This window comes from Bacillus sp. EB01, assembly GCF_000613125.1.
Lineage (GTDB): Bacteria > Bacillota > Bacilli > Bacillales > Cytobacillaceae > Bacillus_D.
In genome coordinates this window covers 3,365,544-3,411,851 of record NZ_HG964497.1, presented here as the reverse complement: position 1 = coordinate 3,411,851, position 46,308 = coordinate 3,365,544, and the positions used below count along the sequence as shown (strand labels likewise).

Below are 46,308 nucleotides of genomic sequence, written 5' to 3'. Positions count from 1 at the left end.
TTTTGAAGTACAAAACTTTAATTAGCAATAAAAAAAGAGGTGCAATTCGCACCTCCTTTATTTATCATTTAACAAATGAATTAGCATTAGAATTAAATGTCTTTGTAAACAAACTCTCGATATTTCACAAATTCATTCTTCTTATAAAAATTCTTTGCTATTTCGTTATTGAACCAATAGTCTAATTCAATCTTATTAATGCCGTTTTCTTTTGCAATATCCGTAATTTCGTTCATCAATTCAGAACCGTATCCTTTTTTTCTTTGGCTCTCTGCGATACTTATTTGATGCACATATACCGATTTATAAGATTTTTTAAAGGCATTATCGGGATAATTTCTTAACTCAATCCAAGCATAACCTAAAGATTGGTCATCGTCCTCCAACAGAAGGAAATAGAATTCCTCTTTATCAATAATCTTTTGAAAGAAAGTCTTAATTTCCTCAAAATTATATTCTTTGAAATACTCAGGGTATAAATTTGCGTGTAAATCGTGAACATATTTATTCAATTTAGCCACTAATTCAAAATCGTTTGTTCGACTGATATTCATATTCGTTCCCCTTTGTAAGAAAATTCCTATTCTCATACTAACATAAAAGTGTATTTCCTAAATAAAAAAAATCCTCTTTCAGGTCGTTTTGACATAAGTTGCTATTAAGCTTAAAATTCGAAATATAATTAGTAATAAAATTGGCACTTATTTTGGCTACGTTTCAGACGTGTGACATTAGCTGTTGTTATCCTGTTAAAAAGCGTGCTAAATTCAGTGCTAATTGTTACGTCAAAATGTAAAAAAGCTTATTATATCAACAAAAATAAGAGGTCCAAATCATATGCGATTTGGACCAAAAATTGATGCTCTAAATGAGTTTTTGTACTCCTAATCCGAACCCGTTACTTTTTTACGGGACGGACTTAATTTTGAAGTACAAACCTCGGATAACAGTGTCGTTTGCTTTGCATTAAATTGAAAATTTAATTAGCAAATAAGGCTTGGACCTATGTCTCCAAGCCTTTTTAATACCTAACTGTTTTGTAAGTAAGCCCCGTGCCCTACTAACTTTCACCTTTCCCCTCCTAATATACTTACTTAATGAATTTGAATATTAAAGGTATTAAAATTTCATCTTCTTCTGCTTTCCCGTCCCGGTTTGTGTATTATGAACCGACCTCCAGAAAGTTTTCATTAAACTACCTTATGCAATATAAGGAATTCAAAAAAAGTGCTATAATCCCCCCTGGATCAACGTACAACTACGTTCTAAATCTAAGTCAAACTTCCATTAATTCAGAAAAAACTTAAAATTGGCGGTAATAATAATAGTAAAATTCCACTGAAAATAAGTATTTGAAATACGTTTTTCGGAAGCTTTTCTCTTCCTTTTCCTTTATACCATCCACCAAACTGCAATTTATTTCTATATAAGATAAAGAACAGAATAATAATAGCAATAAAACCGATCCACCCGTACTTTTTTATGTCGGTACCAATGGCTGAGTATACATTATCGAGTATGGAACCAAGAATCCCACCAATAATAACAAATAAGACAATAATTCTTAATAATTCCAATAAGACCCTCATATGATACCTCCCCACATACCAGACTAACTAAGTTTTACCATAATCACTCTTAATGACAGCATTCTGTTCCTATTATCAATATTTACATCTTTTTATTAAAGACAAGAACCTATCAATGAAGTGTATCTTTCTTGGTGAATTTTTAAAAATGAACTATCTGAAATAGCATAATCTATGATTTTCTCACCTCAGTTGAAGGAGGAGGAAATTATTATTTTTTGTAGTATGTACAAGAGTCTGTTATGAATCATACCTTATCTATTCCGCTACCAGTAACAATAAAATGAGGAGTTTCCCCTTTTCGATTAAAAAATCTCCAATGTTCACTATTCTCGTCATCATCTGAGCTGTCCGGAAATACATCGAGCTTATACCCTTCAGATAAAAGAATATTTAATCCGCCAATATGATCAGAATCAATTTTAAGGACAGTTAAATTTTCCTTTTCCTTCATAAAGTTTTTAATTCGTTCATCAAATCTGTTGTTTCCCTGTATGTCCCAATCGAAATCTTCTATTACTCCATCATAACTTGAGCTAGGAACATAGAAATCTCTTGAAGCTATAAATATTTTATTGCCTATTGTAATCCTCCAAGAACATTCAATATGCAATGCAAATTCTGCTGTATTTTGCGATTCTCCTCTTCTAGTTAGTGTGATTATGTCCCCAAATCCTAACCAAAAAAGGTTTGAAGCCCTTCCGGCGAGCCTCAGCCTCAACCCAATAAAATCTCTTAATTGAGACATTATTTCTTCCTTCCACTGCTCCTATTATGTTAGTTAATTAACTCCACGTTAATCGAAAAACAAATGCTGTTATGTTTAACAGCTTGATTCATCGTGGTCGCCGAAACGAGGTTTAGTCCATTAGAGCCCTTCTATTAAAGTGGAGTTCCTGCCCCCAATATAAAATGCTTCATCATTTAAAAAATTTGTCCATGTAAAACACGGGAAAGGATAAATATAATTCCCCCAACAATTAGCAACTTTATTTGTTTTGTCTTACTTTTCTTTTCTCCACTTTTTTTGTTTTTCGCATCTATAATCCCCAAATTAATGAGACTAATAAACATCAGTAAAACACCTAAGAATGCAAGTAAATAATATAAAAACGCCTCCATAAAAACACCTCTGATTTGTATTCCGAAACTAATTTCAGCTAACCAGCCCTTTTCAAAAAAGTTCAATAAAAAGGTGCCTTTATCCCTCGAGATTAAAGTACCCTTAGTTGAAGAAGGGATACCAACTACAACAAACTTAGTTGTTCAAAAAAATTACTAATTTCCTTTGTTGAGCTGTTTGTAGTAGTTATCTACAATTGGAAAAATATCTGGTGTTGAATTGTAATAAGTATCACCAATTTTACTTAATGTAAATTTAAATTCTTTTTTGCCATCAAAAAGTGTAATACCATATCGCCATCCATCACGTTTTTCTTGATTATCCTCCGGTGTAAATTCGATATTTTTAATTTGAGATAGAAATTCATTAATTTGCTCTTGCTCAGTAATAACTTCTGAATTTCCTGTTGAACCATCTTGAATGATTACTTTATCAACAATTTCAATATGTTCGTCTTTATAAAATTTTTCTAAAGTTTGTGTTTGTGTTTCCGGATCAGCACAAGCAGAAAGTATAAAAAGATTGCTCATCAATAAAAAAAGGAATAAGAAATTTCTCATATGGTCACCTCCAAAAAATACTCTGGCGGTTATTAGAAGCTATAACCCGAAGAGTATGTTACTTCAATAAGAAACTTTTGATTGAGGCAAATAAAATAATAAAAATACAACTATACTTAGCCAGCCATAACCTTTTTGGCCCTTTTGAAATTCTCTCAATCCCATTACCAACATTGTTAATCCTAATAACAATATCGTATATGGTTGAAACTTAAAATCCTCAGTAATCAATTCATATGCTGCAAGTGAAATAACAGTTATTGATAGAATTATTTGTAAAAACGTTAACAAAAACATCCCTCCACCAAATTACCACCTAAGCGTATTTGACCCTTAAACTATCCCGCTTCAGCTTCTTAAATAGTGAATTCAATAAAGTCTTCTTCACTTATTTCACTCTAGTCTGTAACTAAGAGAGATTGAAATACTTTAAACAGCTCTTGTATTTCTTCCTGTTGATTGATCAAATCCATACTCAATTGGTACTCATTTTCATTTTTATATATTGATATTTCAATCCATTTCGTTGCATCCACCTTGCTATTCAGATACATTGTATGAAAATCTAAATATCTCTCGTAAATTTTTGATGCTTTTTCTTGAATAGCTAAATATTCGTCTATTTTATCTTTTTGTATATGATACTGATAAACTTTAACAAACATCATTATCCCCCAAATATAAACCCATACCTACTAAACAAATCGTCCAATGACAGCACCGCCCTTTTACTCATTCAACCCTATAGATATATTTATAAAAAAATCTTTGTATTTCATTTTGACTTTTGCCTTCTAAAAATAGGGGAATTAATTATAAATCCGACAATAACCGCTATTACAGTTTTTATAACAAAATTATTAAGAAGTCCGCTAATTACATATCCTTTAATCTTTTGCAATAATGTTGCTTCTGGGGCCCAATCAATAACATAGCCTATCCCTAATATCGAAGGAATACTGATTAATAAATAAACAACAACAAAAGTGAGTAAAAATGCTTTCAGGTTCATTAAATCCCCCTTTACCAAGTTCCTTTATTAATTCACCTGTACTATAAGTCAAATAAGAACTTCCATAAGAACCCTGTATCAATTCTCACTTTAGTATAGTAAAAACTTTTATCCTACAGTAGATACGGAGTAATAAGCTATCATCCCTAACACCCCAAATAATTGAATGATAATTCCAACAGAACTGCAAATTAAACCCGCAGTTGCTAACCCTCTACCACCGTCAACCGTTCTTTCTATTTCTTTTACAGCTTTCCTTGAGGTAACAACCTCAATAACGCCAAGTACTAAGCCAATGATAGGGAGTAATATTGAAAGAATGCCAACAGTTAAAGAAATCACAGAATTACTATTTATATGAGTTTTCTCAGTCATAAAAATTCCAGCCCTTTTTATAAATTAAAATAAGAATAAAATGTCTTTTAAACTTTTCTGCCCAGCTGAAACATGACAAAAATTTTAACCCAGTAAGCCTTCTCGTTACTGATTTTTTAAAATTATGATGTCTGATTTATCATTCCAAGTTATGGTGGCCTTCTTTTCTTCGTTTTCTTGGGTAACGGCACAACCATTACAAGAATGTCCACCTATTTTTAACACTCCATTATTAAGTGAATCTTCACCTGCTGATTTTCCTGATAATCCTTCAACAACATACTTTATCTTTTGAGGAATTGGCTTTGCGCCGATATATTTTACTATGAGATTTGTAGATTCGCTATCTTGATCTAGAATATTGACCTCATAAATAACTTGCCAATTTTCACTTTCACCAGCGAATTTCATCAATTTGGGTTCTGAACAAGCAGTTAGTAAAATGGTCGAAAAGGAGTAACATTACAGTCTTTTTTATCCCCTCCCTGTTTTTAATTATATATGATGTCATTGGATTTTTCTTCCTTTTCATTCAACTAACATACCTGTTTAATAAAAAGCTCGCTTGATTAGGTAAAATAATACTTACTCTTTAAAAATGTATTTCTCGCAATTCACACACATAAGAAACAGAACTTTAAATAATTAAACAAAAAGGGCGGTTAATCCATGCTGGACCAACACACCCTTTTATTAAAAATGACATTACATTATGGCATAGAAGTTACTATATATAGGCAATAGTTGTTAATCAACTTGCTCCGCATTTTTTTTTAAAAAACACTCTCTCTACAAACAGCAGCAGTCCAATTCAAGTGCAAATTGGACTGCTAGCTGGTAATTTATTTAGTTTTTAAAATTAATACCGGTGACTATTATAATTTGTATCGGATTTTCTTGAATACACTCATAAGACGGAATATTTTCAAATCACTAAATGGGGTTGCTTTGGGCTGGATTCTGAGATTTCCTATTATAATTTATTCTTAATCTTTGCCAACCTAATAAAGTTCTCATCGCGTTCGCGTATTTTATCCCGGACTGAGACATTGTCGTACTTGTAGATTCCCTCACCTGTTTTGGTGCCGAGTTTGCCCTGGGCAAAGAGTTCTTCAATGACTTCCGGTGCTCCTTTGCTTTCATCAAGTTCAGGAGCGAGGTTTTCGACAACACGCTTCCACACATCAAGTCCTCCAAAATCCGCCGTTTCGATCGGGCCTATAAACGACCAGCGGAAGCCCGGGCCATCGGTTATCGCCCTATCAATGTCACGGGCATCGGCGACACCTTCTTTTAACAAATAAAACGCCTCACGAACAATGGCAGCCTGCAGCCGGTTGGCAATGAACCCAGGGACATCCTTATTTAACGCAACCGGCGTTTTGCCGATTTCGGACATTAGATCCTTTGTAACTTGCACGGTTTCATCTGCGACATTGTCGTGCTTTACGATTTCGACCAACGGCACGAGCTGGGCTGGATTGAAGAAGTGGGTAATCAGCATCCGTTCAGGTGTAGTAGCTTTTTCGATAAGCCGGGAAATTGGAAAAGTTGAGGTGTTGGATGCAATGATGGCTTCTGGCTTTGCAAATTTCTCAAGGTTGCTGAACAGCTCCCATTTTAATTCGAGTATCTCCGGGATCGCTTCGGTTATGAAATCGGAATCCTGAACGGCTTCCTCCAAATCAGTTGTCGGAACAATCAGCTCTAGTGCGGCCGCTTTCTGTTGTTCAGTAATGACACTTTCCTGAACGAGCAAAGAAAGATTAGATCTTACAAGCTCCATCGCCTTTTGTAAAAATTCCTCTTTTAAATCGTACATTCTGACCGGGTATCCTGCAAGGGCGTATACCTGAGCAATTCCATGTCCCATAACTCCTGAACCAATCACAGTTACTTTTTTAATCATTCGTTCATCCTCCAAAAAAACTAGTCTATGTGAAGTTTCTCCCATAATGTTAATTCGACTTTTCTATTAAAAAACCTTTTTTGAAAGCGTTTTCTAAAATAAAGCAGAATCAATGTAACCTTTTTATGAAATAATCGTTTATTTGAATGAATGATCCGATAAGGAGTGGTCTGTATGGAGATGAAAGGCTGCATAAAATGTGGAGGCAATGAAGCGGGTACAAAAGATGTAGCAATGACAGGTACAGGTCTGTCAAAGATGTTCGACATCCAGCACAACACTTTTACGGTCGTTTTTTGTAAAAGATGTGGGTATTCAGAGTTTTACAACAAACGGAGCAGCAATGCATCCAATATTATTGATTTGTTCTTTGGTGGCTGATTTCCCCTTATGTGCATTGAAAAATGAATGGCTCACCTTTGCCTGTTCTAGAAAAACCTGGTAACTGGGCATAGGTGAGCCATTTTTAATCATGTTCATCGGCTTTTTGTTCGAATTGTTTAATTTTACCCGTCATGTCCATACCATTTCCCCACTCCACATGCGCCCATGTCCTGATTCCCAGGTTATTGCTAAGAAAGGGTGAAAGCGTTTTTGAAAAATAGTTAACAATTGCTTCAACATGGAACTCACCTGTTGAAAAATAAAAATCAAAATTTTTCATGTGGATGACGCGCTCAAGCTGTTTTGCAGAAAAGATGTCTGTTAATCTCTTTTTAATCTTAAGCCACAGTCTATCGCTTTCAATAATTAGGCAAAAATGTTCCTGTCTAAGGCCGCCTTCAATGAACGAAATTAAATTGTTTATGTATTGATCGGTATTGGATGTGTTATAAAAAAGATGGCCCTTTGCAAGATTGCCAATTTCCTTTATTACCTTTTTCTCCATCCCAACTCCCCTCCCTACTCCCGATAAGGCTCTACAGTTAATTTCACTACTGTTTCCAGTAAAACAACAATCATTTATTTAAAAAGCCCGCAGAAATTTTCTGCGGGCTTCTCAACATTATTTGTTTACTTTTCAGGCTCGGCAGGGTTTGAAATTTCTTCGAGCGCCTGTCCGGCATCATCCGAAAGCTGTTCATCGACGGCGAGGTCACCAAGCGACACAATGCCTATCAATCTGCCTTGCTCCACAATCGGCAGGCGGCGAATTTGGACATCGGCCATCAAGTCCGCAGCTTCCTCGGCACTCATTTCGACTGTTCCCCTAACTGGATCCTTCGTCATTACCTCAGAAACAGCGGTATCCGTAGACAGGTTGTTAGCGAGGCCGTGGATAACCAGATCACGGTCTGTCGCAAGCCCTACCAATTGATCCCCATCACAAATTGGAATGACACCGACATCCAGTTCCCTCATTTTCTTTGCAACATCATAAATCGAAGCATCGGGTGGACACGTTTCAACTTCTCTTGTCATAACATCTTTGATATTCATTAGAAAATCCCTCCTATCCTCTAGTTAAGTGATTCCCGGAAGGACAACCTGTAAAACTGGTTAATTTTATCAAGCAAAGCCAAAGCCTGACGGAGGACCATCAGGCTGGATCGGTTTTTTTCAGTATGGTGTGGATATCAGTGGCTGTCATCTGCTTCGCTTGGACGAAGGTTTGGACGTTATGTTTTAGCCAGTGGTCATAAATTTTCAAAAGGTCATTCCTATCATAAACGGTATTCGCGAAGGTTTTGAAAAAATAAACAATCATGACATTAACAACTTCAACAGGCAGTTTGTTCCTTGCCATAACCATCCTTAATGCTAACATATCCAGTCCGCGGACATTGCCGTTTGTGGCAGCTTTAAGCACCTCTGTTGGGGTCGCATATTTACAATATTCGATAAGGCTCAACTCTTTCTTCGCTTCTACCATCGCCCATTCCCCCATTTCCTGAGTATACTTTCATTATATAAGGATAAAATCTGTATTTAAATAGAACTATAGAAGGCTTTACACTACTACCATAGTAGTAATTTATATTCATTTACTGCGAATTTTGAACAAAGCTTTGACAAAAACTAATTTACCTTCTCCAATTTGTCCTATTCAGCGAGGAATTCCGCAATCCACTCGACACACTGATATGTCTCCTTCCACTCTCCATGATCTTCTATTCCCCAGCAGGCGTAAAGGGTTCCAAGCGCATAAGAAGCTTTTAAAAGCCTTGTTTTATCAAGTCCTAGCCCCTCGCAAATCCAGTTTATCCGGTTCTTAAGCAGTTCGCGTGGATGTTTTTTATTGTGGAGATGATTAATCAGGAAGGACATGATGTCATAATAGGGATTGCCTGAGACGCCTTTAGGATCAATCGCCAGCCAGCCTCTTTCGGAAAGCAGGATATTTTCATGATGGAGATCGCCGTGGAGCAGCTCGATTTGGTCAGGGTCATAGAGCTCTTTCATATAGGCTGAAGCACGTTCAATTGCTTCAAAAGGAATCGGCTCTCCTCCGTCCGGAAACTGCCTTTTGTACCTGGTAAACCCTTCTGCCCAATCCAAAATGGATGGCGGGGTAAAATCGTTCGGCAGCTGCCTGCGGATTTTTTTCCAAACCTGTATGTATTCCCTTGCAGCCTGCTCTTCGTCATCAAGAACGGAAAGATTTTGTCCCGGAATGAGCTGTTCAAGAAGCATGGCTCCATTTGTTGCATCTTCAGCTAGCAGCCTGGCGCAAGCCTCCCCATTGTAATGACGGACAGTCCGGGCTTCATTTATAAAATCATAATTCGGCACCCCAAGTTTTAGGATGACTGGTGTGCCTTCTTTATCACAGGCTTTCACAACATAATTGTACGTCAGATTGCCTGCCGGTCCTTCAATAGTCAAGCCCCACTTTTCTGCGTATTTCGCGACAAGTTCCTCAAGATTCCCAAGCCACCTTGTCCCATCCGAACCGAAAGCACCTGTTATTTTTTCAACAAATTCACTGGGCAGATTCATTTAATTCTCCTTTACTCCTTCCTCACGAACACTATTACGGAATATAACCGAGACTGAGGCAAATATTCTTAGGTTTTTAACCCTTGAGGCTACACAAATATATTATTTATTTCCAGCACGTCTCATTTCAGCCTGTATCCCACTTTATTTTAAAAAAGAATTTTCAACCATTAATACAACAAATCAAATCCCCGATTCATTATAAAGAGCGAGAATGCTTACTCCTCGCTCAAGTATAGCCTACCAGTTCCATAAACCCCTTACCTGCAAGAGGCTTCCTCTGTCCGTTAGCCATTATTTCGTGGCCGGTCACTTTCACTGCTCCCTCCCAAATTCCTTTGAGCGGGCCCAGCATAATCATCTCCTGCTTTGGAAACGCGGCCTCGACACGGAGCTCCATCCTAAATTCAGGGATAGTTATTGACCAGGAGATTGGATACCTCGCATTCGTTTCAAAGCTTTTCCAATGCTTTTCTTTTGAAAAAGAAACCTGCCTGCTGAACTGAAGTGAACCATCCCTGCCAATCAAGTTGGCCATCTTAGGACCAGATTCCTTCTTATCTGAAGTCATTTGGTTCAGAAGCAGTTCACGCCCATCATCAAGCTGGATCCCAAACCAGTCCCAGCCCTTTCCTTTAGCGAGACCATAATCCCTGCCCCACTGATGATCGAACCAGCCTTGCCCATATACTGTTTCCGTTCCCCGATCAGTTACAATTTGGCCATTCACTTTGTTCCTGGTAAAAGAGTAATAGTAGAGGTCATCCGGCTTTCCTTGTCCGCCTATCAAGGCAATCGGCTTTTCTGGTGAGAACTGTAGATCTGCCTCGAATTCTTTTTCAGTTATATTGGCGGAAAATCCTGACTGGCTGCTTCCAAGGAACTCCAGCTTATTTTTTCCATACGAAAGCTTAACTGGATTAGTGGTTATTTTGGCATGCGGGATTTCTCGGTGCGGCTTTGGCAGCCTGCCCTTTAAAAGCTGCTTCTGGAGCCGCCACATTTGCGTATCTCCTGGGTTCAGCAATAGATACAGTGGCATATAAAAAAGCGCCATCTGTTTTTTTAACGAAGAGTCGGCAAGCGAGTAATGTCTGTGTACGTTATTTGTTAAATCAATCAATGAATGAATCATATAGTGCGCTTTAAACAGACTCGTCTCGCCAACCTCGAAAAACGACCCCATTACTGCATACCTCCCGCCCCTGTCACCCTGGAGGAAGGCAAAATAATACCACCATTCCACATTCGAATTAGTATGCGGGCCGGTATCTTTAGGCAGAACAATTTCTTTGTCTTTCATATCCTCACCACTGCTTTTTTAACTACAATATGCTGTGATGCGGTGATATGGGATTGCCTGTATTAACCTACTCTGTTGAACCCGCGGATTTCCGCTCCAATCAACTATGTTAAAAACATTAATCCTCTATCTCTTAGCCATTTTTATCTGGGAGTCCTAAATAATTGGCTCTGTTATAGCTGAATGTTGATTAAAAATAAGGGGAGAAATTCCGATTAAGTCGGGAAATACCCATATTTCCCTTATAATAAGGGGAGTTTTTCCGCTTATCATCCCGGAATCTATGAATTTTGACTTATTTTGAGAAGTTAAGGGGAATTTATCCGCTTATTTCTGCTACTTCAGGTGCCCGTGCGTACAATAGCCGGAAATTCTCCTCCTAATAATTTTCACCCTCAAGAAAATCAATAATGAATACTAACAGAGCCAAAGAATTATTATTCGCTTTACAGTTTCAAGGCCATTAAATCTTCACTATAAAATTTGCCCTCTATATTCAATGCCTGTGCATCTACACCAAAGGTTTTAAAACCGCATGACAGATAGAGATTTTTTGCAGGAATATTCGTAGAAGTGACGGCAAGATATATGTGGGAAGCACCTGGAATAAGTTTGGCCTTCTCCAGTGCCGCCTGGACCAGGGCTTTTCCTGTTCCCGACTTCCTGTATTGGGGTGCAACATACATCGCAACAAGATTAACACGGTGTTTAAGCTTATTCTTTGTTTCAGGAAAGATCGTCACGGTGCCAGCCAATTGGCCATTAACAAAAGCTCCAAGCGTCACTGATTCTAATCCTGAGAGCCTTTTTTCAAAAAATTCAACTGTCCGTGCAACTTCCTCTTCATAGCTTGATGAATATGCCTCTGGATGCAGCTTTAACGACCCGAGCCTCAACTTCTGATATTCACTCGCATCTCCCGCTTTTAGTGTTCTAATTTCCATTGTGCTCCCTCATTTCACAAAATCATGGTACTTTTTACCTAATTGGTATAGAATTTTAAATATAGTGACAATTTTAAGCCAGGAAGGCAGGAAAGACAATGACAACTGCAGTAAATTTTTTAAAAAAGATGAATGAGAAAATGGAAGTATTATTGAAGGGTGTGACCGAAGCAAGCTGGATGGCGCAGACAACCGGTGACGCTGAATGGGCTTCCCGGCTAAGCGATGCTAGTACTAAATTCAACTTGTTCTTCTCGGATAAAGATACATACGAACTTGCGAAGCGGCTTTCCAAACAAGAAGGTTTGACCCATGAGCAGAAACGGGAATTCGAGGCTTTTCTTACAAGCATGGAGGGAAATCAGCTTCCTGAAGACATACTCGCTGACCTTTCAAAACGGTCGTCTGAATTGAACCTCAGGTTTAATACATATACACCGTCTGTCGATTGTAAAGAGTACTCGGCCAACGATATACGCGAGGTTTTGATTAACTCCGAAGACCAGGAGCTTCGGAAAAAGGTTTGGTTTGCCAGCAAAGAGGTCGGAAAAGTCGTCGAGAAGGATTTGATCGGGCTCGTTAAAAAACGGAATGAGGCAGCACGCCTGCTTGGTTTTTCAAACCACCACGAGATATCATTCAAGCATCAGGAACTCGACCGCGATGAAGTGTTCCGCATCTTCCGGGAGCTGATTGAGCAATCAGACCCAACCTACCGCAGATTGAAGAAAGAGCTGGATGAGCGTCTTGCTGCAAAGTTTGGTATCCAACCTTCCGATATCCGGCCATGGCATTATGTTGATCCGTTCTTCCAGGAAGCTCCTCCATCCCAAGCTGCCAATCTTGACCGGTTCTTTTCAGGAAAGGACCTTGTAAAGCTTACAACCGATACCTTTAACGATATCGGCATAGATATAACACACTTGTACGAGAAAAGCGACCTGTACCCGCGCCCGGGCAAGAATCCGACTGCGTTCTGCACCGATATGGACCGGAAAGGAGATGTCCGTGTCCTATGTAATCTGACACCAAGCTCGTATTGGATGGAAACAAATCTGCATGAATTCGGCCATGCCGCCTATTTCAAATACACGGATCCTGCCCTGCCGTTCAGCCTCCGTTCGCCAGCCCATACGCTAACAACGGAAGCTATTGCGATGCTTTTTGGAAAAATGGGCAAAGATTCACGTTGGCTCAGCAAGTTTTTGCAGGTTGATTCGGAAACTCTTGCCGGTCTTGCTCCTGAACTGGAGAAATATCAACAGCTGCAAATGCTGATTTCTGCTCGCTGGATTATTACGTTTGTCTTTTTTGAGCGCGAGTTGAATGAAAATCCGGACCAGGACTTGAACAGCCTCTGGTGGAAAACCGTTGAGGAAATTCAGCTGGTCACTCCGCCGGATGACAGAAGCAATCCTGATTGGGCAGCGAAAATCCATTTTACCCTTGCGCCGGTTTACTATCAGAATTACCTGCTTGGTGAATTGACCGCCGCCCAGCTGCAGCGACATGTCGAGCGTACCATTTCCGAGGAGTTTTTCACCAAAGAAACAGGGAACCTGCTGGTTGAAGAGTTTTTCAAGCCTGGGGCACTGTATGAGTGGAACGAAAAAATACGCCTTGTAACAGGTGAAAAGCTGAATCCGCAGCACTTTGTGGAATTGTACTGTTAAGCTATAATGCCCCGGACGATATGTCTGGGGCTTGTTTTATTTCCACAATTAGCATTTTAAGTTTTTGACCTGTTCTTTCAATATATCGATTTCGTTCAACTTTAGTTGTGGGTAATCTTTAGGTGTGCTTATTCTATATGCCCTTTTTTCAAATACTTGGCAGATATGTAATGTAGTCCAAAAATGTATCGCGCCGTCTAATAGAGCTTCGAGAAAATCCTTTTTAGGAAGGTCGGCTTTCGTATACACCTCATTTGGCTCCCATTCATCTATAAGTTCAAAATTTATGAAATTGTTATTTATGGTGTTCATTTTCATCAAGATAGGTTCAATCCCATAATCAAGTTCAACACTTCCCTCTTCAAAAAATATCTTTATCGCTTGGACATAATCGTTCCACAAATCCAAGCCTGATGGACAATGCTCCCCAATCACTATATTGTTCTGGTACCTTATTGTGATAAGCATTTGAATGTGTTCAGGAGTGAATTTAGGATGATTAAAATAATCTCTCAGTTTTAATTCATTATCTATTGATATGAACTGTTCATCGGGATATTCAAAACATTGGGGTCAGTCGGTTTAAATGAAGGCAACTGTAACAATGTCTTTATTTCAAACATAGGAAACTCCTTTTCGGAAAATTGTTTGGTAAATAACAGTTAGTTCTGTCTGCTACAAGCTATTTTTTATGGTACTAACTCATTAAACGGAATTTTTCCGGCTATATGAGTAAAACTAATTAATTTATGAAGAGATTTCCTACTTAAAAGATAGGAGCGGAAATTACAGAAGTACTTTGGTTTAATCTATACAGGAAGATTCTAAGTATATTTAATCTGAAAAAACCAACAACATTGTAGGCGTATATACATAGTATATGTGGGGGTGACATAATGCCGAGAGTAAAATACCGCGATTCAGACGTTGACTTGATGGCCAGGATGATGAGAGCTGAAGCTGAAGGCGAAGGAAAACAAGGGATGTTATATGTTGGGAATGTTATTGTTAACAGGGTGAAAGCAGATTGCACTGATTTTAAAAAAGTAAGGACAATTCCCCAAGTTATTTTTCAAGTACAAGGTGGAAATTATTCTTTTGAAGCAGTCCAAAAAGGAAATATGTTTTATCAACGGGCACGCCCTGTTGAAAGAAGGCTGGCAAAGATGAATTTGGATTATTGGCGAGAACACCCAGCGAAATACTCACTATGGTATTTCAATCCATTTGGCCCTTGCCCGCCAACATGGTACGACCAGCCTTTCGCCGGCCAGTACAAGAATCATTGTTACTATGAGCCAATTGCAGGAACATGTGAAAGTGTCTATACCGGAGGATGAGCTTACTCAATGAGTAAGCTTTTTATCCTCGTTTAGAGTTGGGGAAAACTAATTCGGCGATTTTGGAATTAATTCGGCGATTAAAAAAGGATGGATTATTCCTGATTAAACCATAGGGGATCATTATCATCAACATCGCCATTATAATTGATAAGAATTTCATCGCCTGCTTTTATATCGGTGTGTGCATAGAACTCAAAAGTATGGTTATCAAAGTTGATCTCATAAAAAGCATTTGGTTCATAAGAATGGTTAAACAGCATGCCGTACCCAAGAAGGATGGCTGTGTGGTTTTTCCCATACTCAAAGGCATAATCAGCCAGCAGGGTTTTCTCAATATGCTCATGCTGTTCATTAGGATAGGAAATGACAGGAGCTTCATGGATAAGCTCGCCTTTTTTGAAATCACGGGTTGCAAATACCCCTCTATTAAATTCCCCATCGCTAAGTGGAGATGTTTTTACTTCTATCATCAAATCGCCTACTTACTTTTAAATTTTTGCTGCAATCCTTATAAAAAAGAGCTACACTTGCTTTGATAACTCGTCAACGCGATTCCTTTGGCGGCTGGCATACGTCACACTTACGCTGGTGATTATTCTTAAATTTGGTAAAGGTTTTTTCGTAATTGCTTCCACACGAGCATTTGAAAAGTAGTTTTTGCGAAAAACCGTGATATTCAGTCGATAACAACTTACTATCTGAATTTTTCTCAACAAATTCTTTAATTTTACCGATGGTCCATCGTTTATTCATTCTTACACCTCCATTTTTTAACAAGCGGAGGCTTTTTGGCATCCGATTAAGTCCTTAAGTTCTTTATTATATCACGAGCTCGTACTCATTCATAACACTTTTACGTACAACCAATTAAACCCCGGACCAAAAAATGCCGCCATGAACTTAGCAGCAAAGTTGAAAACTATATATTATTACTCAAATTGTCCTTTATCGTTTAAAGTTTAACTTATTCAATAATTGAGCTGTATCCCCTTTAAAAGTGAAAAACAAAGCTTTATTTTGACCATCAAACAAAAGCAGAAATGGGTCTTCGTTATCTGGGAATATCACGATTACTTGATCTACAAGCTGGTTAAACCATTGATTTTCCACCTGGATTTTTGGATCGAGTGGAATTCTAACCATAAAGCCCTGTTTTGGAATTGGATTTATTTTTGGATAAAGTCCATTTATTCCTTTAAGGTACTTTGCCGCTTCCTGATGAGTATCAGGGGTAACAGGCGCGGTCTTAACCACTTTTTCTTGAGTAATATCAAAAATTTCTATTCCTACATTCGTTTCGGCGAAAACGAAATTGTTGGTTAATAATCCAAGAATGAGAAAGCATGCGACTATCTTTTTAATCATTTGAACCACCTCTAAAGGTAGTATCTCCAGGTAACAGCTTTGCTCCTCTGCCTGTTTTACCCACCCCAAATAAGAATATCCCCCAATCCCTTTGGACTGGAGGATACCAATGTTATTCACAAAGACAAATTTAGCCTACCCTTTAAGCCGCACCAATTTTCCTTTAGCAAGTGTAAAGGCAAAGAGCAAGCCCGCCAGTGCCATTACACCCGCCACCATAAACGCAACCCGCATCCCGTCAAGAAGTGCGAGTGGTGGCAATGATTCGGAAGACGTTCTGGCAAAAACACTCATGACCGAGAAAATTAACGAGGTCCCGATTGAACCGCCAACCATACGGATGGTATTGGACATTGCAGTCCCATGTGGAATCAGTTGAAATGGCAATGCATTGATTCCCGACGTCATTAAAGGAGTCATCAGCAGTGAAACACCAAACATTTGAAGCGAAAAAAGTACTGCAATATATTGAAAAGGCGTTTCCATTCCAATTGTCATATACAGCAAGGTGGATAGAAAAATAAACACAAAGCCCAAAATCGCCATCCCTCGGGCACCAAATTTATCGAAAAGCCTTCCAGAGATTGGTGCCATCGCGCCTGTTAATATAGCGCCCGGCAAGAGCAACATACCGGATTCAAGGGCCGTGCCGCCTCTCACATTTTGCACGTATAGCGGAAGCAGCGTTTCTATTCCAATCAACAACGCAAACATGAGTACGGATAAAAATGTTGTGACTGTAAATTCCCTATACTTGAATACACTGAAGTTCAGGATAGGGCTTTCAAGTCGGTTCTGCCTCTTGATAAAGAAAACCAGGGCAGCTATTCCTAGAATGATCGAGCCTATAACCGTTGGGGCAAGCCAGCCCATTGACCCCACCATACTGAAGCCGTAAAGCAGTCCTCCCCATCCAAATGAGGAAAGAATAATTGAATGAACATCCACACGTACTTGCTTCTTCTCAGTGACATTTTTCATCAAGAAGACAGCTAAAACCAATACAATCAAGGAAATTGGCAGAACTGTATAAAACAAGTATCTCCATGTGAAATGGTCTATGATCCAGCCTGACAAAGTCGGTCCGATTGCCGGTGCAAAGCCGATGACTAACCCACTCATCCCCATGGCAGCGCCCCGTTTTTCCGGCGGATAAAGCGTAAGCAGGACAGTTTGCATTAATGGCATGAGAATTCCAGCCCCAATCGCCTGCAGGACCCTTGCAATTAAAAGGACCATAAAGGTTGTTGAAATTGCTCCAAGGAGTGTACCGAAACTGAACACACTCATTGCAAAAATCAACAGGCTTTTCGTACCGAATTTTTCTATTAAAAAAGCTGTGATTGGAATCATAATCCCATTCATCAGCATGAACGCTGTCGTGACCCATTGCGCCTCGTTTGGCTCAATGCCAAATTCGGCCATGATTGGCGGAATTGCCACAATCAATAAGGTTTGGTTCAATAACGAAACAAATGAGGCTGCTAGCAGTAAGCTGACAATCGTTGTCCTGTTGAAGTTAATGGGTTTTGAGGTATACATTTTTTCTCCTTTTTGGTAAAAAATTCACGTGCTAACCTATCACCCATTTTAAACAAGCGTTCTGCTTTCGTATAGTAAAAAGAATTTACAAAGCGCTATACGTTCCGAAAAAAACGAATACTAAAAGCCTCCAATCCATTAGGATAAGAGGCTTTCTTTTATCGCTTTGCCGCTCGGGAATTTCTTTTTCTGAATGTAAATCAACCTTGCTGATAGAGCGACACCGGCTGCAAATAGCCCGAACGTCAAGCCAATCCAATACCCCGTCGCACCTAGGCTGGTAAAGTGCGCAAGTGCATAACCCGATGGCAGGCAAATGAGCCAGTAGGCAATCAGGGTCATTACAAATGCCAGGTTCACATCTTTGTAGCCGCGCAGTGCTGCTAGTGCAGTCGCCTGTATTGCATCAGCAAGTTGGAAGAATAATGCGTAGATCAAGAATGCGGCGGTGAGTGCAATAACGGCGGGGTCGTTGGAATACAGGCTGGCAACCTGGTACCTGAATAACACAACCAGTATACCGGTGACCAAGGCTATAATGACGGATACGCCAATACCGAGCCAGCTGTACACTTTTGCATCATGGTTCCTCTTAGAACCGACCTCGAACCCTACTAGGACAGTGAGCGCCATCGAAATCGACAATGGGATCATATATATGAACGAAGCAATGTTCAATGCAGACTGATATGCAGCAATTGTAGTAATGCTGAATTTTGAAATCAAGATCGTGACAAGTGCAAACATGCTTGTTTCAAAAAATGCCGACAAGCCCATTGGAACGCCGATTTTTAGAATCTCGGAGAGTTCTTTGCCGACAACTTTCTTGAAGTTTGTTAGTGAAAAGTACACCGAAAATGGTACTTTTGTTTTAATAATAAAAAAGGTAATTCCACAAATGATCCAGTAAGTAAGCGACGTAGCGTAACCCGCTCCCGCTCCGCCCATTTCCGGAAAGCCCAGATAGCCATAAATTAGGACATAATTCAAAAACAAGCTGAACGGCAGCGATGAAAGCAGAATGACCATGACTACCCTTGTATTACCGAGTGCATAAATGAATGAGCGCAATACATTAAAAATAAATAGCGGAATGATTCCAAAACTTAAACCAACGAGGTATGCATGGGCTGTGTCCTGTACGCGTGGCTCTAGATTCATAAAATCGAGCAGCGGATTCAACACAATAGCCCCGATAATCAAAACAATAATTGCAATAATAAGTCCCAGGTAAATCCCATGTGAAAGGGTTGAAGCAACTTCTTTATCCTTCTTCTCTCCTATACGCTGTGCAGCAATCGGTGATACAGCAAGCAGAATTCCGCTTAAACCGATGAAAACAGGATTCCAAATTGACGATCCAATTGCGACACCGGCAAGTTCGGAAGCATTGTAACGTCCCGTCATAACCGTATTGAAAAATACCATTGAAAACATCCCAAGCTGGGTTATCAGGATTGGGATTAGCATTATAAAGATCTGTTTCATTTTTTCTTTCATTGTGAACGTTTGATACATGTCAAAACTCCCGATCTAAATCAATAATAGTATTCCTTCTTTAGAGACTGAGTCTCCCTTAATATGAATTTGGTTGAAAAAGTTTCGAGTACAAATTAAAGCTGCTGGTGTGCTGAAATGTCCTTGAAATGGATTTTCAAGGACATTTTTACTCTCTAAAAACGTGAAATGTCCTCGAAATTCGTTTTCAAGTACAATTTGAAGCTACTGCAATCAAGAAATGTCCTTGAACTGTATTTTCAAGTACATTTAATGTCTCTCCCGGTATCACAAAAAATGTGCCCAACGAGCTGTATTGGAATCATTTTGGACTCCGCAGCAAGGCAAAATGTAGCCAATAAGCTATATTGTAATCATTTCACCCGTTGTACCAGGTCAAAATGTGCCCAATAAGCTGTATTGGAACCATTCCACGATCAAAGTAACTACAAAATGTCTCCAATGTCTTGCTGGTTGGCTAATTAAGTGTGTACCAATATCCTCAAGAAGTGCTGATTAGATTCGAAACATTTGTTCAATACCTAACTAGTTCTCTAAGGTTACACTGCTCATAATAAGGTTTCAGAGCTCCTAAAATAGCCTTCACGCAACCAGTTGTTGTGTAGCGCCCGTAATCGTAATACTCTATCCTATTTTGCCATTTCAATAATTTCTTTCAGTTCGTTTGTGAAACCCTTTACTGCTTTTCCGCCATACACTGTAACGGGGACGCCAAGGTAGCCGAATTTTTCAACTTCCTCTTTGAAGGCAGGGTTCACCGAAATGTCTCTCACTTCGAACGGAATTCCCTCTTCACCAAGTACTTTTTTAACCATCGTGCACTCAATGCAGTCATTGGTTGTATAGACAATGATTTTGTCTTCCACTTTACTTTCCTCCAAGCCTTTTAAAAAGATAATAATGTGTAATTCCATCTTCAGGGAAGTTTTCGAGTTCGCCATAGATCTCGTAGCCCTGCTTTTTATAGAATTCAGGCGCTTGAAAGCTGAAGGTATCAAGCTTTACAAGAGTGCAGCCTTTTTCCTTTGCATACTTTTCGGCAAATGCGAGGATTTCACTCCCCTTCCCCATGCCTCTAAACTTTTCGTCAAGCCAAAAGATGTCGACATATAAGCATTTGAGCTTGATAGAGCCGGTCAGGCCGCCTACTATTGCTTCATTTTGATCCCGAAGGAAGATATGTACGTCTTCAGATGGAGAGGTGTAGGCCTCCGATATATATTCTTTATTATATTGGACAAGACTTTCCCTGATAAAAAGTGCTCCGTCAGGATTGGTCTCAACGCTAAGTTTGTACTCGCCTCCCATTTAAAAACCCCCTTTTTATATAAAAATATGGATAACCGCGAAGCTTAAAAAAACAAAAGCCATCGTGTAATGATATTTTCTCCGCTTGCTGGTCGCTTTTTTATGCCGCCGATATCCACTGTACAACAGGAGAGGCAGAATTGCCATTGCAGTGATTCCGAAAAGAATTTTTATCTGGATCACGTTTTCCAAATGAGAATATCCCATGATTAATCCATGGGCAAAAATTAAAAATGTCGCTGTAATAGCAAAAGGGATGTGGTATTTCATCATCTTTTTTGAAATCCGGGCCAGTGTCACCTTCACATCCCTTACCCGGCTTTTCCTAATCATGAGAAAAACAAAATACATGTTGGTATTCACTAAAAACAAAATAAACGCAACCTGTGCAGCCACTTTTTTCCGAGCAGAATTCCACTCGAATCATAACCCCGATAAAAAGAAATAACTAGAATAATCGCAACGATAAGTGCATTCGTTAAAAACCAGCGGATCAACATGGGTAAGGCCACTCCCCTGATGTCAAGTTATTTATTTCAATATTCACAAAATTAAAACTTCTCGAAAACGTTTCCACTATAGTATACTTGCAAAAATAAATTTTCCAGTCGTCCATTCAGATTGTTTAAAAGTTGAATATATATTTAACAATACTAACAGAGAAAACGTGCAAATGGGGGTAATATGAAATGATTTGTTTCTGCGAGGAATTGGATAGAGAGAAGTATGGGATTACGGACAAAATTGTCATTCTCGAGGGCAAGGAAACGATTCTTAATGTGTACGGATTGAAAAGTGGCCATTACCTTGAACTTGCCGGTATTGACACGAGGCTTTTAACAATGTTTTATAAGTCTCTGATACCTGGCGTTGATTGGTTCATCGTTGTGTATGATTATAAGCAATTTTGCTCTGATGCCGAAATGAAGGAAGCAATTATATGGCATGAACTTGGCCATATCGAGCACCCGGTTGAAAAAAACCAACACAATGTTGAATCTGAAATACGCTGCGACGAACTTGCCATTAAGCGTGGGTATAAGGAAGGAATAAAAAAAGTCCTCGACCTGACCCATTCTATGGCGCGAACATTAAATAATCAGCTGCTAGCCGATATGACAACCCAACGATTGATGAGGATGTCGGGTTGATTGTTAACTATAAAATAGTTATGTCAAGATACTCGATAAAACTTATTCAAATTCCTGATTCTTAGATTTTTCGTAACCATCACTCACTAATTGAAAAACCTGCCTATCTTCGATTTCATCTGGTCCCTGTGCTCTGCGAATTGCCGGTGACGGTGTCCATTGCTGCCGGAAGGATGCGGAAAACCATGCAGCAAATGTTCAGTGTCAAGGAATCCCTTCTTCCCCAGCTCAACAAGTACTTTTTGAAAATTAACTCCAAGAGGAATAATCAATGGTGAGCGAAGTACACTGTGATCCTTGGCGAAATACGTACACACATGCCTTTGCAGCAAATCTGTTTTCCAAATGTCCGGCCGGGAGCCATTATAATTTTTCCCATTGAAAAAAACGGCATGAGGAAGCACTGATGCCGTATGTACCAGGTGGTTTGCATCACCAAATAACTCCATTGAGGTGTTCATGCCAAGCCAGTCTGCAAGCCCCAATTCATCGAGCATCGCCACCAAATTCCGGCGCATCGGGCCTTCAAAGCTCGCGCGCTTTTTTACTTCGTGGAGAATAGCCTCATCCTTCCACCGTTCATTCCCCAATTCCCATACTGTTTGAAACGCAATCTGCATTTGATGCATGCCAGGTGTAATGCCGGCAATCAGGATTTTCGCTTCCGAATTAATGTAGTCAAATGGCGTATAATAAATTTCCAACTTCCGAGCCTCGTCGCCGTCTAACAGGAATTCTGGTCCCCTAAGATTTTCTTGTATTAAAGGGGCTTGCAAGGAAAGAATCCTCTCTTTATATGTAGAAAACATCGAGCTGCCGACTATACCCATTGCAATCCCCTTTCAGAACGCTAGATAACGCAACCTGTGTCTTTTTTTCAAAAAAAAGCTTTAAAGCCCCGAAGCAGTCCAGCTTTCCTGCTGCTTGCGGATTGTTACAATTTGACCGATATGGTATGCAGTATGAAGAAGGTATCCAGCAATGAGCTTCGTCCAGTATTCTTCATTAAGTTTACCGGGGTTTTCATTCATGGCAATACGCCAGCCTTCGATTGCTTGTTCGAGGCGTACAACTTCCCTCTTCCAATTCTCTTCGGTTTTTTCCTGTTCCGGTACATCGAAAGTACGCGCATTTTCAAGATGGGCAATCTCTCCAACTGTACCGGGCTTATATTTTTCCAAAAAGAATTCGCTCCAATACGCAAGGTGGCGAAGGTTGCCCCAGATTGAGTTGGAACTTTCATTCGCCTGCCATACCGCCTGTTCGAACGTGACACCATTTAGCGCATCCTTCAGTCCTGTAAACCATCCCGATGCATCATAAACCGCGGCCAGCTGCTCAAGGAATATGTCTTTTCCTATTGTTTGCACTTCGTTCATTGAATTGCTCCCCCTTTGCCAAGATGAATTTATTTTAACATCATCAATTTAGGCAGGGCAAACCGGGAAGCGAATAACCCTTATGACAAATTCCGCATACTACATACGTATCCCAATAAAAGGAGATGTACCATTTGAAAAAGTTTCTTTCAGTCTTTCTTCTTCTAATGCTGGCTATCACAGCTATCGCCCCTCAAGGGAATGCCGCGAAAAAGGACGGCCGGAATCCTGTTGTGACAGTTAAAAGCTCCTCCGAGCAATTCAAAATGAATTATCGAACTCTTTGGACTGACCATGTGTTTTGGACAAGAGATCTTGTAAAAAGCTCGGTTGCGGGTCTTGATGACACAGGTCCAGTTCTAGCACGACTATTGAAAAACCAGGAAGACCTTGGCAATGCCATCAAGCCTGTTTACGGTGAAGCAGCTGGGAACACGCTCACAAATCTCCTAAAGGAGCATATTACGATTGCGGTTAAAGTCGTCGAGGCAGCCAAGGCCGGTAATACCGAAGCACTCAACAGGGCAAACGCCGAGTGGTTCCGCAATGCTGACCAAGTAACTGATTTTCTTACTAACGCTAATCCGAATTTGAACAAAGTCCAGTTTAAGGAAATGTTCTATACACATTTAAGGCTCTTGACGGACATGGTAGTCGCCCGCATCCAAAAGAATTGGGATGCAGATATCCTGGCCACTGACCGGGGAAACCGCCATATCCTGATGATGGCAGACGCTATATCCGGTGCGATTATTAAGCAGTTCCCGGCAAAGTTTAGTTAATTTGGACTTCTACCACTCGACTGGGTAACTAGGCAGAATGTATCACCAGATAACAGAATATATTTATATGAGTATTATAATGGGGTGATTTGATGCGAAGTAAACTGCTAGTTGCCCTTTTGGTTTTTATCCTCGTCGGCTGTGAACAGCCAGCAGAAAGGTCAGTAAGGACTCAAAAACTTTCCTTTGAACAAATGGATATCAAAGAGGCAGTCTGGAAGCAGTTAACAAGAATCCAGAAAGAGCAGATTAATGGTAAGTGGGAAAATGCAAAGGTATCCATCATCAAATTAGGAGAAAGCGAAGGCGCTGAAGTCTATCAGCTGCTATTTCCAAAGAAAAACGTCTTGAAACCGGAAAACATCATTGTATATGCAGACCATGATAGTCATCAAATTATAGGATTCGGATTTGTTGAATGAAATTTTTTTAAAAAAGAGGCTGAAACGAAATCGTTTCAACCTCTCTTCATTATTTACTATTATTCTTCATCCATAAATGGATAAGTTATATCTGTTGTTGGTGCAAAGTTTTCTTTGATAACGCGAGGGCTGGTCCAACGAATCATGTTGAATACAGAACCTGCTTTATCGTTTGTACCTGATCCACGTGAACCGCCGAATGGCTGCTGGTTAATCATTGCGCCTGTTGGCTTATCATTGATGTAGAAGTTACCGGCTGCTCCGGACAAGCGGCGTTCTAGGTGCACGATTGCCTGGCGGTCCTGAGCAAAGATAGAACCAGTTAGTGCATACATGGAAGCTGAATCCACTGCATCCAATGTTTCTTCCAGTTTGTCATTCTCATAAACGTAGATGGTGAGGACTGGTCCGAAAATCTCTTCACACAACGTTTTGAAGTTTGGATTCTTCGTCAGAATGATGGTCGGCTGGATGAAATATCCTTTAGAATCATCATACGTACCGCCAGCTATGATTTCTGCATCTTCAGAAGCCTTCGCAGTTTCGATAAAGCTAACAATTGAATCAAACGCAGGTTTGTCAATTACCGCACCCATGAAGTTTCGGAAGTCGCGGACATCACCGACTTTAATCTTCGCAGTTTCTTCCAGCAAACCAGCTTTTACTTCTTCCCACATGCTTGCAGGAATGTAAGCGCGGGAAGCAGCAGAACATTTTTGGCCCTGGTATTCGAATGCACCGCGGACAAGGTTGGCTACGACTTTATCTGCTTGCGCACTTTCATGGGCAAAGACAAAGTCTTTACCGCCTGTTTCGCCAATTAGACGAGGATATGAGTGATATCTATGGATATTTTCACCAACTGTTTTCCAAATCGTCTGGAACGTGCTTGTTGATCCAGTGAAGTGGAATCCGGACATACGAGGGTCTGTCAGTACCACTTCTGATACTTGTGAACCGCGTGATGGAACGAAGTTGATAACGCCTTTTGGCAATCCTGCTTCTTCAAGGATTCGCATAAAGTAGTAGTTTGCCAGAATTGAAGTTGATGCTGGCTTCCAAACAACTACGTTACCCATCATCGCAGGTGCTGCAGGCAGGTTACCGCCGATAGCTGTGAAGTTGAATGGAGAAATCGCCAATACAAAGCCATCTAATGGACGGTAATCTGTACGATTCCAAATATTCTTCATGCTTGCAGGCTGGATTTGATAGATTTGATTTGCGTAATCTACACCAAAACGCAGGAAGTCTATCAATTCCTGTGCAGAATCGATTTCTGCCTGGTAAGCTGTTTTGGATTGGCCAAGCATAGTTGCAGCATTCATGACATCACGGTATGGACCAGAGATTAGGTCAGCTGCTTTAAGGAAAATAGCTGCACGGTGTTCCCATGCCATATTTGCCCATTCTTCTTTTGCGGCCATTGCTGCTTCAATTGCATCGCGCAGTTCTTTTTCTCCTGCTTGGGAGTAGTTGGCAAGAACATGCTGATGGTCATGCGGCATAACAACTTGCTTGATTGTATCTGTTTTTACATCCTGGCCATTAATAATGACAGGGATCTCAACTTTAGTTTCAGATTGTCGTTTTAATTCAGCTTTTAAGGTTTCCCGTTCTTTTGTACCTGGTGCATATGTGTTACCAGGCTCATTTGTAGGTGTCGGGATTTTGAAAATTCCATTGCTCATTCGTACCCATCCCCTTCTGTAATAAAATTATATAGGTATAACTACTCATACCGACAAATTATAACATACTTTAACGAAACTTGCCTTCTTTGTCTCTCCAAGATTGCCTTACCTTTAAAGCACCCATTTTTGGATTGCTTTTGCAACTCCATCTTCTGTGTTCGGTGCGGTGACCCAGTCCGCTGCCTCCTTGACTACGTCCTGGGCATTGCCCATCGCGATTCCAAGCCCTGCTTCTTTTATCATAAGTATGTCATTCAGGCTGTCACCTACTGCCATCACGTTGTCCATTTTGAACGAAAGCAGATCGCACACCCGATTCAACGCTGCGGCCTTATTGATGCCGACAGAATTAACCTCGATATTGGTCGGGCTTGAGTTGCTGACTTCGAGCTCGCCTTTTTCCTTGAGCAACGCTAAAATTGCCGCCCTGATTTCATCGTTTGGTATATCAAAACCAAACTTCAGCCATTCACGCTGATCGAAGTCGTCCGGCATCTTCTCTCTGAAAACCCCGTTTGTGCTGATTGCCCAGAACTTAGTTTTATGTTCAGTAGATAGATCGTGCATCCACTTCATTAATGGAATGCTGACAGGGTTTCGGGCAACGAGCTCTCCATCCGGCCCCCAAACTTCCGCACCATTTACGGTCACGAGGTATGAAGATAATTGTAGGGAAACTGCATATTCCTTACAAGTGGCCAGGCTCCGCCCTGTACTAAGGACAACCTTTACACCTTTAGCCTCCGCCTGCCTAATAGCCTCACGATTTGCCTCTGAAACCTTGTGCTCTTCATTCAGCAATGTTCCATCCATATCCAATGCAATCAGTTTAATGTCTAGCTTGTCTTTATTCATGCTTCACACTCCATGGCTTGTTTAGTTTCTCTTCTATAAATACTAGCATGATAAAAGAAGTATTTAAAACAAGAGGCCTCTCAATCGTTTTGGACTTGAAAAAACTAAAAGCAACAGGCCTCTTTTAGGGTCCTGTTGCTTAATGGTTTTCATTCAACTTTTAAGGGGTTGTAGCGCTATTTTCAACTGGCTCGTTTTCTTTTTGCCGCTTTTCTTTATGCTCAAAATACGCATCGAGCACTTTTTTTCCAATTGTGCTATTATAACCGGGGCCGCGGCTTCCGGAATAAGCCCATGGCACAACGACCGCCATTGCCACTTCCGGTTTATCAGCCGGAGCATAACTGACCAGGCTGAGATTCATTACAGCAGGTGGAATTTTCCCGAAGTTTTTCCTCTCAAAGCCATCATAAAAAGATTCAGCAGTTCCGGTTTTTCCAGCTGGATTGTATGCTGCTTTGGAAAATGTTCGAGTTGCTGTTCCTTCAGAACCATGCATGACGCGCCAGAACCCTTTATGGATTTGATCAATCCAAACCTGGCTGCCATCGAGTTTGTTTAGGACCTTCGGCTGAAACTCCTTGATCAAGGGGCCAAGTTCTTTATTATCCAACTCTGGCTCGCGTATTTCTTTTAAAATATGTAGCTGCACTCTTTTCCCGCCGTTGGCAATCGTGGAAACATATTGCGCCAGCTGCATCGGGGTATACGTATCATACTGGCCAATCGCCAAGTCGAGCAGCTTCCCCCCTTCCAATGGACCCGGGAATCCCGCCGACTCTCCAGGAAGGTCAATGCCTGTCCTCGTTCCTAGCCCCAACTGGCCGAATGATGATCTCATTTTATTAAAACCATCCAAATTTATACTCAAAGGCTGATTAGGCTCATAATAGCCTCCTCCGACTTTGATTGCTACTTGAAACATATAGACGTTGGAGGAAAGCTCAAGAGCCCTGATATTATCAGTCCAGCCAATTCCTGCTCTCCAAGAAGATTTTTCATCCGTTCCTTTAATTAGCATAGGTGCATCATAAAATGAGCTGCCGGGTTTTATGACGCCCTCTTTAAAGCCTGTATAAATGGTTGCCCCTTTTACAGCGGAGCCAACATTATAGGATGTGGTAAAGGTACCTAAGGCATAATCGCCCATTTCATACTTTCCTGTATCCTTATTACGTTCGATTTTTTTCCCGGCCATGGTCAGGATCTCACCGGTATGTGGATTGGTAAGGACAACAAACGCCCGATCAAGAAGAGGTGAACTGCCGCTTCTTTTTCCAGCCCATAGTTCGTCTTCAATTATTTTCTCAACAACTCTCTGCAGGTCCATATCAATGGTTAGGACAATATCCTTTCCCCGCTTTCCCTCTGACACAAGCTTCGTCTCAATAATTGTCCCTTTTTTATCTGTTTCGTTTTTGACCTGAGCCTTCTGGCCGCGGAGGATATCCTCATATTGCTGTTCGATATAGCTTGTACCAACTCTGTCGTTCCTGCTGTATCCCCTCGACATATAGTAGTCGAGCCTTTGTTTCGGAAGCCCCTTTTCATCATCAGATACATTACCGAGAATCGATCTGAGGGTGTCCCCGAATACATGCTTGCGTTTCCAATCAGTCGTGGTATCTACTCCGGGAAGATCTTCAAGGTTCTCACTTACCGCAGCGAACTCCTTATCGGTTACGATTTCAGCATCATTATCATCTTCAGGGCTTTTCTGGTTTCTGCCGCTTTTAACAATTTGCGGAGACTGTGCATAGCCTGCTTTAAACTTTCGATAAATAGCGAGCACTTCCATTTCAGCCTTGTCGCTCGTGATGCTTTCAAGTTCGGCTTTTGTCACCCGTTCTACTTGAAGCCGGTAAATATCCTTGTCTTTCAATTTCTTTTCATCATATAAATCCCATTCTTTTTTGGTTATCTTAGCATTAGCCTCTATCTTGTTATTCAGAAGCCAGTAATCTATTAATTCCCATTCGGGTATTTTTCCTGGCCTTTTATCAATCAGTTTTGCCAGTTTCCTAGCAGTTTCAAGCATTTCTTCTGGTTTGGTGTTCTGGTATTTCGTATAGATAATTGCATTTAAAGGAGTATTATCCACGATAATATTTTTGTTCCGGTCATACATCTTCCCCCTGGGAACAGGATATTTTACAGTAACATCCTCAGTCCGTTCTACTTCTCTCTTAAAATCATTACCATATACTATTTGGACTATGCCTAGCCGAACAATCAACATGGAAAACAATACAAATACACCTAGGAACAGCAGGTTTAACCTGAGAGGTACATATCGCTTTTTCTTTTTCTTTTGCTTCAAACTCTTCACATCCTAGCATCTATATATTTCCATTTTATCGACAATAGGTTACTTTTACCATACAATTTTTCAGAATTTGTAGAATTGCTAGTGTTTTATGGAACAAAAGCGCAAGCGCCTTCGTGACAGGCAAAGAACGCCTGTCCCTGCGATGATTATTCTAAGGAGCTTTCCTTAGTGGTCATCGCCGTACAAACTGGAGGGACTTCGACTGAGATAAAGTGAAACTTCCATTAGCGTCTTTTGCTGATGGTTAGTTGAACGAATTGGACCTTTAGGCTCAGTTGTCTCCAATGGAGACTTACTGAGCCTTAAGTGTGGGATAAAGGAATCACGAAGAGCGATAGCGCATTCGTGCATGACTTATCGTAGGGGGGTGGCCTGAAGTTTGCGCACGCGTAGGGGCTGGAGCTAGACGTAGATACGCTCAGTAATAAAAGTTATTTTCACAGTCGCGAATTCTATAATTTCCTTAAACATAAAAAAAACAAGGGAACCAGCAACTAAACTGGCCCCCTTGTTTCTTTGATTAACTATTTTCCGAAAGGGAAATCCATCTTTTACCATTGAGTATATGACTTTCTCGCCACTATCTTAAAGCTCCGTCCTGATTGCCCATAGCTCCGGAAAGAATCGTTGGTCGAGTACCTTTTTCAGGTAGCCTACTCCAGATGAGCCGCCGGTCCCCTTCTTGAAGCCTATGATTCTTTCAACCGTCTTCATATGGCGGAAGCGCCATTGCTGGAGCCAGTCTTCTATATCAACCAACTTTTCAGCGAGCTCGTATAGTTCCCAATAAACTTTCGGGTTTTTGTAGACTATCATCCAAGCAGCTTTGACAGACTCGTTCTCCTTGTATGCCTTTGTAAAATCCCGTTGTAGAACCTCTTCATCCACTGGTATCCCCGCCCTATGAAGCGCATCGATTGCCACATCATAGAGCCCGGGAGCTTCGTACGCTTTTTGGAGCACCTCCAATAACTCGGAATCCTTTTGATAGATTTTCAGGATGTGAGGTGTTTTGTAACCAAGCGCGAATTCCAGCATTCTGTATTGAAATGATTGGAACCCTGAAGCCTGGCCAAGGGAATCGCGGAACTCCATATATTCAGAAGGCGTCAGTGTCGAAAGGACATCCCAGGCCTGAATAATTTGTGATTGGGTCTTTGAGACACGGGCCAGCTTTTTTTGAGCAGAAGCCAGGTCGCCTTTTTTTATAGAAACAATTGCCGCTTGAACTTCATGGAGAATCAGTTTCATCCATAGCTCGTTCACCTGGTGGATGATAATAAATAACATTTCATCATGATGGCCGGTCAAGCGACTTTGTGCTGATAGAATTTTATCCAGCTGCAAGTATTCACCGTAGGTCATATTTTTCGAAAAATCGGTATGGATCGTTGACTCGGACGCCGTTGCATGGATTTCTTCGTTGCTCATGCAGATCCCCCTTCCAATCTTCTAAGCACTGCACGGACGGGGCTTCCGTCGGCATCTTTTAGCGGAAGCGGCAGTGCAATCAGCTCATACTCACCATCTTCCACCCTATCAAGCATAATGTTTTCCAAAATATGAATACGATGCTGATGAAGGGCATGGTGCGTTTCCATGTTCTTGCTGTCGAGCGGGTCAACGGACGGGACATCGACTCCGATTAAGATGACGCCCTTTTCACCAAGATAATCAGCAATGTCTGCTTCAATGACCGGAATCTTTTCAGGAAATAGCCGCGGGTTATTCGGGATGGATGTTTTCAATAACAGCCGCTTCACTCCGTCTAGGTTGAAACTACTTAGAGCATTTCTATCAATCCTGGAAAAAGAAGAAACGTCTATCACCCGGGCAGCCCCAATAAACACCTCAATATCAAGGTCGAGGATTTTCGCGCCATTATTATCAAAATGAAACGGCGCGTCAACATGGGTTCCTGTGTGAAGGCTTGTGGTGATACGGCCGATGTTGACAGAACCTGTTTGTTCTTTTGTAAAAGCAGTCTCATAGCTAAATGGCGTGTCTCCCGGCCAATGGCCAATTGTATCATCTAGTGGTTGTGAAATATCGATCCATTTTCTCATGCCACAACTCCGCGTTTGTTTTCGAACTGCTTGTATTTTTCATCGATCATAATTGCTTTTAGAATTTGGACGGTATTCCAGACGTCCTCGAATGTATTGTAGAGGGCTACCGGTGCAAGCCGGATTCCATTCGGCGAGCGAAAATCCGGGATGACTCCATCCGCCTTCAGTGCCTTGCAAATCCTCGCTGCTTCCGGATGCTCCAGGAAGATATGCCCTCCGCGCGTTAAATCATCAAGAGGATTTCGTATTATCAATCCATGGTTTTTCAATTCACTTTCTATCAAGCGCATCAGATAGTTTGTTAATCCCAGTGATTTTTTTCGGATTTCTGCCATGCCTGCCTCATTGAACATTTCCAGAGAACTGATTAGTGGAGCCATGCTGAGAACGTTTGGCGTGCCAATCTGAAATGCTCCAGCATCATCCGCTGGAGTCAGCGTGTGTTCCATATCGAATTGCTTTTCCTTGTTAGAGCTGAACCAGCCGGCAAGACCTGGAACTGTTCCGAAATGGCGGCTGTTTACGTATAGGCCGCCAGAGGCTCCCGGTCCTCCGTTTAAATGTTTGTATGTGCACCAAAACGCGAAGTCGACATCCCAGCTGCTAAGCTCATGAGGAATCGCCCCAATCGAATGGCAAAGGTCGAAACCGATAGGGATACCACGTTTGTGCGCTTCTTTTGTTAAAAGTTCGATATCAAGGACTTGACCACTCCTGTACAACACACCAGGCAAAACAATCAAGGCAATATCCTCCGACATGGCACCGATGATGTCTTCCTCTCGCAGTGTATGGCCGTCGCGGCTTTTTACTCGTATTAGATGCTCATCCGGGTCAAAACCTTTTAAGTGGAGCTGGCTTTGCAGGGCATAAATATCGCTGGGAAAATTGAGTTCGTCCGCGAGAATCTTTGTTCTTTTTCCAGATGGTTTGTAAAATGTTGCAGCAAGCTGGTGAAGGTTCGCCGTGGTAGACCCGGTTACAATCACTTCTTCGGCAGCTGCTCCAACTAGCGGAGACATCTTTGCTCCGAGAGATTCGGCGAGGTAATACCAGGGATTGTCCCCGGAAGTCCATCCATCAATTCCAAGCGTTTTCCACGATTCCAGAAGTTGAAGTAAGGATGCCTCTGCCCTTTTCGAAAGAAGCCCCAGAGAATTGCCGTCCAAGTAAACCATCCCTTTGTTTATATAAAATTCATTCCTGAACCTGCCAAGTGGGTCTTTCCGGTCAAGTTCTTTTGCATATTCATATGTATTGTCCACAAAAACCAACCTTTCAGAAAATTTAGTCCACTTAATAAAATTATAGGGTTTGCTTATCATGCCGTCAAAAATTTCAAGAATAGAGGATTTTCACTTTGTAAGGGAGAATACTATTTTCTATGACTAGAAAGGGGTTGTTTAAATGAAGCAGCAGATTACACCATATCTTAGTTTTAACGGGAATGCCCGCGCAGCTCTGGAAAAATATCAAAACGTTTTCGGAGGAGAACTTGAGGGTCTGCAAACATACGGGGAAGCTGATTACCCGACACCGCCTGGAGCCGACGACCTTCTGATTCATGGCCGGTTCCGCAAAGGTGATCTGACAATCATGGTTTCAGATGCAGCTGCAGGACATGAAGTTACCATAGGAAGCAATGTTTCACTTGTTCTGGAATTTGAAAGTGAGGAAGAAATCAGGAATGCCTATGAAAAGCTTTCTGATAACGGAACAGTCTACATGGAACTGCAAAAAACATTCTGGGGAGCGACCTACGCTAAAGTCCGCGATGAATTCGGAATTACATGGGAGCTTAACTTCCAGGAATAGATTTAATCGAAAGTCCGGCTGATGCCGGGCTTTTTGATTTGATTTGGTCCACCTCTCCAATAGCCGGCATATCCCTCGCCTTTTATGCGCACTTTTTTAATCTCTATGGGCACTTTCTCGATTTCTATGGGCACTTATCTATTTCAAGTATTCTTGTTTTATTTTTATGTAATTCATTTTTAGCGACTCCGCTACTAGTAACAGCTTACTACCGTCCAAGACAATTAAGGCCCCCTTCTAAAGAAGGGAGCCCAATTATCAGCCAGTATTCCTAAGTCCTGCAGCAATGCCGCTAATAGTTAACAGAATTTCATTCATCAACTCATCATCATTATGATCCTTCGCTCTCAATAGCTTAATCAGCTCTACCTGGAGGAAGTTAAGCGGGTCGATATAAGGATTACGTCTGCGTACAGATGCCTTGATGTTTGGTGAGTGATCAAGCAGTTCCGAATCTCCGGAAATTTGAAGCAGAATTCTTCGTGTCCGTTTGTATTCGTCTTTAATATTCCTGAAAATCCGATCCCCTGCTTCCTTATCATCGACGAGTGCCGCATATTCCCTTGCTGTCGTGATATCGGCCTTTGTCAGCGCCATTTGCAGATTGTCGATGGTCGAACGGAAGAATGGCCACTTTTCGTACATTTCCTGAAGCAGCGCCATATTCTCCTCGCCTGCCTCAGCAAAGCTTTCGAGTCCGGTGCCTGCAGCATACCACCCTGGCAGAAGCTGCCTGCTTTGAGTCCAGGCGAATACCCACGGAATCGCACGAAGATTTTCGAATTTCTGCGAATTCTTCCTTGCCATCGGCCTTGAACCAATATTCAGTTCACCTATCTCATTTAAAGGCGTTGCCTGGTTAAAATAAGTCAGGAAGTCTTGATCCTCGAATACCAGTGACTGGTACTTCGCGAGTGATGCCGCGGATATTTCCTCGATTGCCGCGACAAAACGCGGGTCCCGGAAATCCTGTTCAGACTCTTTCGATACATGAGTAGCCACCTGCAGCATTGTTGAAGTTGCCTGTTCAAGGCTTCGGTAAGCGATATCCTCAAGGAGATAGCGGGATGAAAGAACTTCACCCTGCTCTGTAATTTTAATGCCATCACCAAACGTTTCCGCCGGCTGCGACAAGAGGCTCCGATTCAATGGACCGCCGCCGCGCCCTAGCGAACCGCCGCGCCCGTGGAAGAACTTAAGACCGACATCGTACTTCTTCGCCATCTCATGAATTTCCAACTGTGCTTTGTACAGCTTCCAGTTCGCCGTCATGGTGCCGCCGTCCTTGCTTCCGTCTGAGTAACCAAGCATAATTTCCTGGCGGTCGCCTAATCTGCTCAAATGCTCCCGATATAAAGGTATGTTGAACAGAGTTTCCATGATTTTTGGTCCTGCTGTCAGGTCATCAATTGTTTCAAGAAGCGGTGCTACATTCAAATCCGATTCAACCGACCCATCTGCATGCAGCCTGTAAATACCTGCTTCTTTTGCTAAAAGCAGTACTTCAAGCAGGTCGCTGACAGACTCTGTCATACTGATTAAATAAACTGAAATTGACTGCCTGCCGAACTCCTGATGAGCTTCACGGATTAGCTGGAAAACACGAATCATTTCCTGTGTTTCAGGTGAATAATCTTCGTGAAGAAGGAGCACCGGCCTTGGGTCCTGGAGCAAATTCAAAAGGATTTCCTGCTTTTCCTCCTCTGACAGGCTTCGATAATCCTCGGCAATCCGGACCTTGCGCAAAATCTCAGTTATTGCGGCCTCGTGCTCGCCGCTATGATTCCTGATGTCCAGGGTCGCAAGATGAAATCCAAACAGCTTAACCTGACGGATTAATTTTTCAAGCATCTTCAGTTCGCGGTTTGCCGGATGGTGGGTATATACACTACGGCGGACGATTTCGAGATCCTCGAGGAGTTCCTCAGGTCCATTGTAACCGACCTCACTTTGCCCTACCTGCTTTACGCGCTCAATCATAACAGCGAATTTGCGGCGGTATTGTTCCTCTTCCACAGTCCATCGCTTTTCTTCCGGCAAAAATAACTGCTCGTCCCGCTTGACTGACTCAATCATTTCATCACTGATTTCTGCTCTTGATGTAGCATGACTGAACCGTCTCATCAGTTCCACAAGGACATTCCGATATTTTTTCAAAACAAGCTTGCGCTGGCGTATCAAGGTTTCCCATGTCACTTCCGCAGTCACATGAGGATTCCCATCCCGGTCGCCGCCAATCCAAGATCCAAACCTAAGGAATGTCGGCACCTTCCACTTTTCACCAGGATAATAGTGGACAAGGCACTCCTCAACCTCTTGGTGAATATCAGGCAGTACATCAAATAAAGTTTGATCAAAGTAATAAAGGCCATTCCGCACTTCATCGATGACCGTCGGTTTCCTGTCACGCAGTTCATCTGTCTGCCAAAGAGCAGCTACTTCATTAAAAAGGCTCTCTTCGATTTTAGTGCGTTCTTTTTTTGATAAAAGAGGATTATCGAAACTTTTTAACAAATCAGCAATCCGCTTCTGAAGTTCAAGCACAGAGCGCTTCGTCGCCTCGGTGGGATGCGCTGTGATGACGAGTTCAAGCGACAATTCAGCAAGCACATTACGGATGATTTCAGGATTAATCTCATTTTCCTTTAAAGAAAGGATTGCCCGGTCAATTGAACCCGGCTGCTTATCAGCATCCTCTTTTAACTGATACTCGCGGCGCCTGCGGATCCGGTGGTTTTGCTCGGCCGCATTGATTAAATGGAAATAGGTCGCAAATGCCCGGATCACTTGTTTCCTAAGGTTTGGATCCAGGTTTGCGATTTCCTGTTTAAGTTCATCGTATATGCTTTTATCAAAATCTTCACGGAGGTCCTTGCACATCAACCTGAGTTTTTCAACCGTTTGAAAAAGTGCCTCTCCTCCATTGAATGTAAGGATTTCCCCCAGGATATTACCTAGCATTTTCACATCCCGCCTAAGCGGAAACATGCTGTCATTCGTTGCCATTGACTCACCTTCCCAACACATTTCTATAAATTTTCTTATTACTATACCACGAAACCTTCCCGTCTGTATATTTTCGTATTTTATAATAAATTTACCATTCCGAATATTATGCCTTTAATCCCCCCTGGTAAAAGCCTCTTTTTATGCTAACCAAAATTGCCCCTGTAAGTCGAAATGTTGTACATTTAGTTCGAAACCCAATCTATTTTCAGGAGGAAATACGATGCAGTATCGCAGATTAGGGAAAACCGGTTTAAAGGTTAGCGAAATCTCGCTCGGCAGCTGGCTCACATACGGAGGCTATGTTGAGGGCCAAAAGGCTGAAGCCTCAATCGATAAAGCCTACGAGCTTGGCATTAATTTCTTTGACACAGCCAATGTATACATAAAAGGCGAAGCTGAAATCGTCGTCGGCAAGGCGCTCAGCAAATACCCGCGTGAATCTTATGTGCTTGCCACAAAAGTTTTCGGCAAAATGGGCGAAGGCCCAAACGACAAAGGCCTCTCCCGGAAGCATATTACCGAACAAGCAAATGCAAGCCTTAAGCGGCTCGGCACCGACTATGTTGACCTCTATTACTGCCACCGCTACGACCCTGAAACACCGCTTGAGGAAACGTTGCGCGCGCTCGATGACCTCGTGCGCCAGGGAAAGGTTCTTTATATCGGCGTTAGTGAATGGACAGCCGAGCAAATCACCGACGCCGTACACCTTGCCGATAAAAAGCTTCTTGACAGAATCGTTGTCAACCAGCCACGCTACAGTATGCTTCAGCGCTATATCGAAGAAAGCATCCTGCCTGTAAGCGAAAAACACGGCATTGGGCAGGTAGTCTTTTCCCCGCTTGCTCAGGGTGTCCTGACCGGCAAATACCAGCACGGACAAATTGCACCTCCCGGCAGCCGTGCTTCCGTGGAGGGATACGAGTCTCTGTTCGGCCTATTAACTTCCGAAAACCTTAACAAAGTCGATCAGCTAAAGTCAGTTGCGAACGAACAAGATTTAACACTGTCCCAACTCGCCCTAGCCTGGGTTTTGCGCCAGCCCGGTGTATCAAGCGCCCTAATTGGAGCAAGCCGCCCCGAGCAAGTTGAAGAAAATGTCAAAGCCAGCGGCGTCAAGCTCGATCCAGAAATCGCAGCTAGAATTGAAGACATATTACGCTAATGCTTTTTTTGAAAAATTGGCCGTTGCCCTAGAGTAAGTAGCTCATGCCTACAACCAAGGTTTAATTTCCACCCATTTAACAAAAGATAACCTAAAGGCTATCGATGATGCCTTCGTTTCACAAATCCTGCACCCGAGGTGAATCGAATGAGCTACAGGAACATGCTAGACCCACGTTCAGGGCTTTTTCACCACACAACTGCACGCCGGAAGCACACCAAATCGCAGCTTAACGGAGAAACGCGCATGTCTCAAACAGAGATTATCCTGCGGAGCAACGCCAAAGCGCATCGCTGGTAATCACTGGGCAGGTGAAACGAAAGAGCGGCATCCTTCAGGGGGTGCCGCTTCTTTTTTAGGCTTCACGCTAACGTTCTATATATTTCGATAACTCTCTTAATAGTTGTTAACCCTGATATAGTGTATATAATCCAGCTGCATCCCCTTCTGTATAAGGATTGATCACCAAAAAACCAGCATGTTATTAACGCCTTTTCTATCCACACTTTTGTGTTTCTTCGCTCGTTTTGGTATCCTTCTGCTATACAACTTTAGTGAATGAAGGTAGATTTTTTATGATAAAAGAAAAATTGATTGCCATTTGGGATTGGATAAAGCGGTTCTGGAAAAGGAAGCATTTAACACAGATTCTTCTCCTTATTGGACTCATAACAATATTACTAACTATTTTGTTCTTTGCCTTCCTGGCCAGCCGCGCGAATGTTGAATCGCTTAAGGAAGGTTTGAGCCAGTCGACCGTCATTTACGACGGAAATGGGAAGAAAGCGGCGCAAATTACCGCAAACCGGGTTGGGGGTACTAAAATTGAGGAAATCCCCCAGCATGTAAAGGATGCTGTTCTTTCGATTGAAGATGAACGGTTTTATCAGCATAACGGGTTTGATATAAAAGGAATAGCGCGTGCGTTCTTTGGAAACCTATTCGCAGGCCAAATAACGGGCGGCGGCAGCACGATTACCCAGCAGCTGGCTAAGAACGCACTCCTCTCACCTGAACAGACGTATAGAAGGAAGGCTGAAGAACTCTTCCTGGCAGCTGAGCTTGAGGATGCCTATAAAAAAGATGAAATCCTTGAAATGTATCTGAACCAGGTTTATTTTGGGAGCGGCGCCTACGGAATCGGCTCGGCAGCCAAGAAATACTTCAATAAGGATATTAGCGAAGTAACAATCAGCGAAGGGGCTGTATTGGCTGGCCTGCTAAAGGCACCTTCCGCCTATGACCCGTTCAGGAATTACGACCGAGCCTTGGAACGCCGAAATATTGTTCTTGGGAAGATGAAGGAACTAAAAAAGATTTCGAATGCGGAACACAAGCAGGCAGTTTCCGAAAAAATTAACTTAAATGATGGCGGAGGAACACCAGTTGAACGGAAGTTCCCTTATTATGTTGACGCAGTCCTTGACGAGGCTGTCAAAAAATACGGCCTTACACAGGATGAAATTTTAACAAGAGGCTATCGAATTTATACTCAATTGAATCCAGACTTGCAAACCGCACTAGAAAATGTCTATAAACGCGACTGGCTGTTCCCGCGCGGGCGCGGAGGCGAGATTGTCCAGAGCGGGGCGGTTCTAGTTTCGCCAAAAACAGGCGGAGTTCTGGCTGTTGTCGGCGGACGGGGCGAGCATGTTTTCCGCGGTTTCAATCGCGCAACCCAATTGAAAGCACAGCCAGGTTCAACGATGAAACCTCTCGCGGTCTACACCCCCGCTCTGGAGGAAGGCTACTCGGCAGATTCTGAACTTATGGATGAACCGATGACATTCGGGGACTACAAACCGGAAAATGCTACTAGAACCTTTCTAGGCAAGGTTCCGCTGTATGAAGTGGTTGAAAAGTCGCTCAATGTGCCAACTGTTTGGCTTCTGAACGAAATTGGGGTTTCCAGGGGTGCGGAAACAGCGGAGAAATTCGGTATTCCAATTCAAAAGGAAGACAGAAACCTTGCACTCGCGCTTGGCGGCATGCACCATGGCATCTCTCCTCTCCAGCTTGCATCAGCCTATTCTGCACTTGCGAATGGCGGAGAGCGAAATGAAAGCCATTTTATTACGAAAATCGTCGGTCCGACTGGTAACGAAATTGCCAGCCATGATGAGAAGTCAGTAAAAGTAACCTCAAGAGGAACAGCTCGTGAGATGACCTCAATGCTGCTTCGAGTGGTTGAAAAAGGAACTGGCCGTTCTGCACGTGTACAGGGCCTAGATATCGCTGGAAAAACTGGTTCTACCCAGCTGCCGTATGCCGATATTAATGGTACAAAGGACCAGTGGTTTGCAGGTTATACACCTGAAGTGGCCGGTGCCATCTGGCTTGGTTATGACCGTACCGACCGTGAACATTACTTGACTACAAGTTCCTCACAAGGGGCAGCTCCTCTCTTCGGAGCCATAATGAAAGAGGCAAAGCCATTTTTGGCAGAAGAATCTTTCGGTATAAATACTGCTGGAGAAAAAGGTGATCCTCTGATATCGACTGAAGATCTTCTCAAAAAAACAGAAAAGTTTAGAGAAGAAGTCAGCAAAACCGCTGAAACTGCGGAAGAAACAATTAAGGAAAAAGCCCCTGAATGGGGAGAAGCAATCGGACGCGGCGTTGACGCAGTCGTCGATGGCTTCGGGAGGCTGGCCGATAAAGTCAAGGAGCTTCAATAGAAATGATTTAGTGATTTTGAATACTAAAAAAGCTCATCCCTTAATGGGACGAGCTTTTTTTGTGCCGTTTAATTGAAGTTGCGATATGCTTTAGCCCTTCGACAGGCTGCTTGAATGAATATTTCCTGATTCCGGGTTTCTTTGTTCTGATCTTCAGGGCCACAAGTTTTGCATTAATAAATTGATAAGCTTTATCGATTTTCAACATTTTTACCAAAACAAGCAGAAGGTAAAAGAACGTTCGGATCGCTCCCTGAGCTAATCTATAAAGGAAGTTCGGTTTCTGAACCTTTTCGGTTTCAACAACAGTTGTCTCAATCTCAGATGTGTCTTCCTGGCTGATCCATTTATCGTAAAGCCGATTTTTCCAAAGATATTGTCCTGCTTCTTCAATCAGGATCAATACGAGCAACACTCCTATTGCAACAGCCGCCCACTCCATAGACACATCCCCTTTTTAGCAGTTTATGTTCCTACCTTTCCCTTTACCTCTGATTGGAAAAATTAAACTGATAAATGGGGATATAATTTCTTTTTTATAGGCTGTGTTAAACAAGTCTGTTGATTTCCGCTACCGGCGCTTCGCTTTCCGTGGGGCGGGCGGTGAGCCTCCTCATCGCTTTGCTCCTTCCACTCCAATCAACACTGCTATAAATTCAACAATATCCTTAAACTAGCCTTTTTAAAAAATAATCACGCCCAAAAACAAAACAATCAACTTAACCCATATATTGAAAACTAGGCAGCCCTTTTGTAGCTGTCCTGACTTTGAAAACTCCTCCGGCATTTGGGTACTTCTTCAATTCTTCTTCAGACATTCCATCGCGGGCAGTTGTCACATACAAATCCAAAAGGTCTTCCCCGCCAAATGCACAAGATGTCACATTTAAAGCAGGAATTTCAACCTCAGTGACCAAATTGCCGGTTGCCGGGTTCCAGCGCGATACCTTTCCCCCTCCCCAATGGGCAATCCATAGGTGTCCCTCGCTGTCAATCGTCATGCCATCCGGAAAACCGTCCCCTTCAGGTATGGTAACAGCAATCTCAGGATTTCGAATGCTGCCGGTTTCAAGGTCATATTCAAACCGAACCACATTTCGTGTCGGCGTATCGATGAAATACATAAAGCTATGATCAGGCGACCATGCGAGGCCGTTTGATATTCCAAGTCCATCAAGCTTCTTAGTAAGAATACCGTCGGTTTCAAGGCAATAAAGTGACCCCTGCCCCTCCTTGCCGCTCATGCTCATCGTTCCAACCCACAACCTTCCCATCGGATCGCATTTCCCATCGTTAAAACGAATATCCGGGTTATCGCCCTCTGGATTGATAATTAAATCAAAGCTTCCCAGTTCGAGATCAACAAAATACAAGCCGTTTTCAAGCGCGGCGACAGCACCTCCGGATTCCCTCGGAACAATAGCGCCAATACGCTGTCCTGCTTCAATGGTCCGGCGCTCCCCGCTTTCTAGGCTGAAGATATGAATCATCTTTCCTTCAATATCAACCCAATACAATTCACCGTATTTTTTATCCCAGCTCGGCCCCTCACCTAGCACAGCCTTTGCGTCTATAACATGCTCCACATCTCCAATCATCTTGACCCTCCTCATTCATTACGTCCTACCTGATTTTAACCTTTAAAACACATAAGCAAACCTTCTCCTTAAACGAAAAACCGCCCGGCAGCTTCTGCCTGGCAGTTTATAAGGATCTTTAATATTTTAGTGGCCAATGTCCCCCTAAGCCCTTTCATTACAAAAAGAAATTTTGGGCAGACCTGGACTTCGGGTTCTCTTACTTTATTTCTAAGCCACCCATAACGGAGATGACAGAGACGCTTCCGCTTTTGTTGTTAATAACTCCCTGAAAAATCCAACAGGGTAATGTGCGTAGCCTGATAGTAAACCAGGATGGCGGCAATTACGATTAGAGCCACAACTAAAAATTTCCACTTTTTTACTAACATTTCGGTCTCCTCCTCATGGACCCTGTTTTCTCTTTTCTAACATCCCATGTACTGTGTATCTTCATTATAAGCTGTAAACAGACGTCAGCCTTATGCGATTTATGTCAGGAATGCAAACGATTTTTGACCAATTTGTCAAAATTTTTAGGTAACCGCTTTCAAAGGGTTGAGTTTGGTTTTATTCGGGTAAAAGACATTGTTAACAATATGTATAGCTTATAATGGGGAAGGATTTGCATGATGAAAAAAAATAAGACAATGATGCAGTTTTTTGAATGGCATTTGGATGCGGATGGAGGCCATTGGAAGCGCCTTAAAGAAATGGCCCCAGCTCTCACCCATATGGGGATTGATGCGGTCTGGATTCCTCCAGTAACCAAGGCAACCACACCTCAAGATAATGGCTACGCCCCCTATGACCTATACGACCTTGGTGAATTTGATCAAAAGGGCTCGGTCCGGACAAAATACGGAACCAAGGATGAGCTCCTCGAAGCAATCAAGGCCTGCCATGACCACGGTGTGGAAGTTTACATTGATGTTGTCATGAACCATAAAGCAGGTGCCGATGCGATGGAAAAATTCAAAGTCGTAGAAGTCGACCAACTGAATCGGAACGAAGTCATCTCTGAACCGTTCGAAATACATGGCTGGACGCGCTTCGATTTTCAGGACAGGGCCGACAAATACTCCACCTTCAAGTGGAACTACACTCATTTCAACGGCACAGATTATGATGAAAAAACAGGACGAACCGGCATTTTCCGAATCCTCGGTGAAAATAAATCCTGGAGCGATCATGTTGATGATGAATTTGGAAATTATGATTATTTGATGTTCGCTAACTATGATTATGACCATCAAGACGTCCATGATGAAATGATCAGCTGGGGCAAATGGCTTGCTGACATAACAAATTGCGATGGATACAGGCTTGATGCCATTAAGCACATTAACCATAAATTCATTAACGACTTTGTTCATACATTGATAGAACACCGAGGCGAAGACTTCTACTTTGTCGGGGAATTCTGGAAACCAGACCTCGAGGCATGCCAGCAATACCTTGATATCGTCGACTTCAACATTGACCTATTCGACGTTTCACTTCATTATAAATTGCACGCTGCATCAAAAGCTGGACGGGAATTCGATCTAACCACCATATTCCACGATACGCTTGTCAATTCACATGGCAGCCATGCTGTCACATTTGTCGACAATCACGATTCCCAGCCTCATGAAGCGCTTGAATCCTGGGTTGAAGATTGGTTCAAACCAAGTGCCTATGCCCTCATTTTACTCCGGCAGGACGGGTATCCGTGCGTATTTTACGGAGATTACTTTGGAATCGGCGGGCCAGAGCCAAAGCCAGGCATAAAAGATTGCCTCAACGCCTTGCTCAAAGCAAGAAAAACAAAAGCATATGGCGATCAGGACGATTATTTCGATCATCCCAATACAATCGGCTGGGTCCGCAAAGGCACTGATGAAATCGAAAAATCCGGTTGCGCAGTACTCATTTCAAATGGAGACGCTGGAGAAAAACGAATGTATGTCGGCGAGCACCGCGCAGGGGAAAATTGGCGTGATCTTACCGGGCACAGTCAGGATGAAATCACCATTGAAGAAGACGGCTGGGCAACTTTCACAGTAAACCCTGGCAGCCTCTCCGTCTGGGCCCTTTTGTGAAAAATGGACGATGCCATCAGGGGATAAACACGCCTAGTTTAGAGCAGTCACCAAATCAGTTTGAAGTATAGTCCAAATTATATCGTGAATTTTTGAGACGTTCACCGGGTTTTAAAGCCAACCCTTTTAATTTAAGTGTAAAAAATCCGCCAAATACGGCCATTCACCCCACTCTTCAAACCTGTATAATGTAAAGTGAAAGGCACCTTATTTTTCCAATGAAAGCGGGATTTCGCTATGCAGACGAGCAGGTTAAGATGGTTTGTTGTGACGGTTATTTTGGGAATGATGTTGGCAGGATGCAGCTTCGAGACAGCCGGGGAGCTAGTCCAGCTGGCAGAGAAAAAGAGCATCCTGCTTCAAAATGAGACCGATTATGAGAAACGGTTTGAAACATACGGCGGAAATGCTTTTTCAGCAATCGACCGGCAAGTACTCCTTGAAGCAAGGGAAGCGTATGAACAGGCACTTGCAGAAGTAAAAATAGTCAAGAAACAGGAACATTCAGACGAATTACAAGCCAGGCTAGAACTAGTGAAGGATTCCCTCGATCAAGCAGATGCATACGAAAGCCTTAGAATGGAAGCCTTATCAATGGAAAAATCAACCGAAGAAATCGTCAATCTACTTTCTGAAGGCGAGTCCGATTTAGCCCTGATTTCCCGTTTGGATGATTTCAAACGGAACCTGGAGCGAATCAGCAAAATTTCAGAGCCGCTTGAAGGATTAATGAAGGAACACTTTGACACTCTGTATGTTGAACCTGCCGAAATAACGCTCCGCGAAGCAATGAATTCTTTGGACGGTGTCAGTGCCTATTAACAAAAAGGTGGTCTCCTATTTTAGGAAACCACCTTTTTGTTTACTCACAGGCATTAATGCATACTTTTAAAAGTTAAAATTATCCGGATCGGAACCGACACGTTGATTTTTGTTTAATGCATCGATTTTTGCCATATCCTCACTTGAAAGTTCAAAGTCGAAAATAGAGGCATTTTCAATAATCCGCGTTTCCTTAATGGACTTTGGAATGGTTATAACGCCATGCTGAAGATCCCAGCGAAGAATTACTTGAGCAACTGATTTGTTGTACTTCTCCGCTATTTCTTTCAAGGTTTCATTATCCAATAGCTGGCCTTGAGCAAGCGGAGACCATGCCTCAAACTGGATCCCCTGCTCTTTGCAGAATTCACGAAGCTCGACCTGTGCCAAATGGGGGTGAAATTCGACCTGATTAACCATTGGCTTAATCTCTGCATCCTCAAGGATATCTTTCAAATGGTGAACATGGAAATTGCTGACCCCGATTGCCCGGACCTTACCTTCTTTATATAAAGTCTCAAGCGCGCGCCAGGTTTCCTTGTACTGCCCTTTCACCGGCCAGTGAATCAGATACAAATCGAGATACTCAATCCCAAGACGATGCAAGCTTGCTTCGTATGCTTCCAAAGTTGTCTCGTATCCCTGATCGGCGTTCCATACCTTTGAAGTTACGAATATATCTTCTCTTTTTAATCCATTTTCCTCAAGTGCTTCACGCAATGCCTGGCCAACGCCTTCTTCGTTTTTGTAAACAGCTGCCGTATCGATGCTCCGATAGCCATTGCGGATCGCTGCCTTAACAGAATGGATAACTTCCTGGCCTTCCTTCACCTTGAAAACGCCGAGCCCAAACCAAGGCATCTCAACACCATTATGAAGTGCGACAGTATCGTGCAAATGTGTTGCTGTCATCTGCTATTCCTCCCAAGCTTTCTATGTATGTACCAGCGGACTACTTTGTTCCGCTAAACATTTTTATCATGCCACTCCACTTCCATGAAAGCAATTACAAAGTTTTACTTTGAACAACTTTTTTAGTGCCTGAATTCTATCGTATTTCCAAAACAAATAACCGTACGCGCATGTGTGCTGTACGGCTTTTGTGTAATTCCTCTAGAACCGATGACCCCTGCCAATCGTGGCTGGAAAGAATCGTCCCTCGTTTTATCGTTATGTTCATTTATGAAACTGGTTATGGCATAAACCTGTGCTTTACACTAAAAACTTAAATGTTGCATTCAGGAACATCTTAACACCAATCTCAAGCGCATCTTCATCAATGGTGAAACGCGCATGATGGTGTGGATAGGTAATACCTTTTTCTTCATTTCCTGCCCCAACATAGAAAAACGCGCCAGGAGCCTTTTGCTGAAACGCTGAGAAATCCTCACCGCCCATATTTGGCCTCATCAAATCAAGTGCCTGTTCACCAAATACTTCGCGAACTGTTTCCTCGATAACCCTTGTGACTTCCGCATCATTGATAACCGGGCGATAACCGAATTCATACTTGAACTCATATGTCGCACCGTGCGCTTCAGTAATCCCTTTTATCACCCGTTCCATTGTTGCAGGAACTGTTTCGCGAAGCTTAGGATCAAAACTGCGCACTGTTCCACACATTTCAACTGACCCCGGTATGACGTTGTGGGATGTCCCGCCAGTGAACTGGGTAACAGACAAGACAAGATTATCAAGTGGATCCGTGTTCCGGGAAACGATATGCTGCAGGTTGGTCACGACTTGTGCAGCAATGGCAATCGAATCAATCGTCTGCTGCGGCAATGCAGCATGGCCGCCTCTACCCTTTACCGTAATCCAAAAGGCATCCGGTGAAGCCATCATCGGTCCATAGACAACACCTACTTTTCCAAATGGCAATGGTGACCATAGATGGGTTCCGATAACAAGATCAACCCCGTTCATGACTCCGGCCTCAACCATTTCCTCTGCACCACCAGGGCCAACTTCTT

Annotated in this window: 51 protein-coding genes (1 of these 51 cut by a window edge); 12 read left to right on the top strand and 39 right to left on the bottom strand. The window is 42.2% G+C overall.

Translation table 11 applies throughout. The features are described 5' to 3' along the window. Positions 1 to 92: 92 nt before the first annotated feature. The 11 genes from TY16_RS15660 to TY16_RS15610 all read right to left on the bottom strand — a co-directional run bounded on the left by TY16_RS15660 (position 93) and on the right by TY16_RS15610 (position 6,568). Complete coding sequence (locus tag TY16_RS15660) at positions 93 to 554, bottom strand: GNAT family N-acetyltransferase (protein WP_043932783.1); 462 nt, start codon at positions 552 to 554, stop codon at positions 93 to 95. Positions 555 to 1,292: 738 nt separating this feature from the next. Beyond that, complete coding sequence (locus TY16_RS15655) at positions 1,293 to 1,589, bottom strand: hypothetical protein (protein ID WP_043932782.1); 297 nt, start codon at positions 1,587 to 1,589, stop codon at positions 1,293 to 1,295. Positions 1,590 to 1,836: 247 nt separating this feature from the next. After that, positions 1,837 to 2,337, bottom strand: a complete 501-nt coding sequence (locus TY16_RS15650; protein WP_043932781.1) for a hypothetical protein — start codon at positions 2,335 to 2,337, stop codon at positions 1,837 to 1,839. A 176-nt stretch (positions 2,338 to 2,513) separates the two neighbouring features. Continuing rightward, positions 2,514 to 2,777 (bottom strand): hypothetical protein, encoded by a 264-nt coding sequence (locus TY16_RS15645; RefSeq protein ID WP_231505633.1) that lies wholly within the window; start codon positions 2,775 to 2,777, stop codon positions 2,514 to 2,516. 90 nt (positions 2,778 to 2,867) lie between these two features. Next, a complete protein-coding gene (locus tag TY16_RS15640; protein WP_043932779.1) occupies positions 2,868 to 3,272 on the bottom strand; it encodes a hypothetical protein in 405 nt (134 codons plus the stop codon). A 63-nt stretch (positions 3,273 to 3,335) separates the two neighbouring features. After that, the gene (locus TY16_RS15635) at positions 3,336 to 3,563 is read right to left on the bottom strand and encodes a DUF3953 domain-containing protein (protein WP_043932778.1); all 228 of its coding nucleotides are present in this window, start codon (positions 3,561 to 3,563) and stop codon (positions 3,336 to 3,338) included. 107 nt (positions 3,564 to 3,670) lie between these two features. Continuing rightward, entirely contained in the window at positions 3,671 to 3,937 is a 267-nt protein-coding gene (locus tag TY16_RS15630; protein ID WP_043932777.1) for a hypothetical protein, read from the bottom strand. A 110-nt stretch (positions 3,938 to 4,047) separates the two neighbouring features. Further along, positions 4,048 to 4,284 (bottom strand): hypothetical protein, encoded by a 237-nt coding sequence (locus TY16_RS15625; protein WP_043932776.1) that lies wholly within the window; start codon positions 4,282 to 4,284, stop codon positions 4,048 to 4,050. A 108-nt stretch (positions 4,285 to 4,392) separates the two neighbouring features. After that, a complete protein-coding gene (locus TY16_RS15620; protein WP_043932775.1) occupies positions 4,393 to 4,659 on the bottom strand; it encodes a DUF4190 domain-containing protein in 267 nt (88 codons plus the stop codon). A 105-nt stretch (positions 4,660 to 4,764) separates the two neighbouring features. Further along, positions 4,765 to 5,070, bottom strand: a complete 306-nt coding sequence (locus TY16_RS15615; RefSeq protein ID WP_043932774.1) for a hypothetical protein — start codon at positions 5,068 to 5,070, stop codon at positions 4,765 to 4,767. Between the two features lie 562 nt (positions 5,071 to 5,632). Further along, positions 5,633 to 6,568 carry a 3-hydroxyacyl-CoA dehydrogenase family protein gene (locus tag TY16_RS15610; protein ID WP_043932773.1) on the bottom strand — a complete coding sequence of 312 codons (936 nt, stop codon included), beginning with the start codon at positions 6,566 to 6,568 and terminating at the stop codon, positions 5,633 to 5,635. 174 nt (positions 6,569 to 6,742) lie between these two features. Here TY16_RS15610 and TY16_RS15605 point away from each other — a divergent pair, with 174 nt between their 5' ends. Further along, positions 6,743 to 6,949, top strand: coding sequence for a zinc ribbon domain-containing protein (locus tag TY16_RS15605; protein ID WP_043932772.1), 207 nt, complete (start codon positions 6,743 to 6,745; stop codon positions 6,947 to 6,949). 85 nt (positions 6,950 to 7,034) lie between these two features. Here TY16_RS15605 and TY16_RS15600 read toward each other — a convergent pair whose 3' ends face one another. The 6 genes from TY16_RS15600 to TY16_RS15575 form a co-directional block, all read right to left on the bottom strand. Then, the gene (locus TY16_RS15600; RefSeq protein WP_052342759.1) at positions 7,035 to 7,457 is read right to left on the bottom strand and encodes an MEDS domain-containing protein; all 423 of its coding nucleotides are present in this window, start codon (positions 7,455 to 7,457) and stop codon (positions 7,035 to 7,037) included. A gap of 125 nt (positions 7,458 to 7,582) precedes the next feature. After that, entirely contained in the window at positions 7,583 to 8,008 is a 426-nt protein-coding gene (locus tag TY16_RS15595; protein ID WP_043932771.1) for a CBS domain-containing protein, read from the bottom strand. 100 nt (positions 8,009 to 8,108) lie between these two features. Then, positions 8,109 to 8,441, bottom strand: coding sequence for a hypothetical protein (locus TY16_RS15590; RefSeq protein ID WP_043932770.1), 333 nt, complete (start codon positions 8,439 to 8,441; stop codon positions 8,109 to 8,111). A 170-nt stretch (positions 8,442 to 8,611) separates the two neighbouring features. After that, the gene (locus TY16_RS25290) at positions 8,612 to 9,508 is read right to left on the bottom strand and encodes an aminoglycoside phosphotransferase family protein (RefSeq protein WP_052342758.1); all 897 of its coding nucleotides are present in this window, start codon (positions 9,506 to 9,508) and stop codon (positions 8,612 to 8,614) included. 229 nt (positions 9,509 to 9,737) lie between these two features. Beyond that, a complete protein-coding gene (locus TY16_RS15580; protein ID WP_043932769.1) occupies positions 9,738 to 10,811 on the bottom strand; it encodes a lipocalin family protein in 1,074 nt (357 codons plus the stop codon). A gap of 446 nt (positions 10,812 to 11,257) precedes the next feature. Then, on the bottom strand, positions 11,258 to 11,755 hold the full coding sequence (locus tag TY16_RS15575; protein WP_043932768.1) for a GNAT family N-acetyltransferase: 498 nt from the start codon (positions 11,753 to 11,755) through the stop codon (positions 11,258 to 11,260). 98 nt (positions 11,756 to 11,853) lie between these two features. Here TY16_RS15575 and TY16_RS15570 point away from each other — a divergent pair, with 98 nt between their 5' ends. Further along, the gene (locus TY16_RS15570; protein WP_043932767.1) at positions 11,854 to 13,428 is read left to right on the top strand and encodes a M2 family metallopeptidase; all 1,575 of its coding nucleotides are present in this window, start codon (positions 11,854 to 11,856) and stop codon (positions 13,426 to 13,428) included. A gap of 48 nt (positions 13,429 to 13,476) precedes the next feature. Here the strand turns inward: TY16_RS15570 and TY16_RS15565 are convergent, their stop codons facing one another. Next, the gene (locus TY16_RS15565; protein ID WP_231505632.1) at positions 13,477 to 13,863 is read right to left on the bottom strand and encodes a hypothetical protein; all 387 of its coding nucleotides are present in this window, start codon (positions 13,861 to 13,863) and stop codon (positions 13,477 to 13,479) included. Between the two features lie 461 nt (positions 13,864 to 14,324). On the opposite strand from TY16_RS15565, the gene TY16_RS15560 reads away from it, so the two are divergent. Next, a complete protein-coding gene (locus tag TY16_RS15560) occupies positions 14,325 to 14,768 on the top strand; it encodes a cell wall hydrolase (protein WP_043932765.1) in 444 nt (147 codons plus the stop codon). 95 nt (positions 14,769 to 14,863) lie between these two features. Here TY16_RS15560 and TY16_RS15555 read toward each other — a convergent pair whose 3' ends face one another. The 8 genes from TY16_RS15555 to TY16_RS15520 all read right to left on the bottom strand — a co-directional run bounded on the left by TY16_RS15555 (position 14,864) and on the right by TY16_RS15520 (position 20,876). Beyond that, entirely contained in the window at positions 14,864 to 15,241 is a 378-nt protein-coding gene (locus TY16_RS15555) for an SET domain-containing protein (protein WP_043932764.1), read from the bottom strand. Positions 15,242 to 15,314: 73 nt separating this feature from the next. Further along, positions 15,315 to 15,524, bottom strand: coding sequence for a hypothetical protein (locus tag TY16_RS26950; RefSeq protein WP_043932763.1), 210 nt, complete (start codon positions 15,522 to 15,524; stop codon positions 15,315 to 15,317). A 192-nt stretch (positions 15,525 to 15,716) separates the two neighbouring features. Then, the gene (locus TY16_RS15545) at positions 15,717 to 16,136 is read right to left on the bottom strand and encodes a hypothetical protein (RefSeq protein WP_043934777.1); all 420 of its coding nucleotides are present in this window, start codon (positions 16,134 to 16,136) and stop codon (positions 15,717 to 15,719) included. 135 nt (positions 16,137 to 16,271) lie between these two features. Further along, positions 16,272 to 17,678, bottom strand: coding sequence for a DHA2 family efflux MFS transporter permease subunit (locus tag TY16_RS15540; RefSeq protein WP_043932762.1), 1,407 nt, complete (start codon positions 17,676 to 17,678; stop codon positions 16,272 to 16,274). Positions 17,679 to 17,816: 138 nt separating this feature from the next. Then, positions 17,817 to 19,196 (bottom strand): MATE family efflux transporter, encoded by a 1,380-nt coding sequence (locus TY16_RS15535; RefSeq protein WP_043932761.1) that lies wholly within the window; start codon positions 19,194 to 19,196, stop codon positions 17,817 to 17,819. A 629-nt stretch (positions 19,197 to 19,825) separates the two neighbouring features. Then, entirely contained in the window at positions 19,826 to 20,062 is a 237-nt protein-coding gene (locus TY16_RS15530; protein WP_155922263.1) for a glutaredoxin family protein, read from the bottom strand. A 1-nt stretch (position 20,063) separates the two neighbouring features. After that, entirely contained in the window at positions 20,064 to 20,504 is a 441-nt protein-coding gene (locus TY16_RS15525; RefSeq protein ID WP_043932760.1) for a GNAT family N-acetyltransferase, read from the bottom strand. 15 nt (positions 20,505 to 20,519) lie between these two features. Then, positions 20,520 to 20,876 carry a hypothetical protein gene (locus TY16_RS15520; protein WP_052342756.1) on the bottom strand — a complete coding sequence of 119 codons (357 nt, stop codon included), beginning with the start codon at positions 20,874 to 20,876 and terminating at the stop codon, positions 20,520 to 20,522. A gap of 317 nt (positions 20,877 to 21,193) precedes the next feature. Here TY16_RS15520 and TY16_RS15515 point away from each other — a divergent pair, with 317 nt between their 5' ends. Beyond that, complete coding sequence (locus TY16_RS15515) at positions 21,194 to 21,655, top strand: hypothetical protein (RefSeq protein ID WP_043932759.1); 462 nt, start codon at positions 21,194 to 21,196, stop codon at positions 21,653 to 21,655. 86 nt (positions 21,656 to 21,741) lie between these two features. On the opposite strand, the gene TY16_RS15510 is transcribed toward TY16_RS15515, so the two are convergent. Further along, complete coding sequence (locus tag TY16_RS15510) at positions 21,742 to 22,485, bottom strand: hypothetical protein (protein WP_052342755.1); 744 nt, start codon at positions 22,483 to 22,485, stop codon at positions 21,742 to 21,744. A 60-nt stretch (positions 22,486 to 22,545) separates the two neighbouring features. After that, on the bottom strand, positions 22,546 to 23,034 hold the full coding sequence (locus TY16_RS15505) for a DinB family protein (protein ID WP_043932758.1): 489 nt from the start codon (positions 23,032 to 23,034) through the stop codon (positions 22,546 to 22,548). Positions 23,035 to 23,168: 134 nt separating this feature from the next. Between TY16_RS15505 and TY16_RS15500 the strand changes: the two genes are divergently transcribed. Together TY16_RS15500 and TY16_RS15495 are read left to right on the top strand one after the other, a co-directional pair. Beyond that, positions 23,169 to 23,816, top strand: a complete 648-nt coding sequence (locus TY16_RS15500) for a hypothetical protein (protein WP_043932757.1) — start codon at positions 23,169 to 23,171, stop codon at positions 23,814 to 23,816. Positions 23,817 to 23,908: 92 nt separating this feature from the next. Continuing rightward, positions 23,909 to 24,238, top strand: a complete 330-nt coding sequence (locus TY16_RS15495) for a hypothetical protein (protein ID WP_043932756.1) — start codon at positions 23,909 to 23,911, stop codon at positions 24,236 to 24,238. Between the two features lie 59 nt (positions 24,239 to 24,297). On the opposite strand, the gene pruA is transcribed toward TY16_RS15495, so the two are convergent. The 6 genes from pruA to kynU form a co-directional block, all read right to left on the bottom strand. Further along, positions 24,298 to 25,929 (bottom strand): L-glutamate gamma-semialdehyde dehydrogenase, encoded by a 1,632-nt coding sequence (gene pruA, locus TY16_RS15490; RefSeq protein WP_043932755.1) that lies wholly within the window; start codon positions 25,927 to 25,929, stop codon positions 24,298 to 24,300. 114 nt (positions 25,930 to 26,043) lie between these two features. Then, positions 26,044 to 26,787: a Cof-type HAD-IIB family hydrolase gene (locus TY16_RS15485; protein ID WP_043932754.1), complete on the bottom strand. Its 744-nt coding sequence runs from the start codon at positions 26,785 to 26,787 to the stop codon at positions 26,044 to 26,046. A gap of 160 nt (positions 26,788 to 26,947) precedes the next feature. After that, a complete protein-coding gene (locus tag TY16_RS15480) occupies positions 26,948 to 29,116 on the bottom strand; it encodes a peptidoglycan D,D-transpeptidase FtsI family protein (protein WP_442853224.1) in 2,169 nt (722 codons plus the stop codon). A 585-nt stretch (positions 29,117 to 29,701) separates the two neighbouring features. Next, entirely contained in the window at positions 29,702 to 30,547 is an 846-nt protein-coding gene (kynA, locus tag TY16_RS15475; RefSeq protein WP_043932752.1) for a tryptophan 2,3-dioxygenase, read from the bottom strand. Continuing rightward, positions 30,544 to 31,182: an arylformamidase gene (gene kynB / locus TY16_RS15470; protein ID WP_043932751.1), complete on the bottom strand. Its 639-nt coding sequence runs from the start codon at positions 31,180 to 31,182 to the stop codon at positions 30,544 to 30,546. The genes kynA and kynB overlap by 4 nt, the downstream gene beginning before the upstream one ends. Continuing rightward, on the bottom strand, positions 31,179 to 32,450 hold the full coding sequence (gene kynU / locus TY16_RS15465; RefSeq protein WP_043932750.1) for a kynureninase: 1,272 nt from the start codon (positions 32,448 to 32,450) through the stop codon (positions 31,179 to 31,181). Before kynU ends, kynB begins: the two co-directional genes overlap by 4 nt. 142 nt (positions 32,451 to 32,592) lie before the next feature. Here kynU and TY16_RS15460 point away from each other — a divergent pair, with 142 nt between their 5' ends. Beyond that, positions 32,593 to 33,000, top strand: coding sequence for a VOC family protein (locus TY16_RS15460; protein ID WP_043932749.1), 408 nt, complete (start codon positions 32,593 to 32,595; stop codon positions 32,998 to 33,000). Between the two features lie 258 nt (positions 33,001 to 33,258). On the opposite strand, the gene ppc is transcribed toward TY16_RS15460, so the two are convergent. Continuing rightward, entirely contained in the window at positions 33,259 to 36,006 is a 2,748-nt protein-coding gene (ppc, locus tag TY16_RS15455) for a phosphoenolpyruvate carboxylase (RefSeq protein ID WP_043932748.1), read from the bottom strand. A gap of 223 nt (positions 36,007 to 36,229) precedes the next feature. On the opposite strand from ppc, the gene TY16_RS15450 reads away from it, so the two are divergent. The 3 genes from TY16_RS15450 (at position 36,230) to TY16_RS15445 (ending at position 39,852) form a co-directional block, all read left to right on the top strand. Further along, complete coding sequence (locus tag TY16_RS15450; RefSeq protein ID WP_043932747.1) at positions 36,230 to 37,174, top strand: aldo/keto reductase family protein; 945 nt, start codon at positions 36,230 to 36,232, stop codon at positions 37,172 to 37,174. Positions 37,175 to 37,321: 147 nt separating this feature from the next. Further along, positions 37,322 to 37,474, top strand: a complete 153-nt coding sequence (locus tag TY16_RS25785) for a YpzG family protein (protein ID WP_081773008.1) — start codon at positions 37,322 to 37,324, stop codon at positions 37,472 to 37,474. Between the two features lie 275 nt (positions 37,475 to 37,749). Then, positions 37,750 to 39,852, top strand: a complete 2,103-nt coding sequence (locus TY16_RS15445) for a transglycosylase domain-containing protein (RefSeq protein ID WP_043932746.1) — start codon at positions 37,750 to 37,752, stop codon at positions 39,850 to 39,852. A 40-nt stretch (positions 39,853 to 39,892) separates the two neighbouring features. On the opposite strand, the gene TY16_RS15440 is transcribed toward TY16_RS15445, so the two are convergent. Together TY16_RS15440 and TY16_RS15435 are read right to left on the bottom strand one after the other, a co-directional pair. Next, on the bottom strand, positions 39,893 to 40,294 hold the full coding sequence (locus TY16_RS15440; RefSeq protein WP_043932745.1) for a hypothetical protein: 402 nt from the start codon (positions 40,292 to 40,294) through the stop codon (positions 39,893 to 39,895). A gap of 277 nt (positions 40,295 to 40,571) precedes the next feature. Continuing rightward, the gene (locus tag TY16_RS15435) at positions 40,572 to 41,450 is read right to left on the bottom strand and encodes an SMP-30/gluconolactonase/LRE family protein (RefSeq protein WP_043932744.1); all 879 of its coding nucleotides are present in this window, start codon (positions 41,448 to 41,450) and stop codon (positions 40,572 to 40,574) included. 611 nt (positions 41,451 to 42,061) lie between these two features. Between TY16_RS15435 and TY16_RS15430 the strand changes: the two genes are divergently transcribed. Further along, complete coding sequence (locus TY16_RS15430; RefSeq protein ID WP_043934774.1) at positions 42,062 to 43,513, top strand: alpha-amylase; 1,452 nt, start codon at positions 42,062 to 42,064, stop codon at positions 43,511 to 43,513. A gap of 237 nt (positions 43,514 to 43,750) precedes the next feature. After that, a complete protein-coding gene (locus tag TY16_RS15425) occupies positions 43,751 to 44,335 on the top strand; it encodes a hypothetical protein (protein ID WP_043932743.1) in 585 nt (194 codons plus the stop codon). 66 nt (positions 44,336 to 44,401) lie between these two features. Here TY16_RS15425 and TY16_RS15420 read toward each other — a convergent pair whose 3' ends face one another. Both TY16_RS15420 and TY16_RS15415 read right to left on the bottom strand, forming a co-directional pair. After that, a complete protein-coding gene (locus TY16_RS15420) occupies positions 44,402 to 45,247 on the bottom strand; it encodes an aldo/keto reductase (protein ID WP_043932742.1) in 846 nt (281 codons plus the stop codon). 300 nt (positions 45,248 to 45,547) lie between these two features. Next, on the bottom strand, positions 45,548 to 46,308 hold the 3' portion of the coding sequence (locus tag TY16_RS15415) for a M20 family metallopeptidase (RefSeq protein WP_043932741.1). It continues 424 nt past the right edge of the window; only the last 761 of its 1,185 coding nucleotides appear in the window; its start codon lies off the right edge, out of view; the stop codon is at positions 45,548 to 45,550.

Bases quoted from the DNA above. Each gene is read 5' to 3' on its own strand.
- TY16_RS15660 (WP_043932783.1), bottom strand. From the start codon at position 554: ATGAATATCAGTCGAACAAACGATTTTGAATTAGTGGCTAAATTGAAT.
- TY16_RS15655 (WP_043932782.1), bottom strand. From the start codon at position 1,589: ATGAGGGTCTTATTGGAATTATTAAGAATTATTGTCTTATTTGTTATT.
- TY16_RS15650 (WP_043932781.1), bottom strand. From the start codon at position 2,337: ATGTCTCAATTAAGAGATTTTATTGGGTTGAGGCTGAGGCTCGCCGGA.
- TY16_RS15640 (WP_043932779.1), bottom strand. From the start codon at position 3,272: ATGAGAAATTTCTTATTCCTTTTTTTATTGATGAGCAATCTTTTTATA.
- TY16_RS15630 (WP_043932777.1), bottom strand. From the start codon at position 3,937: ATGTTTGTTAAAGTTTATCAGTATCATATACAAAAAGATAAAATAGAC.
- TY16_RS15625 (WP_043932776.1), bottom strand. From the start codon at position 4,284: ATGAACCTGAAAGCATTTTTACTCACTTTTGTTGTTGTTTATTTATTA.
- TY16_RS15620 (WP_043932775.1), bottom strand. From the start codon at position 4,659: ATGACTGAGAAAACTCATATAAATAGTAATTCTGTGATTTCTTTAACT.
- TY16_RS15615 (WP_043932774.1), bottom strand. From the start codon at position 5,070: ATGAAATTCGCTGGTGAAAGTGAAAATTGGCAAGTTATTTATGAGGTC.
- TY16_RS15610 (WP_043932773.1), bottom strand. From the start codon at position 6,568: ATGATTAAAAAAGTAACTGTGATTGGTTCAGGAGTTATGGGACATGGA.
- TY16_RS15605 (WP_043932772.1), top strand. From the start codon at position 6,743: ATGGAGATGAAAGGCTGCATAAAATGTGGAGGCAATGAAGCGGGTACA.
- TY16_RS15600 (WP_052342759.1), bottom strand. From the start codon at position 7,457: ATGGAGAAAAAGGTAATAAAGGAAATTGGCAATCTTGCAAAGGGCCAT.
- TY16_RS15595 (WP_043932771.1), bottom strand. From the start codon at position 8,008: ATGAATATCAAAGATGTTATGACAAGAGAAGTTGAAACGTGTCCACCC.
- TY16_RS15590 (WP_043932770.1), bottom strand. From the start codon at position 8,441: ATGGTAGAAGCGAAGAAAGAGTTGAGCCTTATCGAATATTGTAAATAT.
- TY16_RS25290 (WP_052342758.1), bottom strand. From the start codon at position 9,508: ATGAATCTGCCCAGTGAATTTGTTGAAAAAATAACAGGTGCTTTCGGT.
- TY16_RS15580 (WP_043932769.1), bottom strand. From the start codon at position 10,811: ATGAAAGACAAAGAAATTGTTCTGCCTAAAGATACCGGCCCGCATACT.
- TY16_RS15575 (WP_043932768.1), bottom strand. From the start codon at position 11,755: ATGGAAATTAGAACACTAAAAGCGGGAGATGCGAGTGAATATCAGAAG.
- TY16_RS15570 (WP_043932767.1), top strand. From the start codon at position 11,854: ATGACAACTGCAGTAAATTTTTTAAAAAAGATGAATGAGAAAATGGAA.
- TY16_RS15560 (WP_043932765.1), top strand. From the start codon at position 14,325: ATGCCGAGAGTAAAATACCGCGATTCAGACGTTGACTTGATGGCCAGG.
- TY16_RS15555 (WP_043932764.1), bottom strand. From the start codon at position 15,241: ATGATAGAAGTAAAAACATCTCCACTTAGCGATGGGGAATTTAATAGA.
- TY16_RS26950 (WP_043932763.1), bottom strand. From the start codon at position 15,524: ATGAATAAACGATGGACCATCGGTAAAATTAAAGAATTTGTTGAGAAA.
- TY16_RS15545 (WP_043934777.1), bottom strand. From the start codon at position 16,136: ATGATTAAAAAGATAGTCGCATGCTTTCTCATTCTTGGATTATTAACC.
- TY16_RS15540 (WP_043932762.1), bottom strand. From the start codon at position 17,678: ATGTATACCTCAAAACCCATTAACTTCAACAGGACAACGATTGTCAGC.
- TY16_RS15535 (WP_043932761.1), bottom strand. From the start codon at position 19,196: ATGTATCAAACGTTCACAATGAAAGAAAAAATGAAACAGATCTTTATA.
- TY16_RS15525 (WP_043932760.1), bottom strand. From the start codon at position 20,504: ATGGGAGGCGAGTACAAACTTAGCGTTGAGACCAATCCTGACGGAGCA.
- TY16_RS15515 (WP_043932759.1), top strand. From the start codon at position 21,194: ATGATTTGTTTCTGCGAGGAATTGGATAGAGAGAAGTATGGGATTACG.
- TY16_RS15510 (WP_052342755.1), bottom strand. From the start codon at position 22,485: ATGGGTATAGTCGGCAGCTCGATGTTTTCTACATATAAAGAGAGGATT.
- TY16_RS15505 (WP_043932758.1), bottom strand. From the start codon at position 23,034: ATGAACGAAGTGCAAACAATAGGAAAAGACATATTCCTTGAGCAGCTG.
- TY16_RS15495 (WP_043932756.1), top strand. From the start codon at position 23,909: ATGCGAAGTAAACTGCTAGTTGCCCTTTTGGTTTTTATCCTCGTCGGC.
- pruA (WP_043932755.1), bottom strand. From the start codon at position 25,929: ATGAGCAATGGAATTTTCAAAATCCCGACACCTACAAATGAGCCTGGT.
- TY16_RS15485 (WP_043932754.1), bottom strand. From the start codon at position 26,787: ATGAATAAAGACAAGCTAGACATTAAACTGATTGCATTGGATATGGAT.
- kynA (WP_043932752.1), bottom strand. From the start codon at position 30,547: ATGAGCAACGAAGAAATCCATGCAACGGCGTCCGAGTCAACGATCCAT.
- kynB (WP_043932751.1), bottom strand. From the start codon at position 31,182: ATGAGAAAATGGATCGATATTTCACAACCACTAGATGATACAATTGGC.
- TY16_RS15460 (WP_043932749.1), top strand. From the start codon at position 32,593: ATGAAGCAGCAGATTACACCATATCTTAGTTTTAACGGGAATGCCCGC.
- ppc (WP_043932748.1), bottom strand. From the start codon at position 36,006: ATGGCAACGAATGACAGCATGTTTCCGCTTAGGCGGGATGTGAAAATG.
- TY16_RS15450 (WP_043932747.1), top strand. From the start codon at position 36,230: ATGCAGTATCGCAGATTAGGGAAAACCGGTTTAAAGGTTAGCGAAATC.
- TY16_RS25785 (WP_081773008.1), top strand. From the start codon at position 37,322: ATGAGCTACAGGAACATGCTAGACCCACGTTCAGGGCTTTTTCACCAC.
- TY16_RS15445 (WP_043932746.1), top strand. From the start codon at position 37,750: ATGATAAAAGAAAAATTGATTGCCATTTGGGATTGGATAAAGCGGTTC.
- TY16_RS15440 (WP_043932745.1), bottom strand. From the start codon at position 40,294: ATGGAGTGGGCGGCTGTTGCAATAGGAGTGTTGCTCGTATTGATCCTG.
- TY16_RS15435 (WP_043932744.1), bottom strand. From the start codon at position 41,450: ATGATTGGAGATGTGGAGCATGTTATAGACGCAAAGGCTGTGCTAGGT.
- TY16_RS15430 (WP_043934774.1), top strand. From the start codon at position 42,062: ATGAAAAAAAATAAGACAATGATGCAGTTTTTTGAATGGCATTTGGAT.
- TY16_RS15425 (WP_043932743.1), top strand. From the start codon at position 43,751: ATGCAGACGAGCAGGTTAAGATGGTTTGTTGTGACGGTTATTTTGGGA.
- TY16_RS15420 (WP_043932742.1), bottom strand. From the start codon at position 45,247: ATGACAGCAACACATTTGCACGATACTGTCGCACTTCATAATGGTGTT.